General features: G+C 73.4%; 48 protein-coding genes and 3 pseudogenes (2 of these 51 only partly in view). 23 read left to right on the plus strand and 28 right to left on the minus strand.

The window, feature by feature from the left end; all coding sequences use genetic code 11:
• A protein-coding gene (locus RWE79_RS04395; protein WP_475938675.1) for a discoidin domain-containing protein crosses the window boundary here: on the plus strand, positions 1-753 show its 3' portion. The gene continues 465 nt to the left of window position 1, outside the view; the window shows 753 of its 1,218 coding nt (coding positions 466-1,218); the start codon falls outside the window, past its left edge; its stop codon occupies positions 751-753.
• Positions 754-772: 19 nt separating this feature from the next.
• Here RWE79_RS04395 and RWE79_RS04400 read toward each other — a convergent pair whose 3' ends face one another.
• The 3 genes from RWE79_RS04400 to RWE79_RS04410 form a co-directional block, all read right to left on the minus strand.
• Entirely contained in the window at positions 773-961 is a 189-nt protein-coding gene (locus tag RWE79_RS04400; RefSeq protein ID WP_475938676.1) for a DUF4236 domain-containing protein, read from the minus strand.
• 144 nt (positions 962-1,105) lie between these two features.
• Complete coding sequence (locus tag RWE79_RS04405; RefSeq protein ID WP_475945600.1) at positions 1,106-1,549, minus strand: ATP-binding protein; 444 nt, start codon at positions 1,547-1,549, stop codon at positions 1,106-1,108.
• 107 nt (positions 1,550-1,656) lie between these two features.
• Complete coding sequence (locus RWE79_RS04410; RefSeq protein WP_475938677.1) at positions 1,657-4,746, minus strand: glycosyl hydrolase; 3,090 nt, start codon at positions 4,744-4,746, stop codon at positions 1,657-1,659.
• 279 nt (positions 4,747-5,025) lie between these two features.
• Between RWE79_RS04410 and RWE79_RS04415 the strand changes: the two genes are divergently transcribed.
• Positions 5,026-6,255: a saccharopine dehydrogenase family protein gene (locus tag RWE79_RS04415; protein ID WP_475938678.1), complete on the plus strand. Its 1,230-nt coding sequence runs from the start codon at positions 5,026-5,028 to the stop codon at positions 6,253-6,255.
• Between the two features lie 4 nt (positions 6,256-6,259).
• Here the strand turns inward: RWE79_RS04415 and RWE79_RS04420 are convergent, their stop codons facing one another.
• The 4 genes from RWE79_RS04420 to RWE79_RS04435 form a co-directional block, all read right to left on the minus strand.
• Entirely contained in the window at positions 6,260-7,051 is a 792-nt protein-coding gene (locus RWE79_RS04420) for a phosphatase PAP2 family protein (protein WP_475938679.1), read from the minus strand.
• 50 nt (positions 7,052-7,101) lie between these two features.
• Positions 7,102-8,052 carry a YihY/virulence factor BrkB family protein gene (locus RWE79_RS04425; protein WP_475938680.1) on the minus strand — a complete coding sequence of 317 codons (951 nt, stop codon included), beginning with the start codon at positions 8,050-8,052 and terminating at the stop codon, positions 7,102-7,104.
• 225 nt (positions 8,053-8,277) lie between these two features.
• Positions 8,278-10,029, minus strand: a complete 1,752-nt coding sequence (locus tag RWE79_RS04430) for a bifunctional phosphatase PAP2/diacylglycerol kinase family protein (protein WP_475938681.1) — start codon at positions 10,027-10,029, stop codon at positions 8,278-8,280.
• A 208-nt stretch (positions 10,030-10,237) separates the two neighbouring features.
• A complete protein-coding gene (locus RWE79_RS04435) occupies positions 10,238-10,513 on the minus strand; it encodes a GlsB/YeaQ/YmgE family stress response membrane protein (protein WP_475938682.1) in 276 nt (91 codons plus the stop codon).
• Between the two features lie 254 nt (positions 10,514-10,767).
• Here RWE79_RS04435 and RWE79_RS04440 point away from each other — a divergent pair, with 254 nt between their 5' ends.
• Positions 10,768-11,964, plus strand: coding sequence for a glycoside hydrolase family 64 protein (locus RWE79_RS04440; protein ID WP_475938683.1), 1,197 nt, complete (start codon positions 10,768-10,770; stop codon positions 11,962-11,964).
• A gap of 21 nt (positions 11,965-11,985) precedes the next feature.
• On the opposite strand, the gene RWE79_RS04445 is transcribed toward RWE79_RS04440, so the two are convergent.
• From RWE79_RS04445 to RWE79_RS04460, 4 genes are all read right to left on the minus strand, one after another.
• A complete protein-coding gene (locus RWE79_RS04445) occupies positions 11,986-12,132 on the minus strand; it encodes a hypothetical protein (protein WP_475938684.1) in 147 nt (48 codons plus the stop codon).
• A gap of 171 nt (positions 12,133-12,303) precedes the next feature.
• On the minus strand, positions 12,304-13,119 hold the full coding sequence (locus tag RWE79_RS04450; RefSeq protein ID WP_475938685.1) for a lamin tail domain-containing protein: 816 nt from the start codon (positions 13,117-13,119) through the stop codon (positions 12,304-12,306).
• Between the two features lie 379 nt (positions 13,120-13,498).
• Positions 13,499-15,142 (minus strand): M4 family metallopeptidase, encoded by a 1,644-nt coding sequence (locus tag RWE79_RS04455; protein WP_475938686.1) that lies wholly within the window; start codon positions 15,140-15,142, stop codon positions 13,499-13,501.
• Between the two features lie 211 nt (positions 15,143-15,353).
• Positions 15,354-16,802, minus strand: coding sequence for a PP2C family protein-serine/threonine phosphatase (locus tag RWE79_RS04460; protein WP_475938687.1), 1,449 nt, complete (start codon positions 16,800-16,802; stop codon positions 15,354-15,356).
• A gap of 142 nt (positions 16,803-16,944) precedes the next feature.
• Here RWE79_RS04460 and RWE79_RS04465 point away from each other — a divergent pair, with 142 nt between their 5' ends.
• Both RWE79_RS04465 and RWE79_RS04470 read left to right on the plus strand, forming a co-directional pair.
• Positions 16,945-17,757 carry an SAM-dependent methyltransferase gene (locus tag RWE79_RS04465; RefSeq protein WP_475938688.1) on the plus strand — a complete coding sequence of 271 codons (813 nt, stop codon included), beginning with the start codon at positions 16,945-16,947 and terminating at the stop codon, positions 17,755-17,757.
• A gap of 239 nt (positions 17,758-17,996) precedes the next feature.
• Positions 17,997-18,752: pseudogene (locus tag RWE79_RS04470) on the plus strand (GH12 family glycosyl hydrolase domain-containing protein); the annotation flags it as partial.
• On the opposite strand, the gene RWE79_RS04475 reads toward RWE79_RS04470, so the two are convergent.
• Positions 18,752-20,140, minus strand: coding sequence for a flavin-containing monooxygenase (locus RWE79_RS04475; RefSeq protein WP_475938689.1), 1,389 nt, complete (start codon positions 20,138-20,140; stop codon positions 18,752-18,754). The pseudogene RWE79_RS04470 and the gene RWE79_RS04475 overlap by 1 nt on opposite strands.
• 204 nt (positions 20,141-20,344) lie before the next feature.
• Here RWE79_RS04475 and RWE79_RS04480 point away from each other — a divergent pair, with 204 nt between their 5' ends.
• The 4 genes from RWE79_RS04480 to RWE79_RS04495 all read left to right on the plus strand — a co-directional run bounded on the left by RWE79_RS04480 (position 20,345) and on the right by RWE79_RS04495 (position 24,759).
• On the plus strand, positions 20,345-20,998 hold the full coding sequence (locus RWE79_RS04480; protein WP_475938690.1) for a TetR/AcrR family transcriptional regulator: 654 nt from the start codon (positions 20,345-20,347) through the stop codon (positions 20,996-20,998).
• Entirely contained in the window at positions 20,995-22,740 is a 1,746-nt protein-coding gene (locus RWE79_RS04485) for an FAD-dependent oxidoreductase (RefSeq protein ID WP_475938691.1), read from the plus strand. The genes RWE79_RS04480 and RWE79_RS04485 overlap by 4 nt, the downstream gene beginning before the upstream one ends.
• A 65-nt stretch (positions 22,741-22,805) precedes the next feature.
• On the plus strand, positions 22,806-23,435 hold the full coding sequence (locus RWE79_RS04490) for an acetoacetate decarboxylase family protein (protein WP_475938692.1): 630 nt from the start codon (positions 22,806-22,808) through the stop codon (positions 23,433-23,435).
• Between the two features lie 73 nt (positions 23,436-23,508).
• Complete coding sequence (locus RWE79_RS04495; RefSeq protein WP_475938693.1) at positions 23,509-24,759, plus strand: cytochrome P450 family protein; 1,251 nt, start codon at positions 23,509-23,511, stop codon at positions 24,757-24,759.
• Here the strand turns inward: RWE79_RS04495 and RWE79_RS04500 are convergent.
• Positions 24,729-26,015, minus strand: coding sequence for an NAD(P)/FAD-dependent oxidoreductase (locus tag RWE79_RS04500; protein ID WP_475938694.1), 1,287 nt, complete (start codon positions 26,013-26,015; stop codon positions 24,729-24,731). The genes RWE79_RS04495 and RWE79_RS04500 overlap by 31 nt on opposite strands.
• A 254-nt stretch (positions 26,016-26,269) precedes the next feature.
• Here RWE79_RS04500 and RWE79_RS04505 point away from each other — a divergent pair, with 254 nt between their 5' ends.
• Entirely contained in the window at positions 26,270-26,677 is a 408-nt protein-coding gene (locus RWE79_RS04505) for a hypothetical protein (RefSeq protein ID WP_475938695.1), read from the plus strand.
• Between the two features lie 7 nt (positions 26,678-26,684).
• On the opposite strand, the gene RWE79_RS04510 is transcribed toward RWE79_RS04505, so the two are convergent.
• From RWE79_RS04510 to RWE79_RS04520, 3 genes are all read right to left on the minus strand, one after another.
• On the minus strand, positions 26,685-26,957 hold the full coding sequence (locus tag RWE79_RS04510) for a DUF4235 domain-containing protein (protein ID WP_475938696.1): 273 nt from the start codon (positions 26,955-26,957) through the stop codon (positions 26,685-26,687).
• 94 nt (positions 26,958-27,051) lie between these two features.
• Entirely contained in the window at positions 27,052-27,546 is a 495-nt protein-coding gene (locus RWE79_RS04515) for a hypothetical protein (RefSeq protein ID WP_475938697.1), read from the minus strand.
• A 64-nt stretch (positions 27,547-27,610) separates the two neighbouring features.
• Complete coding sequence (locus tag RWE79_RS04520; protein WP_475938698.1) at positions 27,611-28,840, minus strand: phospholipase D-like domain-containing protein; 1,230 nt, start codon at positions 28,838-28,840, stop codon at positions 27,611-27,613.
• A 173-nt stretch (positions 28,841-29,013) separates the two neighbouring features.
• Here RWE79_RS04520 and RWE79_RS04525 point away from each other — a divergent pair, with 173 nt between their 5' ends.
• The 4 genes from RWE79_RS04525 to RWE79_RS04540 all read left to right on the plus strand — a co-directional run bounded on the left by RWE79_RS04525 (position 29,014) and on the right by RWE79_RS04540 (position 33,715).
• Positions 29,014-30,045, plus strand: coding sequence for an alpha/beta fold hydrolase (locus tag RWE79_RS04525; protein WP_475938699.1), 1,032 nt, complete (start codon positions 29,014-29,016; stop codon positions 30,043-30,045).
• Positions 30,046-30,159: 114 nt separating this feature from the next.
• Complete coding sequence (locus tag RWE79_RS04530; RefSeq protein ID WP_475938700.1) at positions 30,160-31,362, plus strand: lycopene cyclase family protein; 1,203 nt, start codon at positions 30,160-30,162, stop codon at positions 31,360-31,362.
• Positions 31,359-32,090, plus strand: a complete 732-nt coding sequence (locus RWE79_RS04535) for a class I SAM-dependent methyltransferase (protein ID WP_475938701.1) — start codon at positions 31,359-31,361, stop codon at positions 32,088-32,090. Before RWE79_RS04530 ends, RWE79_RS04535 begins: the two co-directional genes overlap by 4 nt.
• Positions 32,087-33,715, plus strand: a complete 1,629-nt coding sequence (locus RWE79_RS04540; protein ID WP_475938702.1) for an FAD-dependent oxidoreductase — start codon at positions 32,087-32,089, stop codon at positions 33,713-33,715. Before RWE79_RS04535 ends, RWE79_RS04540 begins: the two co-directional genes overlap by 4 nt.
• Positions 33,716-34,145: 430 nt before the next feature.
• On the opposite strand, the gene RWE79_RS04545 is transcribed toward RWE79_RS04540, so the two are convergent.
• The 5 genes from RWE79_RS04545 to RWE79_RS04565 all read right to left on the minus strand — a co-directional run bounded on the left by RWE79_RS04545 (position 34,146) and on the right by RWE79_RS04565 (position 40,936).
• On the minus strand, positions 34,146-35,144 hold the full coding sequence (locus RWE79_RS04545; RefSeq protein WP_475938703.1) for a Rieske (2Fe-2S) protein: 999 nt from the start codon (positions 35,142-35,144) through the stop codon (positions 34,146-34,148).
• Positions 35,141-36,130, minus strand: a complete 990-nt coding sequence (locus RWE79_RS04550; protein WP_475938704.1) for a phytoene/squalene synthase family protein — start codon at positions 36,128-36,130, stop codon at positions 35,141-35,143. The genes RWE79_RS04545 and RWE79_RS04550 overlap by 4 nt, the downstream gene beginning before the upstream one ends.
• Positions 36,127-37,698: a phytoene desaturase gene (locus tag RWE79_RS04555; protein WP_475938705.1), complete on the minus strand. Its 1,572-nt coding sequence runs from the start codon at positions 37,696-37,698 to the stop codon at positions 36,127-36,129. The genes RWE79_RS04550 and RWE79_RS04555 overlap by 4 nt, the downstream gene beginning before the upstream one ends.
• The gene (locus RWE79_RS04560; RefSeq protein WP_475938706.1) at positions 37,695-38,972 is read right to left on the minus strand and encodes a polyprenyl synthetase family protein; all 1,278 of its coding nucleotides are present in this window, start codon (positions 38,970-38,972) and stop codon (positions 37,695-37,697) included. Before RWE79_RS04560 ends, RWE79_RS04555 begins: the two co-directional genes overlap by 4 nt.
• A 134-nt stretch (positions 38,973-39,106) precedes the next feature.
• On the minus strand, positions 39,107-40,936 hold the full coding sequence (locus RWE79_RS04565) for a RecQ family ATP-dependent DNA helicase (RefSeq protein WP_475938707.1): 1,830 nt from the start codon (positions 40,934-40,936) through the stop codon (positions 39,107-39,109).
• Between the two features lie 295 nt (positions 40,937-41,231).
• Between RWE79_RS04565 and RWE79_RS04570 the strand changes: the two genes are divergently transcribed.
• Positions 41,232-41,624: a hypothetical protein gene (locus RWE79_RS04570; protein WP_475938708.1), complete on the plus strand. Its 393-nt coding sequence runs from the start codon at positions 41,232-41,234 to the stop codon at positions 41,622-41,624.
• Between the two features lie 67 nt (positions 41,625-41,691).
• Positions 41,692-43,431: a pyruvate dehydrogenase gene (locus RWE79_RS04575; RefSeq protein WP_475938709.1), complete on the plus strand. Its 1,740-nt coding sequence runs from the start codon at positions 41,692-41,694 to the stop codon at positions 43,429-43,431.
• A gap of 8 nt (positions 43,432-43,439) precedes the next feature.
• On the opposite strand, the gene RWE79_RS04580 is transcribed toward RWE79_RS04575, so the two are convergent.
• The 3 genes and pseudogenes from RWE79_RS04580 to RWE79_RS04590 form a co-directional block, all read right to left on the minus strand.
• The gene (locus RWE79_RS04580; protein ID WP_475938710.1) at positions 43,440-44,096 is read right to left on the minus strand and encodes a DUF4232 domain-containing protein; all 657 of its coding nucleotides are present in this window, start codon (positions 44,094-44,096) and stop codon (positions 43,440-43,442) included.
• Positions 44,097-44,273: 177 nt separating this feature from the next.
• A pseudogene (locus RWE79_RS04585) lies at positions 44,274-45,533 on the minus strand (cation:proton antiporter).
• Positions 45,534-45,535: 2 nt separating this feature from the next.
• A pseudogene (locus RWE79_RS04590) lies at positions 45,536-46,005 on the minus strand (cation:proton antiporter regulatory subunit).
• Positions 46,006-46,219: 214 nt separating this feature from the next.
• Between RWE79_RS04590 and RWE79_RS04595 the strand changes: the two are divergent.
• Both RWE79_RS04595 and RWE79_RS04600 read left to right on the plus strand, forming a co-directional pair.
• Positions 46,220-46,408, plus strand: a complete 189-nt coding sequence (locus tag RWE79_RS04595; protein WP_475938711.1) for a hypothetical protein — start codon at positions 46,220-46,222, stop codon at positions 46,406-46,408.
• 56 nt (positions 46,409-46,464) lie between these two features.
• On the plus strand, positions 46,465-46,686 hold the full coding sequence (locus tag RWE79_RS04600; protein WP_475938712.1) for a hypothetical protein: 222 nt from the start codon (positions 46,465-46,467) through the stop codon (positions 46,684-46,686).
• 17 nt (positions 46,687-46,703) lie between these two features.
• Here the strand turns inward: RWE79_RS04600 and RWE79_RS04605 are convergent, their stop codons facing one another.
• Entirely contained in the window at positions 46,704-49,157 is a 2,454-nt protein-coding gene (locus RWE79_RS04605) for a SpoIIE family protein phosphatase (protein WP_475938713.1), read from the minus strand.
• Between the two features lie 242 nt (positions 49,158-49,399).
• Between RWE79_RS04605 and RWE79_RS04610 the strand changes: the two genes are divergently transcribed.
• Positions 49,400-50,749 (plus strand): phosphoinositide-specific phospholipase C-related protein, encoded by a 1,350-nt coding sequence (locus RWE79_RS04610; protein ID WP_475938714.1) that lies wholly within the window; start codon positions 49,400-49,402, stop codon positions 50,747-50,749.
• An 88-nt stretch (positions 50,750-50,837) separates the two neighbouring features.
• Positions 50,838-51,638 carry an endo alpha-1,4 polygalactosaminidase gene (locus RWE79_RS04615; RefSeq protein WP_475945602.1) on the plus strand — a complete coding sequence of 267 codons (801 nt, stop codon included), beginning with the start codon at positions 50,838-50,840 and terminating at the stop codon, positions 51,636-51,638.
• 18 nt (positions 51,639-51,656) lie between these two features.
• Here RWE79_RS04615 and RWE79_RS04620 read toward each other — a convergent pair whose 3' ends face one another.
• From RWE79_RS04620 to RWE79_RS04630, 3 genes are all read right to left on the minus strand, one after another.
• Entirely contained in the window at positions 51,657-52,088 is a 432-nt protein-coding gene (locus RWE79_RS04620) for a hypothetical protein (protein ID WP_475938715.1), read from the minus strand.
• Positions 52,089-52,175: 87 nt separating this feature from the next.
• Positions 52,176-52,598, minus strand: a complete 423-nt coding sequence (locus RWE79_RS04625; RefSeq protein ID WP_475938716.1) for a hypothetical protein — start codon at positions 52,596-52,598, stop codon at positions 52,176-52,178.
• A gap of 40 nt (positions 52,599-52,638) precedes the next feature.
• Complete coding sequence (locus RWE79_RS04630) at positions 52,639-54,321, minus strand: serine/threonine-protein kinase (RefSeq protein WP_475938717.1); 1,683 nt, start codon at positions 54,319-54,321, stop codon at positions 52,639-52,641.
• 247 nt (positions 54,322-54,568) lie between these two features.
• On the opposite strand from RWE79_RS04630, the gene RWE79_RS04635 reads away from it, so the two are divergent.
• From RWE79_RS04635 to tgmB, 3 genes are all read left to right on the plus strand, one after another.
• Positions 54,569-55,390: an SAM-dependent methyltransferase gene (locus RWE79_RS04635; RefSeq protein ID WP_475938718.1), complete on the plus strand. Its 822-nt coding sequence runs from the start codon at positions 54,569-54,571 to the stop codon at positions 55,388-55,390.
• 322 nt (positions 55,391-55,712) lie between these two features.
• Positions 55,713-55,904, plus strand: coding sequence for a putative ATP-grasp-modified RiPP (gene tgmA / locus RWE79_RS04640; protein ID WP_475938719.1), 192 nt, complete (start codon positions 55,713-55,715; stop codon positions 55,902-55,904).
• Positions 55,905-55,909: 5 nt separating this feature from the next.
• On the plus strand, positions 55,910-56,717 hold the 5' portion of the coding sequence (gene tgmB, locus RWE79_RS04645) for an ATP-grasp ribosomal peptide maturase (RefSeq protein WP_475938720.1). It continues 119 nt past the right edge of the window; the window shows 808 of its 927 coding nt (coding positions 1-808); its start codon is at positions 55,910-55,912; its stop codon lies beyond the right edge, outside the window.

Genomic DNA, 56,717 nt, shown 5'->3' on the forward strand with positions numbered 1-56,717 from the left:
AGAACCGTCGGCTTCACCAGTGACGCCCTCACCGGGAACCACCGCTACGTCCGGCTGAGTGTGTCCAAGGTCGTCAACGACCACAACGGCAACGCCGCCGCCTGGGCGGCGGGCCTCGTGGAGGTGCAGGTCTACGCCCACCGCGACCCCCAGAGCATCGACTTCGGCGCCCTGCCGGACACGACCTACGGCGCCGCCGACCTCCCGCTGCACGCCACCGCGTCGTCCGGCCTGCCGGTGCGCTTCGCAGCCGCCGGGGCGTGCGGCGTCCAGGACGGCACCCTCCACCTGCTGGGGGCCGGCCGATGCACCGTCACCGCCTCCCAGCCCGGCGACGCCGACTTCGACCCCGCCGGCGAGGTCTCCCATACCTTCGACATTGTCTACGGTATACACATTCTGACCGACCTCGGCCGCCCCGTACCCCGGCACGGCGGCACCCTGAGGCTGGCCCTGCAACTGACCAATGCCTCAGGGCACAACGTGTCGTCCCGTTCGGTCCCGGTGCGCGCCCTCGGCATCGACCTGCCGGCGACCGCGACGGCCGGGGACGGTGCCCGGCAACGCGGCCAGGACCAAGGGCAGGACCACAGCCGGGGTCATGACGCCGGCCAGGCCTTCGTCCTCACCGGCCGCACCTACCACCACGCCGTCCCGGCCCGCGGACTCAGCCCCGGCACGCACGTCCTGTCCTTCGTCGCCGGCGACGATCCGACCACCCGCACCGTGACCTTCACCGTCCGTTCGCACTGAGCCGCGCGACGCGCCGCGGTCAGTCACCGCGGCGCGAGCGGCGCCAGTGGAAGGGGCCCGGCAGGTCCACCGAATCCGTGTGCTGACCACGGGTGTTGACAGTGTGGTGGGCGCCCTTGGTGCCGGTGGTGAGGGAGAGCGACTTCTTGTTGATGTTCAGCCGGACGCCGGGGAAAATACGGAAGGACTTGCGAAACCCCAGAGGCATGTCGAGCTCCTTGGATGAGACGTTGGTGTCGTTCGCCATCCGTGTGCCCTGCTGACGCGTCCTCAAAAAAACTTGTCCCCCTGGGGTCCACGGTCCGGGTCGGTCGGTCCCGGTCGGTCCCGCTCGGTCCCGCTCGGTCCCGGGTCAGTCGAAGGCCGGCCCGAGGGTGAGCCGGACCTTGATCCGCTTGCCGACGGGCTCACGCCGGACGTCGAAGCCGTCGCACAGGGCCAGAACGATCTCCAGACCGTGCTGGCCGATCCGGCCGGGTTCGGCGGCACGGGCCACGGGGAGCACCGAGTCGGTGTCCCAGACCGTGATCTCCAGGGTGCCGTTCTGGATCACCAGGTCCATCAGGCATGGTCCGGGCGCGAACTTGCAGGCGTTGGTGACCAGTTCGCTGACGATCAGCTGGGCCGCGCCGATCTCCTTGGCCGAGACCGGAATCCCGTGCAGGGCCTGGGCCCGGGTGAGGAAGTCGGTGGCGAAGTGACGTGCCGCGGCGATGGTCTCCGGCTCGCCGTCGTACGCGGCGCTCGCACGTAGGAGGCGAAGCGGTCCCGCGGGCTCGTTCCCGTCCTCCACCACACGCTGCCCCACCGTTTCGTCCCGTACCAACGGGTCACTTCCTTTCGGTACCGTCGCCCTCGTATTCCCGCGATCGGTGGGGTCACACCTGTCCGCACCCGGATTCCTCAGGCGATCCCGGCCTGGCCGTACGGGACCAGCCGGACCGGGCCGATGAGGCCGTAGGACTGGCGGGTCAGGCCGCCGTAGACGGTGGGGTCGCTGATCCGCAGGCGGTTGGCCAGGGGGGTGGCCACCTCGACGGTGACGGTGTTGTCGCCCTTCCGCAGCCAGGGGCCGACATCCACCACGGGGCTGATCTGGTCGACCGGGTCGAGGCGGTGGCCGTTGACGGTGACCCGGCAGGTGTCGGTGACGGTGCCCAGTCGCAGCAGGGCGCCGTGGCCGCCGGTCCAGGCTTCGCCGAGGGTGACGGTGGTGCGGTAGGTGCCGATGCCGGAGACGTCCGCGAGTTCGGGGATCTGCGCCCAGGGCAGCAGGGCGTCCAGCGTCAGTTCATGGGTGACGACGGTGGTGGCGGTGGCGGTCGCGCCGGGCCGCATGTCCTGCACGCTCAGCCGCCAGGCGGTGAGTTCGAACGGCTGCGGCACGTCCTTGATCGTGGTGTGTACGGTGCGGCCCTGGGACAGGACGGTCTCGTAGGTGCCGTCGGCGGCGGCCCGCACGGTCAGGCCCGCGCCGGTGCCGGCGCCGGTGAAGCGGACCTGGTCGGCCTGGCTGCTGACCGCGTGCGGACGGTTGCCGTCCCGGTCGCCGAACAGGCCCGGCCGGCCGATGGCGACGACCGCGGACTGGGCGGGCTGGAGGGTGACCCGGAAGGTGACGGTCTCGCCGTCGTCGGTGTAGCGGCCCAGCCGTTCGACGCGCCCGGTCCACGGGTCCAGCAGATACGGCACACCGTGCGCGCCGGTGCGGCGCACGGTGACCTCGTGGTCGATGGCGGCCACGGCGGGCTTGACGGTCTCGGCGTGCTTGCCGTTGCACAGGTAGTAGTAGTCGGTGCCGTCCTCGACCCGGTGGACGTTGAGCAGGGTGGACGCGGTGGCGTACGAGACGTCGGGCCGCACCCCGAGGTCGGCCAGGACGGTCGGCACGGCGGTCTTGTCGGTGACCTGACGGACCCGGGGCTCGGCCAGCAACTCGGTGACGAGGGTGTGGAGTTCCGCGCTGTCACCGTCGTCCGGCACGCCCGGCGGAACCACGGTGTCCCAGGCCCCGAGCAGGACGATCGGCAGACCGGCCCGGGTCAGCGCGAGCAGCTTGCGGGCATCGGCCGGGGCGAGGGTGACCGTGGAACCGTAGAAGAAGTCGCCCTCGACGAACAGCGCCTTGTACGCGGGGCCGTCCGGGGCGAGCCGGCCTCCGGAGACGGTCGCGGAGGGCAGGTCGAGCAGCGGACCACTGATGAACTGGTGGGTCCAGCCCAGGGTGATGCCGGTGGCGGTGAACCAGGAGGCGCCGATACCGGTGGCGGTGTATCCGGTCTGCCGGAACACCGCGACGTCGGCCCTGGCCTTCCCCGCCTGCGTCACCTGGTGGACGCGGCCCAGGTAGCCCGAGATGTCGGAGACGTGCTTCCAGGTGGGGTGCCTGGGGCCCCAGGACTCGCCGTAGCCGACGGTGCCCTTGTAGGGGGTGAAGGCCGCGTAGCCGGGCCAGTTGACGCCGGGCGCGGTCGCGTAGGAGAAGCCGTGCACGACGGTCTGGTTGACCCCGGCCGCGTAGGCGCCGCCCATGGTGCGCAGGAACTTCTGCCAGGTGGTGCTGTAGGCGCTGCCGGCGTAGGCCCCGGCCTCGCAGGACAGGACGGTCTGCCCGGCCATGTCGCGGCCGCCGGCCAGGCAGCGGTAGTCGTCGAGGTTCTTGAAGCCCAGCGACTCGCCCTCGGGGATGTCCAGGAGGGCGGCGGAGGCGATGGCGTCGGTCTGGAGCCCGTAGGGCTGGGAACGCAGCAGCAGGCCGAGGGGGTGGGCCCAGTCGCGCAGCCCGGTGACGTGGTGGGTGTTGAACAGGCCGGAGACGGTCTCCCAGAAGTCGTGCCGGATCTGGCGGGTGACGGCCGGTTCGAAGGCGAACACCTGGTTGCTCTTGCTGAGGATCACCGCGGGGAGCAGCGGCAGCAGGGAGCGTCCGGTGTGCCGGGCGAAGGCCTCGGGGAGCCGGGACGTCCACTGCAGCCCGTTGGTCTCCAGCTCGATGGAGTCCTCGAACAGCGCGCCGCCGCTGGCCTTGAGCAGCCGGCGCACCACCGGGGTGAGGATGTTGGCCTCCCAGAAGTCGGTGACCGCGCGGGTGCCGGCCGCGCTGAAGTGGTCGACGACATAGGCGGTCGGGGAGGTGTGCGGGCCGGCCTCGGGGGTCTGGCCGGATCCGCGCTGCCAGTACGCGATGAGCACCCAGGTCCCGTCGTCGGGCGCGGTCCAGGTGATGGTGGCGGCGGCGGTGGCGGCGGCGGTGGCGGTCCCGGTCCCGGCGTCGGTGCCGGTCCCGGTGGGAGCGGTGGCGGTCGCGGTGAGGTCCACGACCGACTCCAGGTCCAGGCCGGTCTCCTTGCGGGTGGAGTACGCGGTGTTGACCCGGGCGGCCTGCACCAGCAGCAGCTTCTGCGTGGTCACCTCGGAGCCGGCGGCGTAGACGGCGGCCGGGACCGGCCCGCTGTAGGTGGCGCCGGCGGCGACGGTGACCGAGCCGTGGGCGAGTTCCTTGGCCGCCGCCTCGCTGTCGGGGGTGATGCCGGGGACGGCCGCCGGCCAGCTGGGGCCGACCGTCAGATCGATGGACAGACCGCGCCGGGCGGCCTGTCGCAGGGCCGCCTCGACCCCGGTGACCCAGGGCGCGCTCCCCCAGCCGTGGTGCGAGGTGTCCAGTACGGAGGTGTCGGTGACGCTGTGGTGGACGGCCGCGATCTCGGCGCCGCCGAAGCCGGCGTCGGCGATCTGGTCGATCTCCCGCCGGATCTCGTCCGGTTCGACCAGCCCGTCCGGCCACCACCAGCGGAACTTCGGCTGTACCGGCCGTCCCGGCGCGGCGGACCAGCACGTGGCCGTGGAGGTGTCACCGTGCCGGGCGGCCTCCGCGGCGAGTGCCGGGGAGGGCACCCCCCAGCCGAGGGCGCCGCCCGCCCCTGCGGCCACGGCCGCGCCGATGAACGTCCGCCGGGGAAGGGCGGCGCGGAAAGGGGTGCCGGACTCGCTCATGGTTCTCTCTCACTCCCGGAGGGCAGCACGAAGCAGACCACTCGGGCCCTTGAATCGTTTAAATCGCTCAGAAACTAAGTCCGCCGCTCGCAAGCCGTCAAGACTCCTGCGCGAGTCGGCTGTTCAGCGACCCGTCGGTCAACCGGCCACGCCCGGTGGCCGGTTCGCCCCCGATCGCCGGACGAAGGCCGTGCGACACGGTGAACCAGTGCGGCCACCGCACTAGAGTGCCCTGGTTACTCGCCCGTAGGGATCACCTCAGAGACCGGCAGGGACCGCATGACACCTCAGCGCAGCCACGACCTCGTCCTGTTCGGAGCCACCGGGTTCACCGGCGCGCTCACCGCCGAGTACCTGGCCCGCCACGCCCCGGCGGGCTGCCGGTGGGCGCTGGCGGGACGCAGCCGTACGAAGCTGGAGGCGGTACGGGCGCGGCTGGCTGCCGTCGACTCTTCACTGGCCGACCTGCCCCTGCTGACGGCCGACGCGTCCGACCCCGGCTCGCTGACGAAGGTGGCCGAGGCCGCGCGAGTGATGGTCAGCACGGTCGGACCCTATGTGCTGCACGGCGAGGCCCTGGTCGCCGCCTGCGCGGAGGCGGGTACGGACTACCTGGACCTCACCGGCGAGCCGGAGTTCGTCGATCTGATGTATCTGCGGCACCACGAGCGGGCCGTCGCCACCGGGGCCAGGATCGTGCACGCCTGCGGCTTCGACTCGGTGCCGCACGACCTGGGCGTGCTGTTCACGGTCGGCCGGCTCCCGCCGGGCGAACACGTTTCGGTCGAGGGCTTCGTCCGGGCGGGCGGCACCTTCTCCGGCGGTACGTTCGCCTCCGCGCTCACCGCCTTCTCGCGGCCGGGGCCGATGATCCGCGCCGCGCGGCAACGGCGCGCCGTCGAACCGCGCCCCGCCGGCCGGCGGATCCGTACGGTGACCGGGCTGCCGCGCTGGTCACGTGCCGCACGGGCCTGGGTGCTGCCCCTGCCTACCATCGACCCGCAGGTCGTGGCCCGTTCGGCCGCCGCCCTGCCCTCCTACGGGCGCGACTTCGGCTACGCCCACTACGCCGCCGTGAAGCATCTGCCGGTCGCGGTCGCGGGAGTCCTCGGCTTCGGCCTGCTGGCGACCGCCGCCCAGGTGGGGCCGCTGCGCAGAGCGCTGTCCGCCCTGCGCAGGCCCGGCCGGGGACCGGACGCCGAGCGCAGGGCGAAGAGCTGGTTCACCGTGCGGTTCGTCGGACGCAGCGACGGCACCGAGGTGGTCACGGAGGTCTCCGGCGGCGACCCCGGCTACACCGAGACCGCCGCCATGCTCGCCGAGGCGGCCCTGTGCCTGGCCTTCGACCCGCTGCCGCCGACCGCGGGGCAGGTCACCACCGCGGCGGCCCTGGGTACCGCCCTGATCGACCGGCTGACCGCCTCGGGGCTGCGCTTCGCCGTGCTCCCCGCCAGGCCCACCACCGCACCCGGGCCGGACGGCCGGGACCGGGGTCCCGTACGGCCGTGACCGGTCAGCGGCGCGCGTGGGTGTCCGCGGCCGGTTCCGGCGCGGCGGTGACGAGTTCGGGCTCCAGGCCCTCGGCGGGGGTGGTACGGGCGCGGCCGATGTCACCGCGCCAGGCCTCGAAGGCCATGGAGGTGGCGGTGACCACCACCAGGCCCAGCAGCCAGCCACCGACCACGTCGCTCACCCAGTGCACCCCCAGCGCGACCCGGGTGTAGCCGACGCCGACAACCGGGACCACGGCCAGCACCCACGGCAACGGGCGCCAGTTACGGGGCACCAGGGGCAGCAGCACCAGCAGCAGGATGGCGCACGAGGTGGTGGCCGTCATCGCGTGGCCGGAGGGGAAGGAGAAGCCGGGGGCGTGGGCGACCGGGTCGGCCAGGTGCGGACGGGCACGTTCCACGGCGTTCTTGGTCAGCAGGCCGATCAGGCCGCCGGCCACGGAGGTGAACGCGGCCCAGGCCGCCAGCCGCCAGGCCCGGCGCCTGAGCAGCCACAGCACCACGACGGCCACCAGCAGGCGCATCGTCGTGGGTCCCCAGGCCACGTTGGTCAGGAAGTCCAGCACCCGTACCAGCGCCGGATGTTCGAGCGCGGCTTCGTGCAGGCGCCGCGCGGTGCCCTGGTCGACCCTGCGCAGCGGGACCCACTGGGACTCGATCAGCAGCAGGGCCAGCCCGAAGGGCACGGCCGTGACCGCGGTGGCACCGGCGGTGAGCAGCAGCCTGACGCCGAGCCTGCGGTCCGGGCCGGCGGACGGGGCGGACAGGGTGCGGCGGAGGTTTCGCAGTCCCATGGGGGAAGTCCTGTTCTTTCGCGTGCGGTTGGTGCGCCGGCGCGTCGCGTTCACACGCCCGGATCTGCGGTCACCGGCTCCTTGACCCCGGCCCGTACCGCCTCCAGCTGGGCGGCGAACGCCAGGCCCAGGAAGAGAGCCACGGATGTCAGGTAGGACCACAGCACCAGCGACATGAAGGCGCTGAGCGGCCCGTAGACGGTGGTGAAGGACGAGCTGGCGCCGACATAGAGGCTCAGTCCCCAGGTGGCCAGGGTCCACAGCAGCAGGTGGACGGCGGCGCCGAAGGCCAGCCAGGTGTAGCCGGGCTGGACGCGGCGCGGGGAGCGGCGGAAGATGGCGCTGGTGGCGAGCAGGGCCAGCAGGACGCCCACCGGCCAGCGCAGGATGTTCCAGGCGGTCGTGGTGTCGGGGCCGAGGTGGTAGACCTCCGCCAGGGCCTCGGTGAGGTCGGCGCCGGTGACGGTGATGACGAAACTGAGGCCGAGCGGGAGACCGGCCAGCAGCGCCATGACCAGACCGCGGGTGTACTTGTACAGGAACGGCCGGTCGCGTTCCACCCCGTAGATGCGGTTGGCGCCGCGCTCGACCTGGCACAGCCCGGTGGTGACGTTGACGACGGAGAACAGCAGGCCGAACCAGAGCGCGGCCTGACCGCCGTCGCCGGCGTGCCGGCCCTGCTTCAGGGCGTCGTCGACCACGTCCTGACTGGGGCCCGCGGTCAGCCGGCGAATGGTCAGTTCGGCGATCCGGCCGATGTCCTCGGTGTGAAGTGTGGTGGACAGACCGATGACGGCGATGGCGAGCGGGACGATCGTGAGCGTGGTCTGCAGGGCCAGGGCCCTGGAGTGGCTGAAGCCGTCGGCGTAGCGGAACCGGACGAAGGCGTCGCGCAGCAGTTTCCAGCCGCCGTAGCGGCGCAGCGCGGTCCAGGCGTCGTCGGCGGAGAGTTCGTCGCCCTGTATGTCGCGTCTTTGGGGGACGCGGGTCGCGGTTCCCATCGCTCCTTCTGTCTCCTTGTCGGTACTCGGTGCCCGGTGCTCGGTGCTCGGTGCTCGGTACTCGGTGCCCGGCGCTCGGTGCTCGGTGCTCGGTGCTCGGTGCCCGGTCGTCCGGTGCCTGGTCGTCCGGTGTCTCGTGGTCCGGTGTCTCGTGGTCCGGTGTCTCGTGGTCCGGTGTCTCGTGGTCCGGTGTCTCGTGGTCCGGCCAGGGGGTCCCGGCCGGACTCAGCCGCCGGTGGTGAGCGCCCGGTCCGCGGTCCGCGGCCGGTGCGCGGCCTGCGCCGGGGGGCCGGGCAACTGGATCCGCAGGGCGCCCGGCCGGACCTCGACGGCGAGGCGGACGCCGTTGCCGGCCGAGTCCCCGTCCAGTTCACGGGGTTGCGGGGTGGCGAAGCGGAGGTCGACGCTCGCGGCGGTGAAGTACTCCAGGGCGCCGCGGGCGGCGGGCCTGCCGCCGCGGGTGTCGGTGACGGTCGGCCGGGGCCGGCCGGGAAGCATCCGGGTGGCGAAGTGCCCGGCCGTCGCCAGCCAGCCGACGGGCCCCCGGGGGTCGAGCAGCACCACGTCCAGCCGGCCGTCGTCGGGACGGGCGTCGGGCAGCAGCGGCAGACCGCCCTGCAGGGCACCGACGTTGCCGATGACGACCATACGGGCCCGCCGCTCCAGTACGGGGCCGCCGTCCAGCTGGATCGACAGCCGCATCCGGGGGTCCCGCAGGTGGCGGGCGCCGGACAGGGCGTAGGCGGCCCAGCCGATCCGCGACTTGAGGTCCTCGGACGCGTCCCGGACCATGGCCGCGTCGAACCCGGCGCCGGCCATCACCGTGAAGCCGGTCTCGTCGAGCCCGTCGCCGTGCACCCGGCCCACGTCGATGCTGGTGGCCTCCCCGGCCAGGGCGCGGTCCAGGGCGGTGGCGGCGTCGGTGGGCAGGCCGAGGTTGCGGGCCAGCAGATTGCCGGTGCCGCAGGGCACGATCGCCATGGGCACCCCGGTGCCGGCCGTTCCCACCGCGCAGGCGCGGACCGTGCCGTCGCCGCCGCAGACCACCACCAGGTCGGCCGTCGCCGCCTCCTTCAGTGCCTCGGGGCCGCCGCCGGGGTGTTCCTCGCTGGTCTCCGTCCACCACTGGTCGGTGTAGCCGTGCCGGTCGAGGATGCCGCGTATACGGGCGGCCAGTTGGTCACCGCAGGCGTTCGGGTGGCGGACCACCACAGCCCGCAGGCCGGTGAGCCCGGCGTCGGCGTCCTGGGCGCTCTCGGCGTCCGGGTCCCCGGGGCCACGGCGCGCGAGCGGTACGGACGACCGGCGTACGTCGCGCTCCGTGCCGAGCACCGTGCGGCCGATCACGAACAGCGTGCACGCGGCGTTCAGCAGACCGGCCGCGACATCGCTGGGGTGGTGCATGCCCCGGTACATCCGCGACACCGCGACGGCGGGAGGGATCAGCAGGAGCAGTACCGCCGCCACGTGGCGCCAGGGCCCGCGCAGCCGGGTGAAGGCGAGGGTGGCGAGCCCTCCGTACAGCGCCAGCGAGGCCCCGACGTGGCCGGAGGGGAAGCTGGAGGTGGGCGGCGCCGCGTCGAGGTGGTGCACATGGGGACGCGGCCGTTCCACGCAGATGGTGACGACCAGGAAGACCGCGGACTGCACGGCCACCGAGGCGCCCAGGAAGCACGCCTCCCGCCACAGCGTCGCCCGTGACAGCAGCAGCAGCCCCGCCACACAGATCACGGTCATGGCCACGACCCACTGGGTGCTGGCCGCCAGGCTCAGCCACTCCGTCACCTCGTTCCCCAGGGGGGTGCGGTGTGCGGCGAACGCCCGGTTGAGGCCGTCCTCGGCCGACAGCGGCCAGTGACCGGCCATGGGGCCGGTCACAAGCAGCCCCAGCCCCACCATCAGGGCAGCCTGCACCGGCAGCAGCACCAGCCACCGGGGGTGTATCCGTCTCGCGGCCGAGCCGCTCTGCGTTGTCATGGATGACGTGTTGCCCGGCGCGACCGGGCGAATCCTGTGAGCCTTCTCCCAGGCCGGAACGGCCGGTTCGGCGAGGTGGGGAGGCCGGGGGAACCGTTCCGGGGGAACCGCACCGGGGGAACCGCACCGGGCACGCGAACGCCGCGGATCCGCCCGGTGTCGTACTCCGGGCGGATCCGCGGCATTGGGGTCGGGAGTTCGGGTTCGGTCAGGCGTGGGCGTGCCCGCGCCGACCGGAGACGACCCGGTACAGCACCAGCAGGATGACCGATCCGAGGATCGCGGCGATCCAGGTCGAGATGTCGAAGAAACCGTCGATCGAGTCGACGCCGAAGATCACCTTGCCCAGCCAGCCGCCGAGCAGACCGCCCACGACGCCGATGAGCATCGTCACGATGACGCCGCCCGGGTCCTTGCCCGGAAGCAGAGCCTTGGCGATCGCTCCGGCCAGAAGGCCGATGATGATCCACGCGATGATTCCCATGTCGGATGCCTCTCCCATGCTGTGTCAAACACTTGTCCGAGCCAGCAGGTTGCCGCTGCCGCGCCGGACAAACACAAATGGCCGCACCTTTCCGACGTTGATCCCGTAGTCGCAGGTCACGGGTGGCGACGAACCGGACAGGAATATGGTCTAGACCTTGACATGTAATACTCACACCCTGATTCTGAGAGCGCTCTCAAAAGCAGGTACCCGACGGCTCTCCCCGCCGGGCCCACCTCACGAGGAGGCAGAGCGTGCTCTCCATACGGAAGGGACTGGCGGCGTTCGCCGCCGCGGTGGCACTCGCCACCGGGCTCACGGTCGCGGGCACCGCACCCGCGGCCCGGGCCGCGGTGCCGGACACCATCCCGCTCAAGTTCACCAACAACTCCGGTCGCGCCGACCAGATCTACATCTACAACCTCGGGACCCTGCTCACGACGGGCCAGCAGGGCTGGGCCGACGCGGCCGGCACCTTCCACGCCTGGCCGGCCGGGGGCAATCCGCCCACCCCGGCGCCCGACGCGTCGATCGCCGGACCCGTCAACGGCCAGTCGCTGACGATCCGGATGCCGAAGTTCTCCGGCCGGGTGTACTTCTCCTACGGCCAGAAACTGGTCTTCAAGCTCACCACCGGCGGGCTCGTCCAACCCGCCGTGCAGAACCGTTCCGACCCCAATGCCGACATCCTCTTCAACTGGTCGGAGTACACGCTCAACGACGCGGGACTGTGGATCAACAGCACACAGGTCGACATGTTCTCGGCCCCGTACGCCGTCGGAGTCCAGCTCGCCGACGGGACGACCAGGAGCACCGGCCACCTCAAGTCGGGCGGCTACCCGGGCTTCTTCAACGCGCTCAGGAGTCAGCCGGGCGGCTGGGCGAACCTCATCAGGACCCGCGCGGACGGCACGATTCTGCGCGCGCTCGCTCCCGGGCACGGCATCGAGTCCGGGGCCCTGCCCTCCACCGTGATGGACGACTACGTCAACCGCGTGTGGGCGAAATACGCCACATCGACGCTGATCGTGACCCCGTTCGCAAGCCAGCCGAACACCAAGTACTACGGCAGGGTCTCCGGCGGCGTCATGAACTTCACCGACAGCGGCGGCGCGATCGTCACCACGTTCCAGAAGCCCGACGCCGACAGCGTCTTCGGCTGCTACAAACTGCTCGACGCCCCCAACGACCTGGTACGGGGCCCGATTTCCCGCACCCTGTGCGCGGGATTCAACCGTTCCACACTGCTGGTCGACCCCAACCAGCCCGACACCTCGTCAGCCGCCTTCTACCAGGACGCGGTGACCAACCACTACGCCCGGACGATCCACGCGCAGATGGCCGACGGCAAGGCGTACGCCTTCGCCTTCGACGACGTCGGCAACTACGAGTCGCTGGTCAACGACAGCAACCCGCGACAGGCGTACATCACCCTCGACCCGTTCAGCTGACGGGCGTTCAGACGCCGGACGTCAGCGCCGTCCACGCAGCCGGCCGAGGAGCTGCCGGGCCTGGGCACACTTACGGGGGTCGGCGGCGGCCCGGCGCGCCGACTCCACCGCCCGCCGGCCCCGCGGGCTGCGGCTGAACTCCTTGATCCGGGCGATCAGTCCGGGCATGACGGCCTCCTGGGGCGGACGGTGGACGACGGAGCCGTCCTCTCCCCGCGTCGGGTACCCCGCGTCACCCCTCCGACTCCCTTCGACGCCTCCGGGTACGAAAGCGGCGTACCGCGGCTGAGTGCCGCGGTACGCCGGTCGAACCCCATGATGGCGCGGGGGGGGGTGGGATCAGTGGTGGCCACCGCCGCCGCCGTTGCCCCCGCCGGTGTTGTTGCCCCCGCCGTTACCGCCGCCGCCGTTGCCGCCGCCGTTGCCGCCGCCGTTACCCCCGCCACCGCCGTTGCCCCCGCCGTTACCGCCGCCACCGCCGTTGCCCCCGCCGGTGTTGCCGCCGCCGTTACCGCCGTTGCCGCCGCCGTTGTTGCCGCCGCCGTTACCGTGTCCCTGGCCGCCGCCGTTGCCATGACCGGTGCCGTGCCCGTTGCCGTGCCCGTTGCCGTGACCGTTGCCGTGCCCGTTGCCGTGACCGTTGCCGTGACCGTTGCCGTGACCGCCGTGACCGTGGCCGTCACCGTCGCCGTGGTGGCGGCCCCAGGAGGCCACGTCCACGACGCGGCCGTGGTCGTTGCGCAGGGTGGCCGAGTCGGAGCGGTTGTCCCACAGGTAGGTGTGACGGTTCAGGTAGATGTCGTGGAAGGTGTCGCGGCCGACGCCGGTGTGAACACGTACGGACTCGTGGCCGCGCAGCCGCAGGCCGTGGAAGCGGAAGGCACGCCGGTCGGAGTTGGACAGGGTCCATCCGCTCAGGTTCACCGGGCCGCGCCGGGTGTTGGTGAGGGTGACCCACTCACGGTTGAGGCTGCGGTTGGAGCCGTTCTCGGGGCCGGGGCTGTCGTACTGGATCGTGCCGAACACGACCGCGGACCGCTGGGCCAGGTGCCGGCCGTGGCCGTGGTCAGCGGCGGTCGCCGGGAGTGCGGCGGCGGCCAGAACGGCGCCGGAGGCCAGAACGGAGGCGGCGAGACGCTGTGCGGTACGGGACATGATGACCCCTTTGTGGTGCGGGCGCACACCTCGGGAAGGTGATGCGCGAATGGTGCGGATTCCGGTTGTTTGCTCCGGTGAACACCACTGTGATGCACCTCGCACCCACTTCGCCCCAAAAACCCGTTCACGTTACTAAACACGGACATGTCCGTAACGCTCTCTTGCAGACGGCATCCATGTCGTCCCGGCCGGCGGGCGTCCGGCCGCATCCCGGGTCCACCCGTGCCACAGCGGCCACCCGCGCGGATACGCCACCCCGAGCCACCCCACAGCCACCCGGTCGCCACCGGTTCGCGGAAGCCGCCCTTTGGTAACGGCACATCAGGACCGCCGCACCGGCCGCCCGGAGTGCGGACGGCCGGTGCGACGAGCCGGGTCAGGCGACGCTGACGGCCGACCAGGCGGCGGCCACGGCGGCGTACTCGGCGCTGGAGGCGCCGTAGAGGTCGGTGGCGGCCTTCAGGGTGGCGGTGCGGGCTCCCGCGTAGTTGGTGCTGGAGGTCATGTAGACCGTCAGCCCGCGGTACCAGATCTTGCCGAGCTTGTCCCGGCCGATGCCGGTGACGGTGGAGCTGTTGCAGGTGGGACTGTTGTAGGTGACGCCGTTGATGGTCTTGCTGCCGCTTCCCTCGGCGAGGAGGTAGGCGAAGTGGTTGGCGACGCCGGAGGAGTAGTGGACGTCGAGGTTGCCGACGCTCGCGCTCCAGCAGTCGGCGGAACTGCCGTCGGTGGACGGCTTGTCCATGAAGCGCAGTGCGGCCTTGCCGAAGCCGGACTTCACGATCCGCTCGCCGATCAGGTAGTCGCCCTTGTCGGTGGCGTTGGCGGCGTACCACTCGACCAGGGTGCCCATGATGTCGGAGGTGGCCTCGTTCAGACCGCCGGACTCCCCGGAGTAGGTCAGGTTGGCGGTACGTGAGGTGACGCCGTGGGACATCTCGTGGCCGGCGACGTCGAGGGCGACCAGCGGGCCGAAGGTGGTGCCGTCACCGTCGCCGTAGGTCATGCAGAAGCAACTGTCGTCCCAGAAGGCGTTGTTGTAGCTGCTTCCGTAGTGGACGCGGTTGTACGAGCCCTTGCCGTCGTTGGCTATGCCGGTGCGGCCGTGGATGTTCTTGTAGTAGTCCCAGGTCTCGTTGGTGCCGTACTGGGCGTCCACGGCGGCGGTGGCGCGGTCGGCGGTGGCGCCGGTGCCCCAGTGGTTGTCGGCGTCGGTGAACAGCACCGCGGGGGCGCGGGAGATGCAGATGCCGAAGATGCACAGGTCGGTCTTGTTCTGCGCGTCGCCGGTGTAGGTGTTGCCGCGGGTGGCGTCCTTGAGCTGGTACGTGGTGCCGCTGAGCGTGGCCTCCAGGGGCACGGTGCCGCCGTAGAGCGAGGCGCCGTCGCCGGTGGCGGTCTCCAGGGCGTCCCAGGCGTCGATGCGCGCGCCGGTACGGGCGTCGGTGAGGGTCACCCTGGCGGCCGGGTTGCCGAGGGTGTCGAGGCCGACGGCGGTGGTGCGCCAGGCGAGGCGGGGGGCGCCGCGCAGGGCGTCGACGACGAGCTGCGGCTTGGCCTTGGCCTGACGGAACGTCGTACCCCGGTGGGCGCTGCGCAGCGCGGCCACCCCCTTGTCCGCGGCCACGGAGGCGCGTACCGCCGGGGTGGTGGTGGGTACCGCCAGGTCGGAGCGGGTGGCCCGGTCGGCGCCCGCGTAGCCGCCGCCCGGGGCGAGGTGGACGACCAGGTCGCCGCCGAGGACGGGCAGGCCCCGGTAGGTGCGGTCGTAGCGCACATGCTGGGCGCCGTCGGCGTCGGTGACGACGTCGCGGACCGTGCGCCCCTGGGCGGGGGTCACGGCGAGCCGGGCGGCGTGGTCGGCGATGGCGCGGTCGGCGTGGGAGACGGCCGCCGCGCGGGACGGGAGCCGGTGACTGTCCGCCGACGCCGCGGTGGGGGTCAGCAGGGCGGTGGTGAGGGCGGTCACGCCGATCGCGGCGGTCAGGGCGGCGACGGTGCGTCTCGTACTGGGCTGCATCGGGCTCCTCGGGTCACGGGGGCGTGCGAGGTCCCCCGCACGGGCGTCCGGCGCGGTGGCGCGCGGCGGCCGGTGCGGAGGTGATGGCGGCCCAGATTTAAGTGCACATGACATTACTTTGTCCATAGCGCACTCACAGCAGACTGACAGGATCGAGCCTTGCGGGAACGAGCCGTTGGGCGGGCGCCGCCCCGGCGGCCCCGCGACCCGCTCACCCAGCGGCGCGGCCCGGAGTCAGCTCCGCGAGGAGCAGGGTCATGTCGTCGGCCGTTCTGCCGGTCGGGGAGTCGGTGACGAGGCGGTCGCACAGGCCCGGCAGGTCGCTCTCGATGTCCTTGACCTCCTCCAGGGCACGGGCGAGCCGGCTGATGCCGACATCGATGTCAGCGTGCCTGGACTCGACCAGGCCGTCGCTGTAGAGCAGCAGCAGCGTCGGCTCGGTGACGGCGATCTCCACCGGGTCACTGCTCCAGTCCCCGAGGCCGAGCGGGAGGCCGGCTCCGAGGTCGACGGCCCGCGCGGAGCCGCCGTTCACCCGCAGCAGCGGCGGCGGGTGGCCTGCCGCGACCAGGGTGCAGACGCCGCGCCGCCGGTCCCACTCGGCGTAGACGCAGGTGGCGAAGGAGGCGCCGGGAGTGTCGGCGGCGAGCGCGTCCAGACCGCGCATCAGCTGCTGCGCGTCGACATCCAGGCCGGCGAGGGTGCGGGCCGCGGTCCGCAGCTGGATCATGGCGACCGCGGCCTCGGGACCGTGCCCCATCGCGTCGCCGACGATCAGGCCGACGCGGTCGCCGGAGCGGCGCAGCACGTCGAACCAGTCGCCGCCCACGAGCCCGTCGTGACCGGCCGGGTGGTAGGCGTGGGCGACCCGGCAGCCCTCGACGCCGGAGGTGGTGTCGGTGGGCAGCAGACTCGCGCGGATGGCGAGGGCGGTGCGGCGTTCGCGTTCGTAGAGCCGGGCGTTGTCGAGGGCGACGACCGCTCGGGTGGCCAGCGACTCCACCGCCGCGACATCGGCCGCCGCGAAGGCGGGCTCCCCCTGGTCGCGCGTGCAGGCGATGAAGCCGACCGCCGAGCCGCGCAGCCGCAGCGGGGCCACCAGGAAGGACGTGGCGCGCAGCAGTCCCTCGATCCGGGCGTCGCCGGGGCCCGAGGAGACGAGCCGCCGCGCGGTGTGGGCGTCGACGGCGTCGAGCACCTGGGACTGGCCGGTGGCCAGGGCGCGGGCGTATGGGGTGTCCCGGGGGAAGACCAGCACCTCCCCTACCGGCAGGAGGCTGGTGTACTCCTCGCGGGTGTCGGAGCCGATCCGCACGGCCAGCCGGCGGGCCTCGATGCGGGGCGGGTCGGCGGGCATCCCGGCCAGTTCCTCGACCAGCCACCGCTCCAGCAGATAGACCGACGCGGCCTGGCAGAAGCCCGGGGTGAGCGCGTGGACGACGTGGTCACCGGTGGTGTGCAGGTCGAGTACGGACCCTATGGCGTCGCCCGCGGCCGAGGCGGTCAGCCGGCGCCACGCGGAAGCCGAGGCCGGGGCGGAACCCGGGGCGGGCGCCGGGGCGGACGCCGAAGCCGGGACGGACGCCGGACCCGCCACTGTGCCGACCGTCGCGCCGGCCGCCGGTGGCGCGTGCGGGTGGTACCGGTCGGATGGGTGCATCGCGTCCTTTCGCAAAGTGGTGCCCGTCGTCGACAGGGAATCCGGGCGGCGTCACCCCCTGCCGGTCGCCGTACCGGGGCGCGACGCCTGCCGAAGATTTTAGGATGCATCACCAACTGCCTTATACAGAAAGAGTGTTGAAGTGACAGGTCGCACAGAAATACCGGACGGCGTCGATCCCGGCAAGGCGAGTGTGGCGCGTATGTACGACGCGATGCTGGGGGGCCAGCACAATTTCGCCATCGACCGCGAAGCGCTGGCCGCCTTCACCGCGATCGACCCGCAGGTGCGGTCGCTGGCCCGCGCCAACCGCGCCTTCCTGGGCCGGGCGGTGCGCTTCCTGGCGGCCCAGGGCGTACGCCAGTTCCTCGACCTCGGCTCCGGCATCCCCACCCAGGGCAACGTCCACGAGGTCGCGCGGGCCGCCGCGCCCGGCTCCCGGGTGGTCTACGTCGACAACGATCCGGTGGCGGTGGCCCACAGTTCCTCGCTGCTCGCCGACGACCCGCTCACCGGCATCGTCAACGCGGACATCCGCGACCCCGAGGAGGTGCTGCGCTCGCCCCAGGTGAAGCAGTTGCTCGACCCCGATCTGCCGACAGCCGTCCTGATGATCACCATCATGCACTTCGTCACGGACGACGAGGACCCGGCCGCCCTGGTCGCCGCCTATCGCGAGGCGCTGCCCTCCGGCAGCTGGCTCGCGCTCACCCACGCGACCTCCGAGGACCGCCCGGACACCGCGGCGGCGGTCGGCAAGCTGTACCGCTCGAAGACCGCTTCGCCGGTCACCGCCCGTTCCCGGGAGCGGATCGCGGGCCTGTTCGACGGCTACGCGATGGTCGACCCAGGGCTCGTCTACGTACCGCTGTGGCGCCCGGACCCCGAGGACGAGGTGCCCGACAACCCCTCGGAGTACTGGGTGTTCGCGGGCGTGGGCCGCGCCACCGGCTGACGGACCGGGCAGGGGCGGGCGACGGGGCGGCAGGGGCGGGCGACAGGAGGGGACCACGGGAGGGGCCGCGTCGGGGCCGGGCCGGGCCGTGAAGCGGGCCCGGCCCGGCCGGATTTGGGGGCGTCGCGCGTCTTGTCGAGTCGTCCGGCACGTCCTAAAGTCCCCCGGGAACGATGTGGGAGCGCTCCCATCGTCGGGTCGTTCCCTCCCCCACATCCAGTACCGCCGAAGGGACCCCCATGCGATCCTCCCTGCGCTCCGCGGTAACGGCGACCCTCGTCACGCTGGCCTCACTGACCGGGCTCATGACCTCGGCGCTGCCCGCGCGGGCCGACACCGTCCTGTGCGACCAGTACGCGTCCACCACCATCCAGGGCCGGTACGTGGCGCAGAACAACCGGTGGGGCACCAGCGCCGCCCAGTGCGTCAACGTGACGGGCTCCGGCTTCCAGATCACCCGGGCCGACGGCTCCGTGCCCACCAACGGCGCCCCGAAGTCGTACCCTTCGGTCTTCTACGGCTGCCACTACACCAACTGCTCGCCGGGCACCAACCTGCCCAAGCAGCTCGGCTCCATCAGCAGCGCACCCACCAGCGTCTCCTTCGGCTACGTCAGCGGCGCGGTGTACGACGCGTCCTACGACATCTGGCTGGATCCGACACCGAGGACCAACGGCGTCAACCAGACCGAGATCATGGTCTGGTACAACCGCGTCGGATCGGTCTACCCGGTCGGGTCGCAGGTCGGCACCGCCACGGTCGGCGGGCTGTCGTGGCAGGTGTGGACCGGCTGGAACGGCTCCAACAACGTGATCTCCTTCGTGTCGTCGTCCACCCTGAGCAGCTGGGGCTTCGACGTCATGGCATTCGTCGGCCAGGCGGTCGGCCGTGGTCTGGCGTCGAGTTCCTGGTACCTCACCAGCGTCCAGGCGGGCTTCGAGCCGTGGCAGGCGGGCACCGGACTGGCGGTCAACTCCTTCTCCACGTACGTGAACTAGCGCGGTGACCGTTTCGTCCCCGTTCGCCGGAGCCGGGGGCGCCGGATTCCAGCCCGTCCGCGGCGCCGTTCGGCGCGCAGTTCGCGCAGGTGGCTGCCGAAGTCGACCTGGATGGTGTGGCGCCGGGAGCTCACATAGCGGCGGGCCGTGCGTCTGCGATAGGCGGCGATCTCCTTGTCCATCGCCCGTCGCGACGGCAGCGCCGCGGCGCCCTCCAGCAGGTCGGCGACCCAGTGGGCCTGGGCCTCCGCCAGCGGCATGATCGCGCCGAGCGGCTGCACCAGGCCGATGAAGTACAGCCCGGCGTTGCCCGGTGGGACCACACGGTGGAAGAGCCCGATGTCGTTGCCGCGCGGGTCGACGATCCCCGGGTCCAGGAACGGGAACTCGATGTCGTAGCCGGTGCAGTAGACGACCGCGTCCACGGGCTCGCTGGTGCCGTCGGTGAAGTGGGCCCGGTCGCCGTCGAAGTGGTCGATGGCGGGCTTGACGGTGATGTCGCCGTGGCCGAGCCGGCCGAGCAGCTCGTCGGAGATGGTGGGATGCGCGGACAGCAGCCGGTGGTCGGGGCGCGGCAGCCCGTAGTCGGTGACCCGGCCCCGGCTGAGCCGGAGCAGGGCCCGCAGGCCGAGGCGCTGGACGGCGAACGGGGCGCGGGCCAGCCAGGACCCGGTCAGGTGGTCGGTGGGGACGCCGAACAGGTACTTGGGCAGGATGTGCGCTCCGCGGCGCATGGCGAGCAGGGTCCGGGCGGAGACCCGGGAGGTCTCCACCGCGATGTCGCAGGCGGAGTTGCCGATCCCCAGCACGAGGACCCGCCGGCCGGCGTAGGGCCCGGGGGTGCGGTAGTGGTGGGAGTGCAGCTGCTCACCGGTGAAGGTGTCGGCGCCGGGAAGGGCCGGCTCGGGCAGGTGCGGTTTCCAGTGGTGGCCGTTGGCGACCAGCACGGCCCCGTAACGGCGGGTGGTGCTGGTGCCGGAGTCCAGGTCCCTCACGGTGACGGCCCAGTTGCCGGTGGCGCCCGTCCCGTGGGGCGGCTGCCCCGGGTCCGGCTCGACGGCGGTCACCTCGGTACGGAAGGAGATGACCGGGCGCAGGCCGAAGTGGTCCACGAAGGTGTCGAAGTAGCGGGCGATGTCGGCGTGCCCGGGGTAGACGGGGCAGTCCTCGGGCATCGGGAAGGCCGCGTACTCCATGATCTGGCGCGAGGTGTTGATGTGCAGCGACCGGTAGGCCGAGGACATGTTGGTGTCGTTGAGGTAGCGCCAGTTGCCGCCGACCTGGGAGCCCGTCTCGTAGGCGTGGTAGGGGATGCCCCGGGCGGCGAGCACCTGACAGGCGGCGATGCCGGACGATCCGGCTCCGATGACGCATACAGGTTCCACGGGCGGCCCCCTCGGTCCTCGTCCGGTCCCTGTCCTCCGCCATGACCGGGTGGTCGTGTGACCGGGTGGTCACAGCGTGCGGCGCGCCACAGATGCTGTCAACAGCCCGTGCGGTAAGGGATTTTGAGCGTTGACAGTGGATCCGGGCGCCTCCATGATGACCGGGCGGTCCGTATGACCACCCGGTCATGACAGGAGGCGACGATGCCGACCACCACATGGGACAACCTCGATCCCGGGCGGAGGGAACGGATCCTCGTCGCGGCCATGGACGAGTTCGGGCGCCACGGCTACTCCGCCGGCAGCCTCAACGCCGTCTCCCGCGAGGCGGGCGTCGCCAAGGGCTCCCTCTTCCAGTACTTCGCCGGGAAACTCGACCTGTTCGGCTTCGTCGCCGAACAGACCTCGCTGCGGGTCCTGGACGCGATGCGCCCCTGGCTCGACGGATACGACGGCACCGTGCCCTTCGCCGAGCACATGCTCGCCGCGCTGTGCGCCTGGGTCGACTACTTCGGCGCCCATCCACTGGAGCGCGGTGTCACCGCCGCGACCAACCTGGAGATCGACCCGGCGGTACGGCAGGTGGTCCGCACCCCCGTGCACCGGGTGTACGTCGGCGAGTTGCGCCCGCTGCTGGAGCGGGCCGTCGCGCTCGGCGAGCTGGACGAGCGCGCCGACCTCGACGCGCTGCTGTCGCTGCTGATCCTGCTCCTCCCCCACCTGGCCCTCGCTCCCTTCTCGCCCGGTCTGGAGGCCGTCATCGAACTCGACCCCGACGGAGCCGACCTGCCGGCCCGCGTGGCCCGGCTCGCCGCCCCGCTGCTGGCGTACTTCGTCCCCGTACGGATCCCGTCATGACGGGCCGGCCCGGGAACGAGCACAACCGGCACGACTTCGACGTGCTGATCGTGGGATCGGGGTTCGGCGGCAGCGTGACCGCGCTGCGGCTGTCGGAGAAGGGGTACCGGGTCGGGGTGGTGGAGGCCGGCCGGCGGTTCCGTGACGAGGACTTCCCGCGCACCTCCTGGCGGGTCCGCCGCCATCTGTTCGCCCCATGGCTGGGCTGCCGGGGCATTTTGCGGATGAACCTGCTCGGCCGGGTCCTGGTGCTGACCGGCGCCGGTGTCGGCGGCGGCTCGCTGGTGTACGCCAACACGCTCTACGAACCGCCCGAGCCCTTCTTCCGTGACCCGCAGTGGGCCGGCATCACCGACTGGCGGGCCGAGCTGGCCCCGTACTACCGGCAGGCCCGGCGGATGCTCGGTGTGACGGCCAACCCCCGCACCACACCGGCCGACCGGCTGCTGCGCGAGGTCGCCGAGGAGATGGGCGTCGGCGACACCTTCCGGGCAGCCCCGGTCGGCGTGCGCTTCGGGGCGCCCGGCACGGCGCCCGGGACACCGGTGGCCGACCCGTACTTCGGGGGCGCCGGCCCGGACCGGCGCGGCTGCCTGCACTGCGGCTCGTGCATGACCGGCTGCCGCCACAACGCCAAGAACACCCTCGCCAAGAACTACCTGGCCCTGGCCGAGGCGGCCGGCGCCGAGGTACTGCCCGAGCGTACGGTCACCTCGCTGCGGCCCACCGCCGGCGGCTGGTCGCTGCGCACCCGGGCCACCGGCCGCCCGGTGCGCCGCGACGGCCGCACCCTGACCGCCGGCCAGGTGGTGCTGGCCGCCGGCTCCCTCGGCACCCAGCGGCTGCTGCACCGGATGCGCGACGGCGGCGAACTGCCGGACCTGCCCCAGCCCCTGGGCCGGCTGACCCGCACCAACTCCGAGGCCGTCCTCGCCGTACGGGCCCGGGACGACCGCACCGACTTCGGCGAGGGCGTCGCCATCACCTCCTCGGTCCACCTGGACGCCTCGACCCAGGTGGAACCGGTCCGTTACGGTCCCGGCAGCAACCTGCTGGGCCTGCTCGGCGCGGTGCTCACCGACCCGGTACCCGGGCGTTCCCGGCTGGGGCTGGGGCTGACCGAGATGGTCCGCCGCCGCCGCGACCTGTTCCGGCTGCACGTCCCGCGCGGCTGGTCCCGGCAGACCGTGGTGCTGCTGGTCATGCAGTCCCTGGACAACTCCCTGACCACCTTCACCCGGCGAAGCCGGACCGGCACCGGACGCCGTCTCACCAGCCGCCCCGGCGAGGGCGAGCCGAGCCCGGTGTGGATACCGGCCGGCCATGACGCGGCGCGCCGCGCGGCCCGCCGCAGCGGCGGGATCGCGGCCGGTACCTGGGGCGACCTGCTGAACATCCCCACCACCGGGCATCTCATCGGCGGCTGCGTCATCGGCGGTGACGCCGGCAGCGGTGTCGTCGACCCCTACCACCGGGTGTTCGGGCAGCCGGGCCTGCACATCGTGGACGGATCGACGGTCCCGGCGAACCTCGGCGTGAATCCGTCCCTGACCATCACCGCCCTCGCCGAGCGCGCGGCCGCCCTGTGGCCCAACCTCGGCGACCCCGATCCCCGTCCGGCCCCCGGCGAGGCCTACCGCACCGTGGGCCCCGTGCCCCCGGTCCGGCCCGCCGTACCGGACACCGCGCCGGGCGCGCTGCGCCACGAGGTCCCGGTGCCGCGCGACGGACCGGACCGGTGAGCGCCGGACCGGGCCCGATCCGTCCGCCCCCGGAGGCGGACCCCTCGGCATCCCAGGGAGCGCACATGACCTATCCCGCCGAACCCTGGCACCTCGAAGGCCAGATGCATGTGTCGCTCTGGCTGGCGCCCCGCGCCGCCATCCCGCAGGACCTGCCGCCCGGCACCCGTCCCGTGACGATCGCCGGGCGCTGCCCGGTCGGTACCGCCGTGGTGCTGTACGAGGCGGACAGCGTGCTGCGGTACACCGAGCTGCTGTGCGCGGTGCTCGTACGGCGCCGCGCCAGGGTCATGCCGTGGATCACCGAGATCTGGGTGGACAGCCCGCCCTCCCGGGACGGCGGCAGGGCGCTGTGGGGCATCCCCAAGGAGCTGGCGTCGTTCGGGGTCAGCCGGGAGATGGGGCTGCGGGCCACGGCCAGCGACGAACGGGGGCTGCTGGCGGAGGCGGCGTTCCGTCCCGCGCTGCGGCTGCCGGGCCGCTGGCCGGTGTCCTACCGGGTCGCCCAGACCCTGGCCGGGGCGCTCAAGGCCACGCCGGTACGGTGCCGTTCGGGGCTGGGCCTGGCCCGGGCGCGCTGGCGGATACCCGAGGACGGCCCGCTCGGCCGGCTCTCCGGGCGCCGTCCCCTGCTGAGCGTGACGCTCCATGACTTCTCGCTCGACTTCGGCTCGGCCGACTTCGGCTCGGCGTGATCCCCGCGCGAACCCCGCCAGAACTTCGTCAGAAACTTCGTCAGAACTTCGTCAGAACCCCGGAGGACAACAGATGGCGTGCCCGGTGACCGGTGACGGTCCGCTCCACGGCTCCCGTATCGCACTCGACCCGCTCGTCGGGGATCTCGCGGGCGAGAGCGCGCGGCTGCACGCCGCCGGTCCACTGACCGCCGTCGAGTTGCCGGGCGGCGTCCCGGTGTGGGCGGTGACCCACCACGCGCAGGCCCGGGCGCTGCTGACCGACCCGAGGCTGGTCAAGGACATCGCGCACTGGGACGCGTTCACCCGGGGCGGGATACCGGCCGACTGGCCGCTCATCGGCCTGGCCAACCCGGGGCGTTCGATGCTGACCGTGGACGGCGAGGACCACCGGCGGCTGCGCGCCCTGGTGGCCCAGGCGCTGACCCCCCGCCGGGTGGAGCGGATGCGGGCCCGTATCGAGGAACTCACCGGCGAACTCCTCGACCGGGTCGAGGCGGCCGCCCGGGTGTGCGACGTGGTCGACCTCAAGGCCGAGTTCGCCTACCCGCTGCCGATGTACGTCGTCCGTGAGCTGATGGGGATCGACGAGGCCGACCTGCCCCGGCTGAAGGTGCTGTTCGAGAGGTTCTTCTCCACCCGGACCCCGCCGGCGGAGGTGATCGCCACCCTGGGCGAGCTGGCCGCGCTGATGGGCGCGACGGTCGCCGCCAGACGCGCCGCGCCGGGCGACGACCTGACCAGCGCGCTGCTGCTCGCCTCCGAGGACGGCGACCGGCTTACCGACGACGAGATCCGCGGCACGCTGCAGCTGATGATGGCCGCGGGGCACGAGACGACGATCTCCCTGATCGTCAACGCCGTCGTCAACCTCTGCGAACACCCCGAGCAGCTGGCGCTGGTCCGCAGCGGCGAAGCCACCTGGGAGGCGGTGGTCGAGGAGACCCTGCGGTACTCCACCCCCACCTCGCACGTACTCATCCGGTTCGCCACCGAGGACGTCCCGGTGGGCGGCGCGGTGATCGCGAAGGGCGAGGCACTGATCGTGTCGTACGCGGCCATCGGCCTCGACGAGCGGCAGCACGGCCCGACCGCCGCCCGGTTCGACATCACCCGCGCACCCATCCGGCACATCGCCTTCGGGCACGGCCCGCATGTGTGCCCGGGCGCGGCCCTGTCCCGGCTGGAGGCGGCGGTGGCGCTGCCCGCCCTCTTCGAACGCTTCCCGGATCTCGCGCTCGCCGTCCCGGTGTCCGCGCTGCGCAACAAACCGGTGGTCACCCAGAACGACCTCTACGAGCTGCCCGTGCGCGTCGGCTGCTGACGCCGGCCGGCCCGGTCCGCCAGCACCTCGCGGGCGGCCCGGGCACCGGAGGCCAGCGCGCCCTGCACGGAACCGGTGGCCCGGTGGTCGCCGCACACATAACGGCCGGGGGCGTGCCGGCTCGTACGGGACAGCGACTGGGGCGGCGGCATCGCCGGGAGCGCCTCGGCGACGGGGCAGGAGCCGATCAGCTCCCAGTCCGCCGGTTCGGTGCCGTAGACGTCGCCGAGCGCGGTGCGCAGGGCGGCCTCCCGTCCCGGCGAGGTGTCGGTACCCAGGACCGAGGTCGACACCAGGGCCCGGCCGTCGGGTGAGAGGCCGGGCTGCACCTCGGTGAGGACGCAGGTGTTGAGGAACCGGCGCCCGGTGTCCAGCAGGAGGACGCCCTCACGCAGCGGTGAGCGGCCGGCCGCGTGGTAGAAGGTCGTCACCGAGCGGGTGGGCGGCGTGCGCAGGCCGGGCAGCAGGCCGGCCGCCGCGCCGGGCCCGGTGGCCACCACGACGCAGCCGGTGTCGATCCCGGTGCCGTCGGCCAGCAGCACACCGTCGTCGGTGAGGTCCCGCACGGTGGAGTGCGTGCGCAGCGTGCCCGGCGGGAGTGCGTCGGCGAGTTGCGCGGGGACGGCCCCGATGCCGTCGGCGGGCAGGCAGGCGGTGCCGCGCAGCATGCTCCGCCAGACCAGATGGAAGAAGCGGCTGGAGGTCTCCAGGTCGTCCTCCAGGAAGACCCCGGACAGGAACGGCCGGAAGAAGGTCTCCACGAGGTCGTCTGAGATCCCGGCGCGGGCCAGTGCGGTCAGGGTGGTCGTCTCCTCGCCGCCGCGCAGCAGCCGCACCGGGGCCAGCATGTCGCGGGCGCTGAGCACGCCCAGGGCGGCCAGGTCGCGGGCCGAGGCGAGGCGGCCGGGCAGCAGGTCCGCGCTCTCGCGCGGGCGGCGGGTGGGGTCGGTGAAGCGCAGCCGGGCCGAGCCGGTGTGCAGCAGGGCGCCGGGGGTGAAGGCGCGCAGGCGCAGCGCGCGGAGCCGGAGCCTGCGCCGCACCTGGGGGTAGGAGGTGTTGAAGACCTGGAAGCCCCGGTCGAGGAGGAATCCGCCCCGGCGGTCGGTCCGCATCCGGCCGCCGGGGGCGTCCGAGGCCTCCAGCAGCGCCACGGACAGCCCCGCCGCGCACAGGTCCTGGGCGCAGGCGAGGCCCGCCAGGCCCGCGCCGATCACCACGACGTCGTACCGCTGGTTGCCGCTGCGGCCCTCGGCCATGCGCGGTCGCCCCTTTCGTGAGACCGGTCCCGGCGGGTCCGGTTCCGTGGCGGGTCACGTTGTGCTGACGTGACGTTCCGTCACCCTAGCCATCGGCGCGTCACGGCCGGGCGAGCCGCGACGGGCCGCGCGCCACGTTCCGCCCCGGCCGCCGCCGGGCCCGGCCCGGCCCGCACCAGCACGATCGCGGGGGCGGCCCCCGCCCCGGCGTCGAAGGCCTGACAGGCGGCGGTCCGCCGTGGGATCGTCCGGGCGTGACCGATGATCCTGCCGCTGACGCCGCGAACCCGACCGCGACCGCGCTCGGGGGGCGACCGGACGACCGGGCCGCGTCCGTCCTGCGGTTCGCGACGGAACTGGTGGCCTGGGTGGCCACGCCGTGGGCCCTGGCCGACCGGTCATGGGTGCTCGCCGTCGCGTCCGTGGTGGTGCTGATCGGGCTTCCGACCGTGCTGTCCACCCCGGGCGACAAGACCGGCGTGATCATCGCGGTGCCCGGTCCGGTCACGATCGCGCTGGTCCTCCTCCAGCTCGTCGCGGCGGTGGTCTCCTCCTGGGTGGCGTGGCCGGCGTGGGCCGCCGTGGCGGTCACCGTGCTGGCGACCGCCACCCTGGTCACCGAGCGCGGGCGGTGGCGGTGGCTGCTCTCCGCCGCCTGCTGACGAGAGGTCAGCCGGGCCAGACGCCTGTCGCACGGCGCGTGGCGGTGGCGCCACCCCGGTCGACGGCGGCCTTCACGACGGAGAAGATCGCACCCTGGACGGCGGCCGCCACCAGGATCTCCCGCCAGCCCCGGTCCTCGTCGGTGGGGTCGGGCGCGTCCTTCTCGTCGGCGAGGACCTTCCACGCCTGCTTGAAGGCAGCGCTCGCCAGGAGGCCGCCGAGGATGCCCAGGGCGAGCCCGACCGGCCGGTATGTGAGTGTGACGGGCCGCTTCTTCATACCTTCCTGCCCTTCATGCCCTTTATGTCGTGCACGACGTTCATGACGTTCATGACGTTGCTGACGTGGCTGACGTTGCTGACGTTGAGTCCCTTCACCGACGCCGCCTGCTGCGGGCGACGAGCAGCACCATGACCGCCGCGGCCGCGACGGCCACCAGGCGGGGGTTGCGGCGACCGGTCCGCACGACCTGGTCCAGCTTCTCCTGCACGGGCTCGGGAGCCTTGTCCCGGTAGGCGGCGGTGAGCGCGGCACCGGTCTCGCCGATCCGGGTCCTGGCCTCGGCTGCCGCCTCGCGCAGCGGCTCAGGGGTCTTGTCCTGGGCGGTGTGCAGGACCTGGGCGGCCGTCTCGCGGGCCTGGGACGCGGCCTTGCCCGCGGCGTCCTGCGCCTGGGTCTTCAGCGCCGCGCCCTTGGCCTTGGCCTGCGCCTCCGCGTCGGCGGCGGTATGGGCCGCGGTGTCCGCGGCCTCGGCCGCGAGGCCCTCCGCGGTCGCGCCGAGCTGCTCACGGGCGTGCTCGGCGTCGCGGCGGAGCTCCTTGCCCGACGAGGGAACGTCGCTGCCGTACTCGTTCTCGGGGGTGGTCATCTCTGTCTCTTCTCCTCGGTTCTCGGCGGATCTGGGTCGTTGGTCCCGGTCAGGCGGGCTCCGCTCACAGCCAGCGGCGGATCGGCAGGACGGAGGCGTTGAGCAGCCGGCGGGCGAGGGAGCGCCGACGCCAGCGGCGGGGGTCGATCGCGGTGGCCCGGCTGACGTCCTCGTCGAAGTGCTCGTCGAGCCGGCGGGTGAAGTCCTTGTCGAGCACGGCGAGCATGACTTCCTCGTCGTGCTCCATCGACCTGCGGTTGAAGTTCGTCGAGCCGATCAGGGAGGCCTTGCCGTCCAGCGTGATGATCTTGGCGTGCATCATCGTCGGCCGGTACTCCATGATGCTGACGCCGCTGTCGAGCAGCCGCTCGTACATGTAGCGGCCGGCCAGGTGGCACACCCGCTTGTCGGTGTGCGGGCCGGGCAGCAGGATCTCCACGCTGACGCCCCGCCGGGCGGCCTGGCACAGCAGGTCGACGAAGTAGGAGTCGGGGGCGAAGTACGCGGTGGTCAGCCGCAGCCGCGTCTGCGCGGACTCGATGACGACGCGCAGCAGGGTCTGCATGTCCTGCCAGCCGTATCCGGCGGAGCCCCGGACGACCTGGACCACGGCGGAGCCGGCCGGGCGGTGCCGGGCGAAGCGGTCGTGGCGGTCGAAGAGCTCCTCGCGGCACTCGGCCCAGTTCTGGGCGAAGGCCGCGGCGACGCCGTCCACCGCCGGACCGTGGATCTCCACATGGGTGTCGCGCCACTCGCCGGGGTTACGGGCGTCGCCGCACCACTCCTCCGCGATGCCGACGCCGCCAGTGAAGGCGATGGACTCGTCGATGATCAGGGCCTTGCGGTGGCAGCGGTGGTTCTGCTTGAGCGGGGATATCAGCAGCGGCTTGCGGAACCAGGCGACACGCACACCGGCCGTCTCCATCATGCGCAGCAGTTCCTTGTCGATCAGCCGGCTGCCGAACCCGTCCAGGAGCAGCCTGACGCGGACGCCCGCGCGTGCGCGCTCGGCGAGGGCGGCGGCGAACTCCCGGGCGATGTCGCCCTTCCAGTACACGAAGGTCATCATGTCCACGGTGTGCCGGGCGGCCCGGATACGGCCGAGCATCGCGGGGAAGATCTCGTCGCCGTTGCGCAGCGGCACGAGCAGGTTCCCCTCGGTGGCGGCGATTCCTATCAGCCGTTCGAGTCTGCGTCTGAGGTCGTCGCGGTCCTCCTGCGGACCGTGGGCCTCGGCCTCGGGGTGCCCCGCGCCGGTGGTGCTCGCGCGCGGGGCTGACGGGGCATTCAGCATGGGACACCTTCATCTCGGCGGTGGGTCGTTCCACCGCCGTGTTCCCCGGCGGCCGCCGGTGATGCGTTTCGTGTGATTTCCCACGGGTCGTGGCAACGGGGCCGACACCTTCGGCGGCGGAGCTGGTTAGTCACAGGCAGTGTCCTCTGTCCGCCAGCGCTTGGAGTCCGACCGTGTCTGTAGATGTCATCCCCGCCACCCCGGGCCGCACCGGCCGTACCGGTGTCCCCGCGCAGGCGGGGGCGGAACCCGTCCCCGCCGAGCGGGCCGAGGAACGGGCCGAGGAACGTGACCTGGTCTTCGACGGATTCCGCTACACCTGCCGGATCGCCGGCGGGGAGGCCGGGACGGGCGGCGCGACGGGCGGCGATCCCGTGCTCGTCCTGGGTGGCTCCTCCCAGGACCGGTTCTCCTGGGTGCGTCACGAGAGGTGGCTCACCCCGCAGAGCCCGGTGATCACGGTGGACCTGCCCGGATACGGTACGGCCGACTTCCTGCCGGCCCGCTACGGCGTGGACTTCCTGGCCGCGGCCGTCCGCCGGCTGCTGGGCGAGCTGGGCATCGCCCGGGTCAGCGTGGTGGCGGCCTGTTACGGCGGCTCGGTCGGCCTGCGCTTCGCCCAGCACTACCCGCATCTGGTGGGCCGGATGATGCTGGTGGGGATGACCACGGCGATTCCCGACGACTACGCGGCGGCGATGGAACGCTGGGACGGCATGATCCGGCGCGGGGAGACGGACACCATCGCCCGTGAGCTCGCGGACCGGTTCATGTCGCCTCCCGGTGTCGGCCGGGTGCGCAAGCACGCCGCCGTGGCCCGTCTGGTCTACCAGCAGATCTCCGCGCAGAGCCCGGAGCAGTTGCGCAAGTCCGCCGAGCACAACACCCGGCTGATGCGCCACGAGTGGTACCGGCCCGAGCCCGCTCCCCCGGTCCCGAGCCTGGTCGTCACCGGTGAGTACGACACGCTGACCACGCCCGCGATGGGACGGGAGGTGGCCCGCTGCCTGCCCGGCGCGTCCTTCATGACGATCCGTGAGACCGACCATCTCGCCCCGGTGGAGCGGATCGCGGACTTCGCCGACCTGATGGCCCGTTTCTGCTCCGGCCGCCCGCTGGACGACCTGCCGTACGCCTCACAGCCCGAACTGTTCGGCGCGGCGGGCGACGCCGGGCCGGAGGCGCCACCCGAGCGGTGCCGGTGACAGGGCCGTCCCGCCTGCGTCCGTACGGACACCGGCTGCGGAATGCTGGGGCGACCTGGCCGGCCGGGGTACCCGGGGCACACGACAGGGAAAGCGGCGGAAGGAGCAGCGCTCGTGCCGGACGCGGACGTCGTCATCGTGGGTGCGGGGGCGGCCGGTCTGTCGCTCGCCCACCGCCTGGCCGGACCGCGGCCGCCCGGCGGCCGGCGCTCCTCGGTGGTGCTGGTGGACGCCCCGCCGGGGCCGCTGCGTCCCGCGCAGCGCACCTGGTGCTTCTGGGAGCCGCCCGGCGGCCCGTACGACCAGGCCCTGACCGCGTCCTGGGAGCGGCTGCGGGTGCACGGTCCCGACGGCACCGCGACCCTGGCCCGGCCGGCGCCGCTGCGGTACAAGATGCTGCGCTCCGGCGACTTCGAGACGCTGGTCGGGGCCCGGCTGGCCGCCGCCGGCACCGTGCGGCGGGTCGGGGCGGAGGTCGTGGACGTACGGGACGCTCCCGGGGGCGCCGAGGTGCGCGGGCGGGACGCGGCGGGCCGGCCGGTGGTGCTGCGGGCCCGCTGGGTGTTCGACTCCCGGCCGCCCCGGCGGCTGCCGGCCGCGCGCACCACGCTGCTGCAGCACTTCCGCGGCTGGTTCGTGCGCACCGCCCGGCCGGTGTTCGACGCCGGGACGGCGGATCTGATGGACTTCCGTACCCCCCGCCCCCCGCACGGACTGTCGTTCGGCTATGTGCTGCCGCTGGGCCCGTGCGAGGCGCTGGTGGAGTACACCGAGTTCTCCCGGCAGGTGCTCGACGACCAGGCGTACGACACGGCGCTGCGCCGCTACACCGGCGAGGTCCTGGGCCTGGACGGGTTCGAGATCACCGCGCGGGAGCAGGGCGTGATCCCGATGACCGACGGCCGGTTCCCGCGCCGGGCCGGGAGGTCGGTGTTCCTGATCGGAGCGGCGGGCGGCGCGACCCGCCCGTCCACCGGCTACACCTTCAGCGCCGTGCAGCGGCAGACCGCCGCGGTCGCCGCCGCGCTGGCCCACGGCCGCACGCCGCTGCCGCCGCCGGCTCACCGCGCCCGCTCGCTGGCCATGGACTCGGTGCTGCTGCGCGCGCTGGACAGCGGGCGGATCGACGGCGCGGAGTTCTTCACCGGGCTGTTCCGCAAGGTGCCCGCCGAGCGGCTGCTGCGCTTCCTCGACGGCCGCACCCGGCCGGCCGAGGACCTGCTCATCGGCCTGCGCACCCCCGTACTGCCGATGTTGCGCACCGTCGTAGAAATGCCCGGCCTGTCCCGGCACGACCAGGAGGAGAGCATCGTATGACCCTGCTGCGCGACGAGGAGCTGAGCAGTGCGTTCGACCGCGGTGCGCATTTCTACGACCGGCTGGTCGCCGTCAATCCCGGCTATCACACCCATCTGCGGCGCTCGGCAAGGCGCTTGCGGCTGCCGGTCGGCGGGGCCGGGCTGCGGCTGCTGGACCTGGGCTGCGGCACCGGCGCCTCGACCGCCGCGCTGCTGGCCGCCGCCCCGCACGCCGCGATCGTCGCGGTGGACGCCTCCGCCGGGATGCTGGAGCAAGCCGCCGCCAAACGCTGGCCCCCAGGTGTGTCCTTCGTCCACGCGCCCGCCGAGGGGCTGGCCGGGGCGGGCATCAAGGGGCCCTTCGACGCGGCCTTCGCCGCCTATCTGCTCCGTAACGTCACCGACCCCGACGCGGTCCTGACGGCCGTACGCGGTCTGCTCGCGCCGGACGGCCGGCTCGCGGTGCACGACTACGCGCTGGGCGGTGGCGCGGCCGACCGGGCGGTGTGGACGGCGGTGTGCCGGGGCATCGTGCTGCCGGCCGGCCGGCTCACCGGTGACGAGGGGCTGTACCGCCATCTGTGGCGCAGCGTCCTGGAGTTCGACAGCGCGGCGGCGCTCGGCGACCGGGTGCGCCGGGCCGGCTTCGAGGCGGTGCGGGTGCTGCCGCTGCCGGGCTGGCAGACCGGCATCGCGCACACCGTGGTCGGCCGCGTGCCGCGCCGGACGCCGGGAGCGGGGCGGTGAACCGGCCGCTGAGCGGGCGCCGGGACACCGCCGCGCCACCCGGGGCCCGCGACCGCCAGGCCCGCTTCGTGCCGCCGTCCCCGGGCGCCGTGCGGGTCGCCGGGGCCGGCACCGGCGACGCGCCCGACGCCGGGGTGATCGGCGGCGGCATCGCGGGGCTGGCCGCCGCCACGGCGCTGGCCGAACGAGGCGTGCGCGTCACGCTGTACGAACGCGAGGAGGGCCTCGGCGGCCGGCTCGCCGGATGGCCCACGGAGCTGACGGACGGCACCACGGCCACCATGAGCCGGGGCTTCCACGCCTTCTTCCGGCAGTACTACAACCTGCGGTCCCTGCTGCGCCGCGCCGATCCCGGCCTGCGCATGCTCACCGCGCTGCCCGACTATCCGCTGCGGCACGCCGACGGCATGTACGACAGTTTCGCGAAGGTGCCGCGCACCCCGCCGTGGAGCGCCCTGGGCTTTGTCGCACGCAGTCCCAGCTTCGGCTGGCGCGATCTGGCCCGGATGAACCCGGCCGCGGCGCTGCCCCTGCTCGATGTGCGGGTGCCCGAGGTGTACGAGCGGCTCGACGGGGTCAGCGCCCGGGAGTTCCTGGAACGTATCCGCTTCCCCGAGGCCGCGCACCACCTGGCCTTCGAGGTGTTCTCGCGGAGCTTCTTCGCCGACCCGCGCGAACTGTCCGCCGCCGAGCTGGTGCTGATGTTCCACATCTATTTCCTGGGCTCCTCCGAGGGCCTGCTCTTCGACGTGCCCGCCGAGCCCTTCCCGCAGGCGCTGTGGGAGCCGCTGGGCCGTCATCTCACCTCGCTCGGGGCGACGTTGCGCACCGCCACGGCCGTGGCGGCCGTGGAGCCCGCACCGGACGGCGGCCACCGGGTGACGACCGCCGCCGACGGCGTGTCGCGGCGGCACGACGCCGTGGTGCTCGCCCTGGACACCGGCGGGCTGCGCACGCTGGTGGCCGGCTCGCCGCGGCTGGCCGACCAGCCGTGGCGGGACCGGGTCGGCCGGCTGCGCACCGCGCCGCCGTTCCTGGTGACGCGGCTGTGGCTGGACCGCCCGGTGGCCGCCGGACGGCCCGGGTTCCTGGGCACCAGCGGCTTCGGCGGCCTGGACAACGTCAGCGTGCTGGACCGCTGGGAGGGCGAGGCCGCCCGCTGGGCCGCCAAGACCGGCGGCTCGGTGGTGGAACTGCACGCCTACGCCGTCGCCCCGACGGCCGACCGCGCCGCCGAACAGGACCGGCTGATCGCCGGGTTGCACCGGGTCTACCCGGAGACCTCGGCGGCCGGAGTGGTCGACGTGCGCCACGAGTGGCGGGCGGACTGCCCGCTGTTCCCGGTCGGCGGCTTCCAGGACCGGCCCACGGTCACCACCGGCGACCCCGCACTGGTCGTCGCCGGCGACCTGGTCCGCACCCCGTACCCGGTGGCGCTGATGGAACGGGCCGCGACCACCGGCTTCCTCGCCGCCAACACGCTACTGCGGCGCTGGGGTGTACAGGGCGAGCCACTGTGGACGGTCCCCGCACGCGGCCGCACCGCCGTCCTGCGAGGACTGTCACGGCTGAACCCGCGCCAACACCCGGCCCCAACCGCGCAAACGCCCAAGGCCCCAGGCTGACACTCACCCCGGGCCGCAGCGACGGCCGGCGGCGCGCAGCGCACGCCAGGGCGTCCCGCGCCACCGTTCAAGCCGAACCAGACGAACGGAGGTGGCGCGCATAATCGGGTCCGCGCAGGCGGCCGAAGGCTCGCGGCGCTGCTCAGCCCGCGCCGGGCGAACGGCCGGCGGCGCACAGCACGCGGCGCACGCCAGGACGTCCCGCGATCCGACGGCCGAGGACCCGCGCCACCGTTCAAGCCGAGCCAGACGAACGGGGGTGGCGCGCATAATCGGGTCCGCGCAGGCGGCCGAAGGCTCGCGGCGCTGCTCAGCCCGCGCCGGGCGAACGGCCGGCGGCGCACAGCGCGCGGCGCACGCCAGGACGTCCCGCGCCACCGACGGCCACGGACCCGCGCCGGAGCCCAACGCCTGCGGCCCGCGCCGACGCTCACACCGAGCCGGGGAAACGGCCTGCCGCGCGCAGCGCCCAGCGGCGTTCGGCGTAGGCCAGGTCGTCGCGCCAGAGGCGGCCGGCGGCGGCGCGCATCAGGGGGCGCAGCAGGGGGGCGGCGGCACGGGCGGCGGCGAAGCCGGGACGGTCGGAGGCGGCGAGGACGGCCTCGGTGACGGCGGTGCGCGGACGGCCGTCCCGGCCTGGGCCCAGGGGGGTCGCGTGCGTCTCGACGGCCGACCCCTCGCCCTCGCCCCCGGTGATGTGCATGACGACCGTACGGGGTTCCGGGGCGGTGAAGACGGCCCGTACCGGTACCACCGCCCGCCCGGCGACCTTGAACGAGACATCGACGGTGAGGGCGTCGCCGTCCCGGTCGAGGACGGTGAGGTCGACGAAGGAGTAGGGGTGGAGCCAGGCCCCGTGCCAGGGGTCGAGGCGGTTGGCGACGATGTCGTCCGGCTCGCAGACGCCGACTCCGGCGTAGACCGCGCCGACGGCCCCGGTGAGGGCGGGGCGGGCCGGCAGCACGGGCCGCTCCAGCGGCTGCTCGCCGCCGACGGTGTCGAGCCGGACCCAGGCCAGTACGCCGTCGTCGTACGCCGGAAAGGGTTCCCAGCCGGCGAACGGGGTGCCGTCCAGGGCCAGTCCGTGCCAGTGGCAGATCAGGGTGCCGCAGCGTACGGGGCTGTCGCGCAGCGGCGCCCCGAGGTGGGGGCAGGCGCCGGGGCCGGCGACCAGTCGGCCGGCGGCGTCGCGCCAGGCGACGACCTCGGCACCGGCGACGGTACGGCCGAAGGGCCGCCCGGGGCGGATGTCGCGGGCGGCGCCGATGACGTACCAGTTGCCGGACGGCCGGGCGAGGGCCCGCTTGAGTGCGCCCTCGATCAGGGCCGGCCGGGCGTCGCGCCAGCTGGGGCGCCGCTGGTCCCGGGCGGCGGCGGCGCGGCGCAGCCGCAGCGGGTAGCGCCCGCGCCGCGGGGGTCCGCCGGTCATGCCGCCTCCCCCTGCTCGCCGCGGGTGGCCGGTACGGGCTGCCGGACCGACCGGGCCGTCCGGCAGCGGGCGGCGGTGACCCGGGCCAGGCCGTCGAGGGCCACGGCGGCACGGCGGCGGCGCGGGACGACCGCGCGGCGGTGCAGCACCGCGTACCCGTCGTCGGCGACGGCGTCCAGGATGCCGCCGTACAGGACCAGGGCGGTACGGATGCAGGGCCGGGCGACCGGGTCGAGCATCGGCAGGCCGGGGATCGCCTGCCGGTACACGTCCCGGACCAGGGCGGCGGTGGCGCTCAGGGCCGAGGTGATCCGGCCGTCACGGCGGCCGGTGGTGCGGCTCCAGTGCAGCAGTTCCCGGTCCACGCCGTGCCCGGCGAGCAGGTCGGCGGGCAGGTAGACGCGGCCCCGGTCGAGGTCCTCGCCGACGTCGCGCAGGAAGTTGGTGAGCTGGAAGGCGACACCGAGGGCGGCGGCGTGCGGCGCGGCCCGCTCGCGGGGGACGACGGTGCCGAGCACCGGCAGCATCTGGAGGCCGATGACGGCCGCCGAGCCGTGCATGTAGCCGTACAGGTCGTCGTAGCGGGGGTAGTCGGTGACTTCCAGGTCGCTGCGCATGGAGGCCATGAAGTCGGTGAAGTGCCGGTGGCTGATCCGGTATCGGGCGGCGGTGTGGCTGAGCGCCCGGATCACCGGGTCCGGGCTGTCGCCGCCGTGGAGCCCGTGTTCCAGGCGCTGTTGGAGGATGCCGAGGGCGATGGCGCGTTCCGCGGGGCCCGCGTCGCTGTCGAGGTCGTCGACGATCTCGTCGGCCAGCCGGGCGAAGCCGTAGAGGGCGTGCACGGCCGGGCGGCGGGCGGCCGGGAGCAGCCGGGTGGCCAGGAAGTAGGTCCTGCCGTGCCGGGCGTTGAGCCGGCGGCACCGGGTGTAGGCGTCGCGCAGGACGGGGTCGGTGATACCGGCGGCGTCGAGTTCGCGATCGGTCATACGGAGGGACCTTTCTGTGCCGGACGGGCGGCCGGACGAGCGACCGGGCCGGGCGCCTGGCGGGCGGTGAGCGGGCGGCGGGGGCGGGGGCCGGGGCCGGTGATGCGGGCCGCCGCGAGCTTTCCGGAGATCAGGACGGTCGGCACGCCGACACCCGGTGTGGTGCCGCAGCCGGCGAGTACGGCGTTGGCGGTGCCGCCGACCAGGTTGCGGGGACGGAACGGTCCGGTCTGGGGGAAGGTGTGGGCGGCGGAGAACGGGGTGCCGGCCGCGTGCCCCTCGGCCGTCCAGTCCACGGGGGTGACCAGGCGTTCCTGTTCGATGGCGGCGCCGATGCCGTCGAGCCCGCGGCGCTGGAGTTCGGCGAGCAGACTGTCGCGGTAGCGCGGTGCGAGGTCCTGCCAGTCGGCGGTGCCGGGTCCGATGTCGGTGTTGGGGCAGGGCGCGAGGACGTAGTGCAGATGCCGGCCGGGCGGGGCGAGTGCGGGATCGGTGGCGGTGGGGCGGGTGATGAGCAGCGACGGGTCGCTCATCAGGACTCCGGTGCGGGTCAGTTCGCGGAACGTACCCGCCCAGGCGCCGCCGAAGGAGATGGTGTGGTGGGCCAGTCCCGGCCAGGTGCGGTCGGTGCCGGCGTGCAGGATCACCGCGGAGGGCGAGTGCCGCAGCCGGACCGGCCGGCGGGGGGTGCGGCCCAGCAGCCGGTAGGCGACGGGCAGGTCGGGGGTGAGCACCACGGCGTCGCAGGGGATGCGGCCGTGGTCGGTGACCACCGCCGTGACGCGGTCGCCGGAGCGTTCCAGCCGGGTGACGTCGTGGCCGTACCGCAGGTCGGCGCCGGCCGCGCCCGCGACGTCGGACATGGCCTGGGGCAGGGCGTGCATCCCGCCGCGCGGGAAGTACACACCGGCGACGGTGTCCATGTAGGCGATCACGGCGTACGCGGCCAGGGCGCGGGCCGGCGGTACGCCCACGTACAGCGCCTGGAAGGAGAAGACCCGGCGCAGCCGCTCGTCGGACAGGAAGCGGCCGATCCGGGCGTCGAGCCGGCCGAATCCGCCCAGGGCGGCCAGCCGGGCCAGGTCGGGGGTGAGCAGCTGCAGCGGCGAGTCGAAGTTGGCGTCGATGAAACGGCGCATCTGCACGGCGTAGAGCTCGGTGAGCCAGGCCCGCAGTCCGCGGTAGCCCTGGGCCTCGCGGGGGCCGGCGAAGCGGCGCACCTCGGCTTCCATGGCGTCGGCGGCGGTGTGTACGTCGAGCGCGCTGCCGTCGGCGAACCGGGCCCGGTAGGCGGGGTGGAGCGGCACCAGGTCCACATGGTCGGCCAGCCGGGTGCCGACCGCCGCGAAGGCCTCGTCGGCGAGGTCGGGCATGGTCAGCACGGTCGGGCCGGTGTCGATGCGGTAGCCGCCGAGTTCCGCACGGCCGGCCCGGCCGCCGGGGAGGTCCGCGCGTTCGACGACGGTGACCCGGCGCCCGGCGCCCAGCAGGTGCAGGGCGGCGGACAGGCCGGCCAGTCCGGCGCCGACGACCACCACATGGTCGGTGCGGCCGCTCACGGTCCTCATCGGCTGCTCCCCGGGGTGGTGGCGCCGACGGTCTCGGGGACCTCGGCGGCGGAGTGGAACAGTGCCCGGAGCCGGACGCGGGCCGCCGGGTCGAGGGCTGCCGTGGCCAGGTGACGGTCGGCCAGGACGACGAGGCGTTCGACGGTGACCTCGGCCATGGCGCGGGCTCCGGTCGACTCCAGGATCTCCCGCACCCGGTCCAGGTCGGCGTCGGTGGCCCGGGGGTCGCCCAGGACCCGGTCCAGGACGCGCGGGGCGTGCCGGTCGCCCCCTGCCTCGGCGCGGCGGCGGGCGACGGCGACGAGATACGTGGGCTTGCCGTCGCGCAGGTCGTCCCCGGAGGGTTTCCCGGTCCGCCGGGGGTCGCCGAACACCCCGTGCAGGTCGTCGCGGAGCTGGAAGGCGATGCCGGCCCGGCGGCCCGCCCGTGACAGCGCGGCGGTGACCGCCTCGTCCGCCCCGGCCAGGGCGGCGCCCAGGACGAGCGGGCGTTCGACGGTGTACAGCGCGCTCTTGAGGCAGGCGGCCCGGATCGCGCGGGCCGTCGACCGGGCCCCGGTGGCCTGGCCGTGCAGGTCGAGGTACTGGCCGGCGACCATCTCGGTGCGCATGGCCCGCCAGACGCCGAGCATCCGGGCCCGGGTCCCGGGCGGGACGTCGACGGCGGCGACGATGTCGTCGGCCCACGCCAGGGCCAGGTCGCCGGCCAGGATGGCGGCGGCGGTCGCGAACGGCCCGGCCGCCGCCGGGGGTACGGTGCCGGCGTACTGGGCGGCGAGCTGGGAGTGCACGGCGGGGCCGCCCCTGCGCAGCGGGGAGCCGTCCATCACGTCGTCGTGGACCAGTGCGCAGGTCTGGATGAGTTCGAGGGCGCACGCGGTGCGCAGCGCGGCGTCGGTGCGGGCCGGGTCCTCCCCCGCGCAGCAGGCCCGCAGCGCCCACCACAGGAACTGGGACCGCACGCGCTTGCCGCCGGTGCGGGTGAAGCGCGAGACGCGGTGGGCGATGTCCCGGGCGAAGGTGCGGTCGGTGGCCGTGGCCTCGTCCGTACGCCCGCGCAGCACCGTCTCCAGCATGCGGCCGACGGCGCCCGGCACGTCGGCGTCGATGTCCTCGGCGGCCGGGCCCGGGGGCCTGACGGGCCGGGCGGGGGCGAGGGTGAGGGTGACGGCGGCGAGCGGCCGCACGGCCCCGGCACGACCCGGCCGGGGGTCGTGGCTCGCGCGGGGCCGGGCGCCACGGGACGCCGGCCCTTCCGCGCTGATCTGGCCCATCACGGTCCCCTTCCCCTCGGTCTCACGCCTCGGCCGGCAAGCGACATCCTCCTCATTCCGTTCCACCGCCCTGTACGGATGCAGCGTTCCTGCGGGCGTGTCCGCTCAAATGGCCCGGCCGGCGGGGCGGCCGGTCAGCGTGGCGCGGGGGCGAGCAGGGCCTTGTCCATGACCAGCGGAAGGGACAGCGTGCGGTAGCCGACGGAGTCGAACAGGACGGTGATCCGCTCGGCCTCCTCGCTGAGCACCTCACCGGTGCCCCAGCGCGGGTGGGTGACCCGGGTGCCCGGCGGGAAGGGGTGGCCGCCCCGGGTGGAGGGCGCGGAGCCGGGGTCCGGTGCGGGACCGGGGACCTGGGCCGACCGGCTCCCGTCAGGGCTCCCGGCACGGCCCCCGGCTCCGCGCCCGGCTCCGCGCCCGGTGCGGCTCCTGTCACGGCCCCCGGAACGGCCCCCTGCACGGTCACCGTTACGGTCACCGTTACGGTCACCGGCGGCGCCGCCCCGGCGGGCGGGGGCGTCCGGCTGCGCTTCGCAGCGGTCGCAGTTGCCGCACGGGGTGGGGACCCGTTCGCCGAAGTAGCCGAGCAGGAAGCGGCGGCGGCAGCCGGTGGTCTCGGCCAGGCCGCGCATCATGTCGACCCGGGAGCGTTCCAGGCTCTCGTGGGCGGTGGCGATCTCCATCGCCTCCCGCGCGGCCTGCCTGGGTTCGTGGCCGGGTACGGCGTCGACCATGCCGGTACTGGTGCTGACGGCCCCTGCCTGCTCCAGCAGATTGAGCACGGCGGTCAGCCGGGTGGCGGACAGCCCTGTCTGCCCCTGGAGTTCGGCCGCCTCCATCGGGCCGTCGTGGGCGTGGACGCGGCGTGCCACGTCCAGCACGGTGTCGGGGTCCGGGCGGCCCGAGGAGAAGAACTTCCGCAGCCCCAGGTCCTGGGTGCGGTAGTGCAGGACCGCCCTGGCGGCGGCGCCGTCGCGGCCGGCCCGGCCGATCTCCTGGTAGTAGGCGTCCAGCGATCCCGGTATCGAGGCGTGCAGCACGAACCGTACGTCGGGCTTGTCGATGCCCATGCCGAACGCTGAGGTCGCCACGACCACGTCGAGTTCCCCGGCCAGGAAGCGGTCGTGGACCGAGGAGCGGTCGGCGGTTCGCAGCCCGGCGTGATAGGCGGCGGCGTCCAGGCCCAGTTCGTCCAGTTCGGCGGCGTAGCGTTCGGCGTCCTTGCGGGTGGCGGCGTAGACGATGCCGGGTTTGGGCTCGGCCGCCGCGCGCTCCACCACGGCCCGCCGCTTCGCGGCGTCGTCGAGGAAGTGGGTGACCTCCAGGTGGATGTTGGGCCGGTCGAAGCCCGCCACCACCTGCCGCACCCGGCGCATGCCGAGCCGCTCGATGATGTCCGCGCGTACCGGGCCCGCCGCGCCGGCGGTCAGCGCCAGGATCGGCGGGCGTCCGATGCTCTCGGCCGCCTGACGGAGCCTGAGGTAGTCGGGCCGGAAGTCGTGTCCCCACGAGGAGACGCAGTGTGCCTCGTCGACGACGAACAACGACGGGGCCAGCGCGGCCAGCCGCTCCAGGACGTCGGGCTTGGCGAGTTGTTCCGGGGTCACGAACAGCACTCGTACGCCGCCGCCGCTGACGCTCTCCCAGGCCTCTTCGTTGTGCCGGTCGCTCATCGAGGAGTTGATGGCGACCGCGCTCCGGCCGCCCTGCCGCAGCAGCCCTGCCACCTGGTCGCGCTGGAGCGCGATCAGCGGCGACACCACCAGCGTCGGCCCCGGCAGCAGCACGCTGGGCACCTGGTAGACGGCCGACTTGCCGGCCCCGGTGGGCATCATGGCCACCGTGTCCCGGCCGGCCATGACCGCCTTCATGGCGGTGAGCTGACCGGGCCGCAGCCGGTCCCACCCGAAGATCTGCCGCGCGGCTCTGCGCAGACGGCGGCCGGTGAACACGCTGACGGTCATGGGACTCCTGGCGGGGAAACGTCTGCCTCCGGCCGCCACGCGGTCGCGTGGGGCCGGACCGGACGGCGTACGGTCCGGCCCCCGTCCGGTACCCCTCCCGGCGCCGGGCATGACTGTCCGGGCCGGCCAACACGACGGCCGACACGACTGGCAGCGCGACTGGCAGCGCGACGGGGCACCCGGCAGGGCGTACGACGGGCAACACGCCGCCGGATCACGGGGGTCACCCGGCCGTGACGGGGTACTCGCAGTGCCTCGCGACCTTCGCGGGAAGACCAGCACCTGGAGGTTCCGGATGACCACCCGCACCGCCGAGGATTTCGAGACCCTCTGGCAGTTCATCGCCGACCGCTGCTCCGACACCGGGGTGAGCGCCCGGATCGCCCGTACGGTCATGGCCGACCGCGAGACGGGGATCACCACCAGTGGCGTACCGGAGTTGCGCGAGCCCCTTGAGGACTATCTCCACGAGGTGAGCCCGGCCCGCACCACGTCCCAGGTGACCGCCCTGGAGGGCCTCGCCCGCCATGTGGCCGTCTACGGCGCCGCGGCGGCGGCCCGGGACGACAGCACGGAGAGCGAGCACGCCTATCTCTGCCTGACCGAGACCGCCCGCCTGTGGTCCGGACACGCCGGTTTCCGTCCGCAGTGGGCCGGGGCCGAGCAGACGGCCGGCAGCACCGCCTGACGGGGCGTCGGACCGGCGGTCCGTGTTGCTGCCCCGCGCTTCGCGACGGTCGGCATATCGTGACGCAATGGCGAAACAGACCGTTGCCGAACAGTATGTGGACCTCGTTGCCCGCGCCGGGGTGAGAAGAATCTACGGTGTGGTGGGCGACAGCCTCAATCCCGTGGTGGACGCCGTGCGGCGGCACACCGACGTGGAGTGGGTGCAGGTACGGCACGAGGAGGCGGCCGCGTTCGCGGCCAGTGCCGAGGCCCAGCTGACGGGACGGCTGGCGGCGTGTGCCGGGTCCTGCGGGCCGGGCAACCTGCATCTGATCAACGGCCTGTTCGACGCGCACCGGTCGATGGCCCCGGTGCTGGCCCTCGCCGCGCAGATCCCCAGCGGTGAGATCGGCAGCGGCTTCTTCCAGGAGACGCACCCCGAGCGGCTGTTCACCGAGTGCAGCCACTACTGCGAACTCATCGCCTCCCCGCACCAGATGCCCCGGGTGGTGCAGACGGCCATCCGGCACGCCGTCGGCCGGCAGGGCGTGTCGGTGGTGGCGCTGCCCGGCGATGTCGCGGGCCAGGAGGCGCCGCAGGCCGCCGGGCATCCGACGCCCCTGGACCGGCCGGTCGTGCGGCCCGGTGACGAGGACGTCGCCCGGCTGGCGGAGCTGATCGACGGTGCCGAACGCGTGACGCTGTTCTGCGGGCGGGGCGCGGCCGACGCGCACCGGGAGGTCATGGAGCTCGCGGAGCGGCTCAAGTCCCCGGTGGGGCACGCGCTGCGCGGCAAGGAACACATCCAGTACGACAATCCGTACGACGTCGGGATGTCGGGGCTGCTGGGCTACGGCGCCGCGTACGAGGCGATGCACGAGTGCGATCTGCTGATCCTGCTGGGCACCGACTTCCCGTACGGCGCCTTCCTTCCCGACGACGTCAGGACTGTGCAGGTCGACATCCAGCCGGAGCGGCTGGGGCGCAGGACCGGGCTGGAGCTCGCGGTGTGGGGGGATGTGCGCGAGACGCTGCGCTGTCTTCTCCCCCTGGTGCGGGAGAAGAGCTCGCGGGCGTTCCTGGACCGGATGCTGGCCCGGCATCTGGCCGCCCTCGAAGGGGTGGTCGGCGCCTACACCCGCGATGTGGAGAAGCACACCCCGATCCATCCCGAGTACGTGGCCTCGGTGCTGGACGAGGAGGCCGCGGACGACGCGGTCTTCACCGTCGACACCGGCATGTGCAATGTGTGGGCGGCCCGCTATCTGACGCCCAACGGCCGGCGGCGCGTCATCGGTTCCTTCGTGCACGGCTCGATGGCCAACGCCCTGCCGCAGGCCATCGGCGCGCAGTTCCTGGACCGCGGGCGCCAGGTGGTGTCGATGTCGGGTGACGGCGGGTTCTCGATGCTGATGGGTGACTTCCTGACCCTGGTCCAGTACGGGCTGCCGGTGAAGGTCGTGCTGTTCAACAACTCCTCGCTGGGCATGGTGGACCTGGAGATGATGGTCGACGGGCTGCAGCCGCACGGCACCGGCTACGCGCACACGGACTACGCGGCCATCGCCACCGCCGCCGGCGCCCTGGGCATCCGGGTGGAGAAGCCGCAGGAGGTGCGCACCGCGCTGCGGGAGGCGTTCCGGCACGACGGCCCGGCGCTGGTGGACATGGTCACCGACCCCAACGCGCTGTCCATCCCGCCGCGGATCACCGCCGACCAGATCACCGGGTTCGCGCTGTCGGCGACGCGTACGGTGCTCAACGGGGGTGTCGGCAGGATGGTGCAACTGGCCCGCTCCAACCTGCGCAACATCCCCCGCCCGTAGAGCGTCGGTCAGTTGGGCTTCCTGGCGATGAGGGCGGTGACGGTGACGGTGTCGTCGCACTCGGCGAACTGCCCGTCGTCCAGGGCTGTCTGGTGCTTTCCGGCGCCGGGCAGCCCGATCACCATGGTGGGGTAGACCACCGGTGCCGAACCGGAGACGCAGTATCCGTCGCCCTCGCCCTGGACCTGGACGAAGGTGAGCTTGACCCAGGCCCGGCCGCCGTGTGCCAGCCGGACCGTGGAGGCGGTGCCGGTGTGCCGTACATGCAGCGGGACGTTGAGCTGGGGGGCGCCGTTGCCCGCCCCGGCGACGGTGGGGAATCCCTTCACGGTGCAGGCGGTCCTGCCGGTGTTGGTGAAGGACACGATCGCGGCCCCGGTACCCGTGCCGCTGGGACGGTGGGGGGCCTGGTGCGCCGCCGAGACCCTCAGCACGGAAGCGGTGCAGCGGTGTGCCGAGGTGGAGCGGGCGGGAGCGGCCGGAGCGGCGGAACCGGCTCCCGAGGGGCTGCCGCTCACCGGGGCCGACACGCCCGGCGCCCGCGAGGGGGCGGCCGGGGCGTCGGAGCCGTCGGCGGCGGTCGGAGTGCAGCCGATGAGCACGGCGGCGACGGCCGGAACCAGGGCCGTCGCCGTCACGGCGCGGTGGATGGTGCGGTGGTGCATGGGTACCCCTCACGTACACGGCCGGCTGTCACCGGCATTCGGGGCAGAACACACCATCTCCCCCGCTTCCGGTTCCTTCGGCTACGAAGTGTAGCGAAGTGGTGACGAAAGCGGTTCAATTCGGTCGCGCTGTGGGTAACCGGCGCGGGCGGCAGCACCGTAACGGCGGGACCGCCCTCATGCGTTGCCGCCCCCTGACCCGCACCCTGACCCGCCGCCCGACCCGCCCGACCCGCCCGACCCGACGGGCACCCCGGGTTCCGCCCGCACCTCCCCCGCGGGCACCCCGGGGGAGGCCGAGGGGGCCCGGCGCAGCGCCCGCAGGGCCGGGCCGACCTCGGGCTCGGCGTACCGGGCCGCGAGCGGGCCGACGATCACCAGGATCAGGACGTACGCGGTCACCAGGGGCCCGATGAGGGGCTGGGTGCCGGCGGCCGGCCCGGCGATGACGATGGAGAACTCGCCCCGGGCGACCAGGGTTCCGCCGGCCCTGAGCCGTCCGGGCGTACCGACGCCGGCCCGGCGGGCGGCGTACCAGCCGGTGAGGATCTTGGTGGCGGTGGTGACCGCCGCGAGCGCCAGGGCCGGCAGCAGCAGCGGCGGGATGTCGGCGGGGTAGGTGGACAGCCCGACAGGTCCCGCAGCGGGGTCAGCGGCCGTCGCGCCCCCTCGGCCACCTCGCCGGACAGGGCGATGCCGACCAGGAAGGCCCCAACGGCGGCGGAGACCTGGAGTTCCTGGGCGATCCCGGCGACCAGCAGGGTCAGCCCGAGCACCACCAGCAGCAGCATCTCGGGGTTGTCGGAGGAGACCGGGCGGCTGATCAGCCGGCCGTGCCGCAGCGCCAGGTACAGCACGGCGCCCACGGTGCCCAGCGCGATCAGCAGCGTCACGCTGCCGCCGGGGCCGGCCCGGCCCGGCCAGTGCGGCGGTGAGCGGCGGCAGACAGGCGGCCATGGACAGGTCCTCGATGACGAGGATGCCCAGGATCACCGGTGTCTCACGGTTGCCGAGGCGGCCGAGGTCGGTGAGCACTTTGGCGATCACGCCGGAGGAGGAGACTTAGGTGACCCCGGCCAGGACGACGGCGGCCACCGGCCCCCAGCCGGGGAGCAGCGCGGCGGCGGCTCCCGGCAGTGCGTCGAGGAGGAAGTCCACGGCGCCGGAGGGGTACTGGGTCCTGAGGCTGGTGACGAGTTCGGAGGCGCTGTACTCCGGGCCGAGGAGGAGGAGCAGCAGGATCACGCCGATCTCGGCGCCCACCGCGACGAAGTCCTCGCCGGCGTCGAGCGGGAGCAGTCCGCCGTGTCCGAAGGCGGGTCCGGCCGGCAGGTAGAGCGGGATCGGGGACAGTCCGACGCGGCCGGCGAGCGGCCGATCAGGCCGAGTGCGAGGATGACGGCGCCGAGTTCTATGCATCGTGGTGCTGTCGTGCATGCTCACTCCGCCGCGACGATGGCGGCGAGCGCGTCGACGCCCTCGCGGGTGCCGACGGCCACCAGGGTGTCGCCGACGGCCAGCCGGAAGTCGGGGCCGGGTGAGGGGTGTGCGCCGGTGCGGCGCAGCACGGCGACGATGGAGGCGCCGGTGCGCGTACGGGCCCTGGTGTCGCCCAGCACCCGGGCGCCGTACGGCGAGCGGGTGCTGACGGGGATGTGCTCGGTGACCAGGTCCAGTCCGTCGGTGCGGACCGCGTCGATCGGCGCCGGGTCGATGAGGGTGGCCAGGGTGGCGGCCTCGTCCGACTCCAGTGGGATGGAGATCTCGCAGGCGTCCGGATCGTCGGCGTGGCAGAAGCCGATGAAGCGTCTGCCGTCCTGGTGGACGACGACCGAGATGCGCCGTCCGGTATGCGTGGTGATGTCGTACCGGGTGCCCACCCTGGCAGGGTGGTGCGCCGCCTGCCCATGATTGCCTCCCCATCACAAGGGCCTGACCTGCGACTTTGCCCTAACATTACCTTTGGCCGGGGTGAGGCCGGGCCGACCGGGCCGGAGCGCTCCCACGGGCGCCCGGGTTCGCTCCGCTCCCGGCGCCCGGAGCGGAGTGAACCGGCCCTGCGGGGGCACCCGGTGGGCGTGAGGGCGCGACCCCGCGCCCCAGGAGACGCTGGGAGTCAACCGATGCTGGCCATTGTTGCGGCCGTCGTATTCGCGATCGCGTTCATCATCAACGCCACCGACACCGCGACCGAGGCGGTGTTCACCCCCACCAGCCTGCTGCTGGTCGGGCTGACGCTGCTCGCCGCGCACCTCGGCGGCCTCGGCACCAGCTCCGGCTGGTCCGGCTACCGGCGCGGCCGCCGCCGGTAGGCGCCGGTAGGCGCCGGCCGTCCCCGATCCGCGGCACACCCCCCGAGGGAGCAGTTATGACGGACAGTCAGCAGCACGAACCGCAACGGCCCGCCATGCCGCACCCGGGGTTCTCCAGCCCCGGGTTCTCCTCCCCCGGCGGCGGCGAGGACCCCGCGGTGCCGCCCGCCCCGGCGATCCCGGAGTACGAGATCCCCGAGTACCGGGTGCCGGAGTTCCAGGCACCGGAATTCCAGGGCCCGGGCTACGAGCGCCCGGCCGGGCACCCGGCACCGTAATCGCGGCCGGGTCCCGGTCAGGGCGGGATGACCTGCTCCGCCCAGATGGTCTTGCCGGTGGCGTGGTGGCGGCTGCCCCAGCGCTGGGTGAGCTGGGCGACCAGCAGCAGGCCCCGGCCGCCCTCGTCGTAGATGCGGGCCCGGCGCAGATGCGGGGACGTACTGCTGCCGTCGGACACCTCGCAGATCAAGGTCGCGTCGTGGATCAGCCGCAGCCGGATCGGCGGGCTGGCGTGGCGGATGGCGTTGGTGACCAGTTCGCTGACCACCAGCTCGGTGGTGAACACCATCTCCTCCAGCCCCCAGGCGATCAGCTGCTCGGTGGCCTGCCGACGGGTCGTCGACACCGACGCGGGGTCGACGGGCACGTCCCAGGTACGCACCTTCGCGGTGTCCAGCACCCGGGTGCGGGCCAGCAGCAGGGCGACGTCGTCGGGCGCGCCGCCGCCGGGGAGCAGGGTCCGCAGCACGTTCTGGCAGATGTCGTCCAGGGAACCGGTGGCGCCGGACAGGGCCTCGGCGAGCAGGGCACGGCCCCGGTCGATGTCCCGGCCGCGGTCCTCCACCAGGCCGTCGGTGTACAGGGCCAGCAGGGTGCCCTCGGGGAGCTCCCGGTCGACCGCCTCGAACGGCAGCCCACCGACCCCCAGCGGCGGCCCGACGGGCAGGTCGACGAACTCCACCGCGCCGCCGGGCAGCACCAGGGCGGGCGGCAGATGCCCGGCGGCCGCCATGGAGCAGTTCCGGGACACCGGGTCGTAGACCGCGTACAGGCAGGTCGCGCCGACATCCCCGGCGGACGCGAGGCCGTCGTCCTCGGTGGCGAGCCGGACGACCAGGTCGTCCAGATGGGTCAGCAGTTCGTCGGGCGGCAGATCGACGTCGGCGAGGGTGCGGACGGCGGTGCGCAGCCGCCCCATCGTGGCGGACGCCTGGATGCCGTGCCCGACGACATCGCCGACGACCAGGCCGACCCGCAGCCCGGAGAGCGGGATGACGTCGAACCAGTCGCCGCCCACCCCCGCGTGCGGGGCCGCCGGAAGGTACCGGGAGGCCGCCTCGACGGCGGACGGCTGAGGCAGTGACTGGGGCAGCAGGCTGCGCTGGAGCGCCAGGGCCGTCTCGCGCTCCCGGGTGAAGCGGCGGGCGTTGTCGATGCAGACGGCGGCGCGGGCGGTGATCTCCTCGGCCAGCAGCACGTCGTCCCGCACAAAGCGCTCGTGCTGCCGGTCGCGGAAGAAGACCGCGACGCCCAGGGTGGTGCCCCGGGCCCGGATCGGTACGGCCATGGTCGAGCGGATGCCGCGCCTGCGGGTTCTGCCGGGCGTCGCGTCGCCCGGGGGCGGCCATTCGCCGGGACCCGTCCGGATCACCGGCTCCCCGGCGGCCAGGCAGCGCGCCTGCGGTGAGGACGCCAGGTAGCGGCCGGGGTCCCCCGGCCGCACCGCGGCCTCCGGGCAGCCCTCGGTGACCGAGTGGTGGGCCACCCGGGTGAGGATGACGTCCGCGGACGGATCGCCCGAACCCCCGGTCCCGGAGGACTCCTCGCCACGGTCGCCGAACCACTCCAGGAGGTCCACGGTGACGAAGTCCGCCAGGTGGGGGACGCCGACCTCGGCGAGCTCCTCGGCGGTGCGGATGACGTCCAGCGTGGTGCCGATCCGGACGCTGGCGTCGTTGACCAGTTGCAGGCGCCGCCGGCCGAGGAACTGCTCGGTGATGTCGTGGGCGGTCAGGCACACGCCGTGCACCTGGCCGTGCTCGTCGGTGAGCGGGGTCAGGTTCGCCGACCAGGCGTGCTCCCGGGCCTCTCCCCCGGTGCGCATGAAGGTCTCCACGTCGTAGCGCTCGCCCGTGGCCAGGACCCGCAGCATCTGCTGCTCCAGCTCGGCGCTCTGCGGTTTGCCGCCGATCTCGGGGATCCGCAGGCCGCGGATCTCCTCTTCGGGCAGGCCGATGACCTCCGCCATCGCGTCGTTGACGGCCATCAGGCGCACCGTGGTGTCGTAGATCGCGACCGGGCAGGGAGAGCGGATGAAGGCCCAGGCGTTCATAAGGGCCTGGACCGGGGGCACGGTCGGCCGGGGCAGCGCGGAGACCAGCAGCCAGTCGCTGAGGTCAGTGCTGTCCGGGTCCGTACGGTGGGCGAGCAGCCCTACCGGGAGGGCGTGGCCGTCGCGGTGCCGCAGGGCCACGGTGCCGTTCCAGCGGACGGCGCCGGGGGCGGGGGACGCCGGGCGGGCGGGCTCGGCGAGCAGTTCCCGGGCGGGCCGGCCCACGGTCTCGGTGGCGGTGTATCCGAGCAGGCGGCGGGCCCCCTCGCTCCACTCGGTGACGACACCCGCGCTGTCCAGCATCACGCGGGCGGTGGACGCCTCGTCGAACGGGTCGCCGTCCGATTCGACCGGGATGCCGCCCAAGTCGTCCGGGGCGCCCGGCCGCGTCCGTGGTTCACCGCCCTGCTGTGCCATCGCTGCCGCCCTCGTCCCACTGCCCTGGGGATGGAAACAACAGCTTTGCCTAGTTTTATACCGAACTCAACAGGAGCGCGGCCCCTCACACCCGCTCCGGACCCGCTCCGGACCCGGGAGGCGAATGCGGCGCGGCGCGAATTGACCCCCGGGCCCCACTGGCGCCGTCACCGATCAGTGGTGTGTCATGACCCCGACACTCCCTCCTCGACCACGGGAGTGCTGGAGCGAAAGGAAGAACCGTGCGCCGTCTGCGAGTTCTGTGCGCAACCGCCGCTGTCGCCGTCGCCCTCCCGCTGTGCTGGGCCGGCCCGGCCGCCGCCGTCCCCGGTGGCTCGGTGTATCTGCAGAGCTATGTGACCGGACTGAACGCCGCCGACAGCAGCGGAACGGTCGTCGAGCACAATCCCAAGGGCTCCGAGGACCACCAGCGGTGGAACCCGGTGGCCGTCACCGGCGGCTACCAGCTGCAGAACTCCGACGAGTCCGGCAAGTGCCTCGGCCGCAGCGGCACCTCGGCGGTCACCGCGACCTGCGGGGCGGACGGCACCACCTGGACCGTCACCGCGTCCGCCGGCAGCACGTACACCGTGGGCGTCCCGGGCACCTCGCAGTATCTGACCGGGGTCTCCGGCTCGACCTCCGTGGCGATCGGCTCCGCCGGCGACCTCGCCCGCTGGTTCCTCACCCCGGCGGCCCTGGCCACCTCGGCGATGCCCTCCGCCGACACCCGCACCCTGGACCAGGTCACCTTCCTGACCGCCCACAACGCCTTCGCCAACGGCACGGACGGCAACTTCGCGTCCTTCCCGGTCAGCCTCTTCCCCAACCAGTCGCGCGGTGTCGGCCAGCAGCTGACCGACGGCGTACGCGGCTTCATGCTGGACGACTACGACGTCTCCGGCACCGCCGTGCTCTGCCACAACAGCTGCTCGGGCGTGAGCAGTCCGGTGCCGCTCGCCACCGACCTGCAGCGCATGGTCGACTTCCTCAAGGCCAATCCGGGACAGTTCGTCACCGTCTTCCTGGAGGACTACGCCTCCTCCGCGGTACTGAAGTCCTCACTCGCCTCCGTCAACGGGCTGGCCGACGTGCTCTACCGCCCCGACCAGGAGGGCGTGGCGGCCAACGGCTGGCCGACGATGGCGGATCTGGCCGCCCGCGGCAAGCAGCTGCTGGTCTTCAGCGACCGGACCCGGGCGAGCGACATCTCCAACGGCTACGCCACCCGTGACACCTTCGGCGTGATGTACCAGCGCGAGTGGACCGTCGAGAACTACTGGTCCATGGGCGCCGGGATCGGCGACTCCGACTGGTCCTGCTACAGCCGGTGGGGCACCGACACCCCCCTCACCCGCGAGGCCACCGGCTTCCACCCGCTGTTCGTGATGAACCACTTCCGCGACGCCACGATCGGCGCGACCGTCACCAACGACAACGGCAAGCTCCAGAACCGCGCCGAGAACTACTGCGCGCCCGCCGCCCGCAAGAAGCCCAACTACCTTGCCGTGGACCGCTACGACCTGGGTTCGCCGACCCCGCTCACCACGGTGACCGCGCTCAACACCTACATCCTGGCTCCGGGACAATGAGGGCGTGACGCACCCGCTCCCCCGCATCCGCGCCCGCATCCCCGCCCGCCGCCCGGCCCGTATCGCGGCTCGCCGCCCGACAAGGGCCATGGCCGCCGCACTGGCCGCCACCGCGCTGGCCGTGGGATGCGCGGCGGGCGACGGACCGGCCGGCGGCGCGGCGCGGGTGGCGCCGCCGCCGGCGGGGGCGGGCTTCGACTACCAGATCGGCGGCGCGTACCGGCCCCCGGCGGGCGTCCGCGTGGTCTCCCGCGACCGCGGCGACGCGCCCGCCCCCGGCCTGTACTCCGTCTGCTACGTCAACGCCTTCCAGGCCCAGCCGGACCGGCTGGGCTGGTGGAAGCGCGAGCACCCCCGCCTGCTGCTGCGCGAGGACGGCCCGGACAGCGCCGTCGTCATGGACAAGGACTGGGGCGAGGCCCTGCTGGACGTCTCCACCGCCGGCCGCCGCGCCGAGCTGGCCAGGATCGTCGGCGGCTGGATCGACGGCTGCGCCGCCCGTGGCTACCGGGCGGTCGAGCCCGACAACCTCGACTCCTACGAACGCTCCGGCGGCCGGCTGACCCCGGCCCACAACGCCGCGTTCGCCCGGCTCCTGGTGGGACGGGCCCACGCGGCCGGCCTGGCCGTGGCCCAGAAGAACACCACCGGCCTTCTGGGCCGGGCCAAGGACATCGGGTTCGACTTCGCCGTGGCCGAGGAGTGCGGCGAGTACGACGAGTGCGGCCGGTACGCCACCACGTACGCGAACCGGGTGCTGGTCGTCGCCTACCGGCGTGACGACTTCGACCGGACCTGCCGCCGCTGGGGCGGCCGGCTGTCCGTCGTGCTCCGCGATCACGACGTCACCCCGGCCGGCGACCCGCACCATGTCTTCTCGTCCTGCTGAACCGCCGCCCGGCGGACCTCAGACCGGAACGGGTACGGCGTACCAGAGACCGTCCCGGTGGTGGACGAGGCGGTGGGCGGCGAGGGTGTCGATGTGGCGGGCGACGGTGGCCGGCTGATAGCCGACGAGAACGCCCAGATCGTCCAGGGTCGTACCGTCGTCACCCGCCTCCCGCAGCCGGCGGAGCGTCCTGAGCGTGGTGCGGGGCAGCGCGCCGTCCTCGACGGGGGCGGCGGCAGCGGGAACGGCCGGGGCGTCGGCGACGGCGACGGGCGCGGGGCCGGCCGGGGCGACGGACGCGGGAGCCGGGGCGACAGGGGCCTGGTCCACGGGGGGCTGGTCCACTGGCGACGGGCCTGGCCGGGAGGCGGCGGTCCGGATGACGGGCCGTGGGGTGAGGTTCACCTTGCGGTGCTTACGGCCCTTTTGGTGGCGACGGCGGTTGCTCATCGGGCATCTCCTTCGCGGTGATCTTGCCAGACCAACGGAGGACCGCCCCGGGAGTCACGCCCATACGTGCATGCGGGGGACGCCGCCCTACCGGGGGCGACGGCGGAGGAAATCGGTCAGGCGACGGTACGCCCGCCGCAGCTCGCCGCGCGCGTAGTCCTCCCGTACGTCGATGAGGGCGCCGTGCGAGGCGGCGGGGTCGACGGTGAAGCGGTCGTGCCAGCCGCCTCCGGAGGCGATGATCACGGGCTGGTCGACGCCGTCGAACTGGTCGGCGGTGACATCCACGCGCACGCCGTTCTTCTCGATCCAGGCATGGGTGGAACCGTTCTCCCAGGCGCTCACATACATCCACACGCCCAGGCCGCTGTCGTACAGATACTGGCCGAGCAGTACGGAGGTGTCGCCGCACGCACCGAGCGGGAAGCGCTCCAGGGAGACGAGTCCCAGATCCGGGCACTCGGTGATCGCTACCCTGAACTGCGTTGCCAGCGTGCGGAGTTGGTCCACCGCCGCAGTCTATCCCAGGAAGATCAACAACGCGGGCGGGTCAGCGTGGGTGGGTCTCGATGACCTTCCCGTTGAGCCCGGCCACCAGATAGCCGCCGCCGTAGTCGTCGGTGAGGTAGACGCGCAGCACCGGCTGGTCGTCGTCGAACACCGAGGCGGGGTCCACGATCAGATAGCGGTTGGTGGGCTTCTTGACGCCGAGGGTCTTCTGCGCCGTACGCAGCAGCGCCGGGACCGCGTCCCAGTTGAACTTGCGGAGGTCCACCGAGGTGTCGTCGTCGCCGAGGGTGCCGCCCGCGCCCTCCCGGGTGGCGACCCCGTCGCGGTAGGTGAACCGGTCGTACAGCTTGTCGTCGTCCTTCACCGGCGCCTCGGCGGAGGCGTACTCCTCGTAGACGGTGAAGTCGGTGACGCGCGTGCCGCCCATCACCGGTTTGAGGCTCGCGATCACCGACCTGACCCCGGAGGGGGTGAGCAGGCCGTTGACCGTGGCCGCCGTGGCCTGGGAGGACGACACCCGGGGCGACGCGGAGCCGGCGGTGGAGCCCCCGGCCGTGGAGCCGGCTGTACGGCCTCCGGCGGAGCCCGCCGTGGAGCCCGCCGTGGAGCCGGAGACGGCACCGGAGGCGGTGGCCCCGCCGTGCAGCGCGGGGACGTTCACCCAGATCAGGGTGCCGGTGGCGGCGGCGCTCACCAGAGCGACGGCGACGACGGTGTTCCTGGTGCGCCGACCGGCACGGCGCGGCGGGCCGGTCGGCGCCGGCGGCACGGGCGGCACGGGCGGGGCCCAGGCGGCAGCGGCGGGCTGCCGGGCGCCCGGCGGCACGGCGTCCTGCGGCTCGGTGGCGCCGGGCGGGGCGGGCCGGGTGGCGGTGGGGCCGTCCGGGGTGCCCACCGCGGCGAGCATGTCGTCGACCTCGGCCATCGCGGGGCGGGCCGCCGGGTCCCGTACGAGCAGCGCGTCCAGCACCGGGGCCAGCGGGCCGGCGTGTGCCGCCGGGGGCACCTCCTCGTCCAGGACCGCCGCCAGGGTGGCCAGGGTGGACGCGCGGCGCAGCGGATGGCTGCCCTCCACGGCGACGTAGAGCAGCATCCCGAGGGACCACAGGTCGGAGGCCGGGTGGCCCTCCTGGCCCCGGATGCGTTCGGGGGCGATGTAGTCGGGAGAGCCGATGAGGGCGCCGGTGGCGGTCAGGCTGGTGGACTCGCGGATCGCCGCGATGCCGAAGTCGGTGAGCACGGGGCGGCCGTCGGGCCGCAGCAGTACGTTGGCGGGCTTGACGTCCCGGTGCTGGATACCGGCGGCGTGCGCGGCGCGCAGGGCGGACAGCAGCTCACGCCCGATCGCCGCCGCCCGGACGGGGGTCAGCGGCCCCTGGGCCAGCCGGTCGTGCAGGGAGAGGCCGGGCACCAGCTCCATCACGATCCACGGGTAACCGGCGTCACCGGTGTCGACGATGTGGTGGATGGTGACCACGTTGGGGTGGTCGACCCTGGCCAGCGCGCGGGCCTCGCGCAGCACCCGGGCCCGGAGCGTGCGGGCGGCCTCGGGGTCGTACTCGGCCAGCGCCGGGTCGGGCGGCCTGACCTCCTTCAGCGCCACCTCGCGGTGCAGCACGAGGTCGCGGGCCCGCCACACCGTGCCCATGCCGCCCCCGCCCAGGCGTGCCACCAGCTCGAAGCGGCCGTCGATCACCCTTGCCGCAGGGCCCCCAGTGCTCATGCGCAAGGAGAGTACGCGACCGCTCGGACACCCGGTGACCGGCATCGGCGGCGAGCCCGGCCAGGTGTGCGGGGCCGTCGGCACCCACCGCTGGATCCGCCGCCAACTACCCTCTCGCCGACCCCACTTGGCCGGAGCACCTCGGCGCCGGTGGCTGCGGGAAAGCCTTAGGATCTGCGGGTGGGCGCGGCCGGACGACACCCTCGGTCGTCGCGGGCCGGTCCCCGAGTCGTCCGGGAGGGACAGCGTGAGGGACCGAGGTTTCACCGCCGAGGAGATCGACACCAGAACACCGCATCCGGCGCGGATGTACGACTACTACCTGGGCGGCAAGGACAACTACGAGTCCGACCGGGCCGCCGCCGACCGCGTGATCGCGGCCGCCCCGACGATCCTGTCCAGCGCCCGCGCCAACCGCGCCTTCATGCGGCGGGCGGTCCGGTTCGTGGTGGAGTCGGGCGTCCGGCAGATCCTGGACATCGGTACCGGCATTCCCACCTCGCCCAACACCCATGAGGTGGCGCACTCGGTGGCGCCCGGCGTACGGGTGGCCTATGTCGACAACGACCCGATCGTCGCGACGCACGCCGCGGCCCGGCTGACGGTCTCCGACGACACCGCCTTCGTCCTGGGCGATGTACGGCGGCCGGCGGACGTGCTGTCCTCCCCCGAGGTCGCCCGGCTCATCGACTTCGGGCAGCCGGTGGCCCTGCTGCTGGTGGCCCTGATGCACTTCGTGCGGGACGACGAGGACCCGGCCGCCGTGATCGCCACCCTGCGGGACGCGCTGCCGTCCGGCAGCTACCTGGTGCTGTCGCACGCCACGGCCGACTCCGACCAGAGCCCGGCGAAGTCGGTCAAGCAGGTCTACAGCGGCGCGACCGCCACCCTCAACCCCCGCTCCCATGGGCGGATCCTGCCGTTCTTCGACGGATTCACCCTCGTCGACCCGGGGCTGACCCGGGTGTCGCTCTGGCGCCCGGACGAGCCGGCGCCCGGCGCGGACGAGGCGCTGAAGGACGAGGCGCCGAACGTGGCCTTCTACGGTGGCGTGGGCCGCAAGGACTGACCGCCGCCGCTGCCCCCTCCCGGCCCCGTCGCCCGATCCGGCGACGGGGCCGGGGTGTGCAACAAACCTGTGAGAAGGCCGTGTTGAGCCGATTGCTGTGGATTCACCATGGTTCTGCCACACAGACAACGCCCCATGGGCACAGATCGGAGCGATCCTATCACCTAAAGTGACCGAATTGGCGATTTCCGGCTCAGGAGTAACCAGCGTCACATCAGTAACAGGGAACCTCTCGCACTCCTGCGCGAGTCTCATAGATAGGGCCTTGCCGGGTACTTGGCATTGGGTGCTGCCCGCCCTGGAGTGAGAGCGAGGAGAAAGCATGCGACCGTTCGCGCTGAATCACGCACGGCCGACCACGCCGGAACCGTTCGCGGCGCCGTACAGCTATGACTGCGCGCGCCAGCTGAACGTGCTGCAGGACGGAAACCCCGCCATCAGCGATCCCGCGATCCTGCTCGCGATGGGCGCCACCGTCTCGACCGCGGGTTCCAAGACGCACTTCGACGACTGACCTCGATGACGGTTCTGATCCTCACCAGCCCCGAGGACGTGACAGCGGACCTGGTCGTGTCGGTCCTGCACGCCCGCGCGGTGCCGCTGGTGCGGCTCGATCCCGCGGGGCTGCCCGACGAGGTCGCCATGTCCGCCGAGTACGTCCGCGGCGATGTGCGCGGCTTCCTCCAGGTCAACGAGCGCCTGGTCAGCATGGACAGCCTGCGGTCGGTCTGGGTCCGGCGGCCGGGCACCCCGGGAGCCGGTGCCACGGAACAGTCGCAGTGGCTCACCACCGAGGCGAGCCGGGCGCTGTACGGGGCGCTGCGCTGCGTACCGGCCCGGTGGATGAACCACCCGGACGCGGCCGCGCAGGCCCGCTACAAGCCCTGGCAGCTGTACACCGCGCACCGCTGCGGCTTCGCGGTGCCCGCGACCCTGATCACGACCTTTCCCCGGGCCGCCCGGGAGTTCGCCGAGCAGCATCCGCAGCTGGTCATCAAGTCCGTGTCGGGTACGCACCCGAGCGACCCGCCGATGGCCCTGCCGACCACCCGGGTGGAGCCGGACGCCGACTTCCGCGCGGTGGCGGCCGGCCCGACGCTGCTCCAGCAGTACATCGTCAAGCGGGCCGACGTCCGGCTGACCTGCGTGGGGACAGAGATGTTCGCGGCGCTGAAGGTCGCCGCCCCCGACCAGGTCGACGGGCGCTTCGGCGGCCCGGACGACGCCGAATGGGAGCCCGTCGAGCCGCCCGCCCGCATCGGGCGGGCGGTCCTGGACTACATGGCGACCGCCCGCCTGGCGTACGGCGCGTTCGACTTCGCCGTGG

Source organism: Streptomyces sp. RLA131 (assembly GCF_056270125.1).

Excerpts from the sequence above, each read along its gene's own strand:
- RWE79_RS04400 (WP_475938676.1), bottom strand. The coding sequence starts at position 961 with ATGCCTCTGGGGTTTCGCAAGTCCTTCCGTATTTTCCCCGGCGTCCGG.
- RWE79_RS04410 (WP_475938677.1), bottom strand. The coding sequence starts at position 4,746 with ATGAGCGAGTCCGGCACCCCTTTCCGCGCCGCCCTTCCCCGGCGGACG.
- RWE79_RS04415 (WP_475938678.1), top strand. The coding sequence starts at position 5,026 with ATGACACCTCAGCGCAGCCACGACCTCGTCCTGTTCGGAGCCACCGGG.
- RWE79_RS04420 (WP_475938679.1), bottom strand. The coding sequence starts at position 7,051 with ATGGGACTGCGAAACCTCCGCCGCACCCTGTCCGCCCCGTCCGCCGGC.
- RWE79_RS04425 (WP_475938680.1), bottom strand. The coding sequence starts at position 8,052 with ATGGGAACCGCGACCCGCGTCCCCCAAAGACGCGACATACAGGGCGAC.
- RWE79_RS04430 (WP_475938681.1), bottom strand. The coding sequence starts at position 10,029 with ATGACAACGCAGAGCGGCTCGGCCGCGAGACGGATACACCCCCGGTGG.
- RWE79_RS04435 (WP_475938682.1), bottom strand. The coding sequence starts at position 10,513 with ATGGGAATCATCGCGTGGATCATCATCGGCCTTCTGGCCGGAGCGATC.
- RWE79_RS04445 (WP_475938684.1), bottom strand. The coding sequence starts at position 12,132 with ATGCCCGGACTGATCGCCCGGATCAAGGAGTTCAGCCGCAGCCCGCGG.
- RWE79_RS04450 (WP_475938685.1), bottom strand. The coding sequence starts at position 13,119 with ATGTCCCGTACCGCACAGCGTCTCGCCGCCTCCGTTCTGGCCTCCGGC.
- RWE79_RS04455 (WP_475938686.1), bottom strand. The coding sequence starts at position 15,142 with ATGCAGCCCAGTACGAGACGCACCGTCGCCGCCCTGACCGCCGCGATC.
- RWE79_RS04460 (WP_475938687.1), bottom strand. The coding sequence starts at position 16,802 with ATGCACCCATCCGACCGGTACCACCCGCACGCGCCACCGGCGGCCGGC.
- RWE79_RS04480 (WP_475938690.1), top strand. The coding sequence starts at position 20,345 with ATGCCGACCACCACATGGGACAACCTCGATCCCGGGCGGAGGGAACGG.
- RWE79_RS04485 (WP_475938691.1), top strand. The coding sequence starts at position 20,995 with ATGACGGGCCGGCCCGGGAACGAGCACAACCGGCACGACTTCGACGTG.
- RWE79_RS04490 (WP_475938692.1), top strand. The coding sequence starts at position 22,806 with ATGACCTATCCCGCCGAACCCTGGCACCTCGAAGGCCAGATGCATGTG.
- RWE79_RS04495 (WP_475938693.1), top strand. The coding sequence starts at position 23,509 with ATGGCGTGCCCGGTGACCGGTGACGGTCCGCTCCACGGCTCCCGTATC.
- RWE79_RS04500 (WP_475938694.1), bottom strand. The coding sequence starts at position 26,015 with ATGGCCGAGGGCCGCAGCGGCAACCAGCGGTACGACGTCGTGGTGATC.
- RWE79_RS04510 (WP_475938696.1), bottom strand. The coding sequence starts at position 26,957 with ATGAAGAAGCGGCCCGTCACACTCACATACCGGCCGGTCGGGCTCGCC.
- RWE79_RS04515 (WP_475938697.1), bottom strand. The coding sequence starts at position 27,546 with ATGACCACCCCCGAGAACGAGTACGGCAGCGACGTTCCCTCGTCGGGC.
- RWE79_RS04520 (WP_475938698.1), bottom strand. The coding sequence starts at position 28,840 with ATGCTGAATGCCCCGTCAGCCCCGCGCGCGAGCACCACCGGCGCGGGG.
- RWE79_RS04535 (WP_475938701.1), top strand. The coding sequence starts at position 31,359 with ATGACCCTGCTGCGCGACGAGGAGCTGAGCAGTGCGTTCGACCGCGGT.
- RWE79_RS04545 (WP_475938703.1), bottom strand. The coding sequence starts at position 35,144 with ATGACCGGCGGACCCCCGCGGCGCGGGCGCTACCCGCTGCGGCTGCGC.
- RWE79_RS04550 (WP_475938704.1), bottom strand. The coding sequence starts at position 36,130 with ATGACCGATCGCGAACTCGACGCCGCCGGTATCACCGACCCCGTCCTG.
- RWE79_RS04555 (WP_475938705.1), bottom strand. The coding sequence starts at position 37,698 with ATGAGGACCGTGAGCGGCCGCACCGACCATGTGGTGGTCGTCGGCGCC.
- RWE79_RS04560 (WP_475938706.1), bottom strand. The coding sequence starts at position 38,972 with ATGGGCCAGATCAGCGCGGAAGGGCCGGCGTCCCGTGGCGCCCGGCCC.
- RWE79_RS04565 (WP_475938707.1), bottom strand. The coding sequence starts at position 40,936 with ATGACCGTCAGCGTGTTCACCGGCCGCCGTCTGCGCAGAGCCGCGCGG.
- RWE79_RS04570 (WP_475938708.1), top strand. The coding sequence starts at position 41,232 with ATGACCACCCGCACCGCCGAGGATTTCGAGACCCTCTGGCAGTTCATC.
- RWE79_RS04575 (WP_475938709.1), top strand. The coding sequence starts at position 41,692 with ATGGCGAAACAGACCGTTGCCGAACAGTATGTGGACCTCGTTGCCCGC.
- RWE79_RS04580 (WP_475938710.1), bottom strand. The coding sequence starts at position 44,096 with ATGCACCACCGCACCATCCACCGCGCCGTGACGGCGACGGCCCTGGTT.
- RWE79_RS04595 (WP_475938711.1), top strand. The coding sequence starts at position 46,220 with ATGCTGGCCATTGTTGCGGCCGTCGTATTCGCGATCGCGTTCATCATC.
- RWE79_RS04600 (WP_475938712.1), top strand. The coding sequence starts at position 46,465 with ATGACGGACAGTCAGCAGCACGAACCGCAACGGCCCGCCATGCCGCAC.
- RWE79_RS04605 (WP_475938713.1), bottom strand. The coding sequence starts at position 49,157 with ATGGCACAGCAGGGCGGTGAACCACGGACGCGGCCGGGCGCCCCGGAC.
- RWE79_RS04615 (WP_475945602.1), top strand. The coding sequence starts at position 50,838 with ATGGCCGCCGCACTGGCCGCCACCGCGCTGGCCGTGGGATGCGCGGCG.
- RWE79_RS04620 (WP_475938715.1), bottom strand. The coding sequence starts at position 52,088 with ATGAGCAACCGCCGTCGCCACCAAAAGGGCCGTAAGCACCGCAAGGTG.
- RWE79_RS04630 (WP_475938717.1), bottom strand. The coding sequence starts at position 54,321 with ATGAGCACTGGGGGCCCTGCGGCAAGGGTGATCGACGGCCGCTTCGAG.
- tgmA (WP_475938719.1), top strand. The coding sequence starts at position 55,713 with ATGCGACCGTTCGCGCTGAATCACGCACGGCCGACCACGCCGGAACCG.